Below are 55770 nucleotides of genomic sequence, written 5' to 3' on the forward strand. Positions count from 1 at the left end.
GCGGCCGAAAACAACAACGGCCACCGTATGGGCGTTGCGTCTACCGTGACCACCTCGACCCTGGGTGCGACTGGCGTGATCACGACCACGACCGCTGCGGGCGCGGAAGCGGCCGCGGGCCAGTCGATTCCCGACATCGTCGGCAACCTGCGCATCGATCAGGCCTGGGGTTCGGCTCAGCTCATGGGCGCCTACCACCAGGTCAACTTCGGTGTTGCGGCCGATCCGTCGGACAAGAGCGGCTGGGCCTTGGGCGCCGGCTTGAAGGTCAACCTGCCGATGATCGGCAAGGGTGACTACATCGTCGGTCAGTTCACCTACGGCGTTGGCGCGATCGACTATGTCGNTCTCGCCCAGGCGCAGACCAGCCAGCAGGGCGGCAAGATCTCGTACGGCCCGGCCTGGGATGCGGTCGTGACCGCTGCGGGCAGCGCCGATCTGACGACCGGCTGGTCGATCACCGGCGGTTTCGAGCACTTCTGGGTCCCGAACCTGAAGACCTCGCTGTATGGTGCATACGGCAAGCTCGAGTACTCGGCTGCCGCCAGCGCGATCCTGCAGACTGCTGCTGCCGGCACTGTTGCCGGTTCGTCGGCCAACTGGTCGTACTGGCAGGTTGGCTCGCGCACGACCTGGACCCCGGTCACCAACCTCGATCTGAGCGTCGAAGTGATGTACCAGGCCCAGGACACGGCGTTTGCCGGCGCCAACATCGGCGACAACAGCTGGTGGTCGGGTATCGTCCGCGCCCAGCGCAACTTCTATCCCTGATCCAACGATCACGGATTGACGTTAAGAACCTCCGGCGAGCAATCGCCGGAGGTTTCTTTTTGTTAGGACAGCGAAATGAGGATCGCTATGCCGAGGTTGCGGCGTGTCGCTGGTCGCAGCGTTTCAGGAAGGCTGCGATCCGCGCGATGACACCATCTTCGGCGAGCAGCGGTGCGTGGCCCTGATCGGGGATCACCAGCGTCTCAAGGCCCGGATGCCGCGCGCTCATTGCCTCGACCGTCGCCGCCGACAGCAGATCTGATAGTTCGCCGCGGACCGCCAAGACCGGCACCTGCGCCAGCGCCTCGAATTGCGGCCACAGGTCGGGGATCGGCTTGGACACCTCGATGTCGGCCAGCGTCTGCTTCAGCGCCACATCGTAGTTGGGCACCAGGACGCCTTTTCGCTCCTTGAAACCGCGCCGGGCGCTTCCGCGCCAGTCTTCCATCGTCAGCCTGGGAAACTGCGAGCCGAACAGGCGGGCTAGGATCGCGGCGGCATCATCGTAATCCTTCGGCTGCGGCAGCTTGCCGACGTAAGTTTTGATCCGCGCCAGCCCTTGCGGCTCCAGCACCGGGCCGATGTCATTGAGCACGGCCCCGGCGATGGCTTGAGGTCGCACCGAAGCCAGCAGCATCGTCAGCAAACCGCCGCGCGAGGTGCCGACGAACACAGCCGGTTCGCATTTGAGCGTGCCGATAATGGTGATGACGTCACCAAGCTCGACGGGTAGCGAATACTTCGCCGGGTCGCGATCGTAATCGGAGCGGCCGCGCCCGCGATAATCGACGGCGACGACGCGGCGGCCGCCATTGGACAGCGCAATGGCCAAAGGTTCGAAGTCCTCAGCGGTTCGCGCCAGGCCTGGCAGGCAGACCACGGGCAGGCTGGCGCTATCGTGCCGCCCATAATCGCGGACATGCAGCTTGAGCCCATCGGCGGCGGTGATGAAACGGGAGGTCGCGATGCTGGTCATGCCGCGATACTACCCGGCCTGTGCGCGGTATCTTGGCGCATGATCCTGCCCGAAAACCGTTTGGCAATTTTTCGGGATCATGCGTCAGCGCGGCGCGCCGCGCCTCAGATCGGCTTCGATGACCAGCTTGTTGCCGCCGCCGAACCGCGCGCGATAAACCTGCATGTTCTCCATGATCCGCTGCACGTAATTGCGGGTTTCGGACAGCGGAATGCGCTCGCACCAATCGACCGGATCGACATTGGGATCACGTGGGTCGCCGTAAGCGGCGACCCACTGACGCACGCGGCCGCGGCCGGCATTGTAGCCGGCGAAGGTCATCAGGTAGGAGCCATCATAGGTCGAGAGCAGCATCGACAGCTCAGCGGCGCCCATCTGCATGTTGTAGACAGCATCGGTGAGCAGGCGGGCCTTGTTGAAGGGCGCCTTGAAGCGCTTGGCCGTATCCTGCGCGGCCACCGGCGTCACTTGCATGAAGCCCATGGCCTTGGCCGGCGACACGACCTTCTGATTGAAGTGACTCTCCTGACGCGCGATTGAATAGACCAGCGCCGGTTCGACCGGCGAGGTGATCGGCTGGTACGCCGGCAGGCCGAGCGTCGGGAACGCGTAGTAGTCGAGCGGCAGGCCGCGGCCGAGGCCGCCTTTGCCGATCAGCACCATGGCGCGCGGATCCTTGTGCCTGGCGGCGACCTCACCGAGCATCGCCATGCCGGCGACATCGGTGCCGCTCTCGCCCAGTTCGGCATAGATCGAGGCGATCATATCGCGTTCGTCGAGGGCATAGAGCAACTCGACCGCGCGCACGACTTCGGTGTTGGCCAGGACATTGTGTTCCTGCGGCGTGAAATGCGGCGGGCCGACAAGACCGATATCGGGCAGCCGCAGCCGGGCGCGGGCGAGTTGGCCGTAATAGGTGGCGCTGTATTGAGCCGCCTCGCTGTAGTACCTGCGCGCCTGCGCTTCCTGACCCATCGCCTCGGCGGCGCGGCCTTGCCAGTAGCCGCCGCGCGACAAGGCATGCGGATTGTCGGTACCCTGATTGATCAGCGCGAAATGCGCCGCCGCGGTCTTGGGATCGTGCAGGAAGCGCAGCGCGATCCAGCCGGCGGTGAAGTGCTTGTCGACGCGGTAATTGCCTTGCGTCGGGGTCACCGCGTCGCGAGCAACGCGATAGGCGGTTTGCGCATCGTTGCCGTCGAGCAGATCGCGAACCAAAATGCGGCGTTCCTGCCACCACTCATTGGCATCGACCAAGGGCCCGCCGTCGCGCGGGGCCGACAGAATCAAACGGCCGGCTTCTTCAGGATGGTTATTTTTGCGCAGCCACTGAGCGCGCGCGAAGATGTAGCCGGGCTCGCGATGCGCTGACGACGGCACCGCATCGAGCAGGGCCTTGGCATTGCCGGCGCGCTTGATGACGGCAATCCAGGCCTTGGCGAGGGCGAGGTTGGTGCTGCCCAGCCGCTCGGCGGTGCGCAGGGCGGCTTCGGTGTCGCCGGCATAGAGCCGGTCGTCCATGCGGACCTTATGGTCCTCCTGGGTCAGCATGCCGGCGAACGTGTCGAGCACGCGTCTCTCGACGTCGGGGCTGCAATCCTGATTGCGCCAGGCGTAACGAACCAGCGCTTCGGCTCCAGCACGATCACCGCGAGCGAGCAGGGCGCGGGCCAGCACATAGCGTCCCTTCGCAGTGGTCGGCTGCTGGTGGGCGAAGAACGCCAGCACCTGTGGGTCGCCGATGTTATCGTTCCACAGCGCGTTCTCGGCGCGGCGGCGGAACAGCGGCACGTGCGGCCAGTCGGGATTTTGGGTGATGAAGTTGGCGTAGCGCTCGAAGCTGGGTTTGGTGTTGTAGCTGCGCAGGATCATGTATTCGGCGAGCTTGCGCGCCACTGGATCGGCAATCGACCGCTCGGCGGCGTCGGCTTCGCCGTCGTTGCCTTTCCGCGCGGACTCGCTCACCCGTTTGAGGGCGGCGATGTCGGCATCGGATGTGACCGAGGTCGGCGCGATGGCAAACGGTCCGGCTACCGGACGAGCGAGCGGCTTGAGCGTCGCACGGCTGGCGAACATCGCTCCGCGCAATCCGGCGCCGGCCTGCGCATAGGCGTCCGATCCTTGTGACGCCGGGCTGGCGAGGGCAGTCGGGACCAGTTGCAGCGGCGCGCGGGCGGCGGGCGCGGCCTTCGCGTTGTTCGCGCCGGGGCGGTCCTGCGGCATCGGAACCGCGACCCGCTGGGTGTCGGCGGGCTTGTGCGCCTTCGCTTCGGTCTTGGCGTGAGACTTGGCGTGCGGTTTCGCCGCAGTCTTGGCAACGGCGGTTTTGGCAGCGGTCTTGGCGTGAGTCTTGGACTCGGCCTCCGCCTGGGTCTTCGAATGGGATTTGGTCTCGGCTTTGGCCTCGACCTGTGCGCCGGGCTTTTTCGCGGCGGGGTCGGCCCAAGCCGGCGCCGCCACAAGGGCACCTCCGAGGCCGCCTGCTGCGATCAGCGTGATCCAAAAGAGCGCATATGACTGCTTCGATGCGTCCTGCAAACCGTAGCCTCTAGGCCCCACGGGGCGCGGTTGGCGTGTCGTTTGGCGCCCGACTCATACAACGGGCACAGCCTGTCTCCCCTTAGGGCAAAATGGCACGGGAAGGGATACCCCAGCCCCCGAACCTGCCGGTAGGGTTAGTCCGGAACGGCGGCGAAAGCTTGGCAGGCCGCCATCAAATGGGCCTTCCGGGGGCTTTCTTCAGGCATACCGACCCGATAACAATGCACCTGCGGATATCCGCACAGTCTGGTTAAGGAGATTTCACCATGACCGCCAATAATCGGGCGACGACGAGCTTTCGAGGTTCCATGACCGCGCTCGTGACGCCCTTCAAAAACGGCGTGGTCGATGAAAAGGCGTTCCGCGACCTGATCGACTGGCAGATCTCCGAGGGGACGAGCGGGCTGGTGCCGGTTGGCACCACCGGCGAAAGCCCGACCCTCAGTCATGAAGAGCACCACCGGGTCGTCGAGATGTGCATCGACCAGGCCAAGGGGCGCGTGCCGGTCATCGCCGGCGCGGGGTCGAATTCGACCAAGGAAGCGGTCGAACTGGCGCGTCATGCCGAAAAGGCCGGCGCCGACGCCGTCCTCGTGGTGACGCCCTATTACAACAAGCCGACGCAGGAGGGCATGTACCAGCACTTCAAGGCGGTGAACGACGCCATCGGCATTCCGATCATCATCTACAACATCCCGCCGCGCTCGGTGGTGGACATGTCGGTCGACACGATGGCCCGGCTCTACGAACTCAAGAACATCGCCGGCGTGAAGGATGCCACTGCCAACCTCGCGCGCGTCTCGCAGCAACGTCATGCGCTGGGGCCGGACTTCATCCAGTTGTCCGGAGAGGACATGACCGCGCTCGCCTACATGGCCGCCGGCGGACACGGCTGCATCTCGGTGGTGGCGAATGTGGCGCCGAAACCCTGCGCCGACCTGATGGCCGCGGTGTTCAAGGGCGACTATGCCGGCGCCCTGAAGATCCAGGACCGGCTGGTGCCCTTGCACGATGCCGTGTTCAAGGAGCCGGGGCTGGCGGGCGCCAAGCACGGTCTCAAGCTGCTCGGCCGTCTCGACGAAGAGGTACGCCTGCCGCTGATGCCGGTGACGCCGCAGACCGGGCAGGTGATCCGCGCCGCGATGGTTCATGCCGGGCTGCTGAACTGAGCCGGACAAGCGAGAATAAATGCAGTAATATCAAAATACTGACGTCATTTCCTGTTCTGAAATCTAAACTTTAACAGGCGCGCCGGACGGCCTTCGTTGGCAGCCGGCGCGCCGCTTCATACCTATATAAGTTCCATGGCTGGCAAAGATGAGCGCCGTTTCAAAACGGTCGCGGAAAACCGCAAGGCGCGGTTCAACTATCTGATCGGGGAGACCTTCGAGGCCGGTATCGTGCTGACCGGCAGCGAGGTGAAATCGTTGCGCAGTGGCAAAGCGACGATTGCCGAGTCATATGCCGACGCCAAGGGCGGCGAGATCTGGCTGGTCAACGCCAATATCCCGGAATACGTCCAGGCGCATCGCGAGAACCACGCGCCGAAGCGGCTGCGCAAGCTGCTGCTGCACGAGCGCCAGATCCACAAGCTGGCCAACGCCGTCGAGCGCGAGGGCATGACGATCGTGCCGCTCAAGGTCTATTTCAACGAGCGCGGCCGCGCCAAGATCGAGATCGCGCTGGCCAAGGGCAAGAAGCTCCACGACAAGCGCGAGACCGACAAGAAGCGCAGTTGGGACCGCGAACGCGGCCGGCTGATGCGGGAAAAAGGTTAGGCTGGTCTCGTCTCGTCCCCGCTAACCTCCGTCATTGTCATTCCGGGTCCGCGCGCCTTTTACGCGCGTCCCGAAATGACCGAGGTTGGGAGGCCCGGGTGGGCCTTTGCCGGGTTACTGAATTACGCCGCAGGCAATGCGGCCGCCGGCTTCGCCGGTTGGATCGGTTTTGTAGTCGTCCGTGCCGGCGTGAATGACCAGTGCCGAACCGTCCTCATCGAACACCGAATTCGGCTTGCCTTTTTCCAGCGTCACCGCGGCATTGAGCACTTCGATGGTGAGGTCACCGCTTTGCGGAATGTGCAGGTTCGGCATATCGCCGGCATGCGCGCCGTCATTGGCCAGCAGGCCGTGCTTCTTCTGATCAGGATTAAAATGGCCGCCGGCCGAGGTGAAGGGCGCCTCGCACTTGCCGACGGTGTGGACATGGAATGCGTGTTCGCCCGGCGGCAGGCCTTTCAACGCGACGATGATGAGCACGCCGCGCGGAGTCTGCGTCAGGTTGGCAGAGCCGACCTCCTTGCCCTGGGCGTCCTTGAGAGGCGCACTGGCGGTCTGTGCTGTCGCCGGCAGCGCCGCAGCGCCCATGAGGACGGTCAGGCAGGCCGTCAGCAGGTGGTTCTTGATGCTCATCGTTTAGCTCCCTCGGAAAATTGGTGGCCGCTATCGGAGACGGCGGACCCCTCAAAAGGAACATTACCGCTGCGCTAAAGTTCCGCCACGTGACAAAACGCGGCCTTGGGGTGAGTCCGACCAATGCAGCCCTGCCGGTCCGGGCGGGCTAATACCGCTCAGGGCGTGGTGTCGAGATAGCCGCGCACGCTCTGGAAGACGCTGCGGAACATGTCCGGCGTCAGTACGCCGGTATTCGTGTTGTAGCGCGAGCAGTGATAGCTCGAGAACAGCCTGAATCCGCCGAGCTGGTAATGCGCGCCGTGCTTGAACGGATGCGCCGATTTCTTTGCGGCGAACGTCGTCAGCACGCTGGCATGGGCAATGGCGCCGAGCGCGACAATGACGCGCAGTTTTGGCATCTCGGCCACGGTGTCCTTGAGAAAATCGCGGCAGGTATTGATCTCGGCCGGTGTCGGCTTGTTCTCCGGCGGCACGCAGCGCACGGCGTTGGTGATGCGGCAGTCGGTGAGGGTGAGGCCGTCATCGACGCGGGCATCGAACGTGCCCTTGGCGAAGCCGTAGCGGCCGAGGGTGTCGTAAAGCAGAACGCCGGCGTAATCGCCGGTGAACGGCCGCCCGGTGCGGTTGGCGCCTTGCAGGCCGGGCGCCAGCCCGACGATCAGCAGGCGCGCATCAACGGCTCCGAACGACGGCACCGGCGCATTGAACCAGTCCGGTTGCTTGGCACGCCAAGTTTCGCGGAAATGCACGAGCCGGGGACAGCGCGGACAATCGCGCCCCGGCTTACCGACGCTGTTGGCCATGGACGTCTATTATTCGTAGTTTTCTTCGTCGTCCATCGCCGCGGCGTTGGCCGGCGCCCGCTGCGGGGGCGCCGGGCCGCGCTGCAGGAATTGCGGCGTGTGACCATGGCCGGCATCGGTGTCGCGCGGGCGAACCGGCCGCTCGGATGGGTCGCGGCCGATCTTGCTCTGCAGGGTGATGATGTCGGTAAAGACATCGGCCTGGCGGCGCAGTTCGTCCGCCACCATCGGCGGCTGCGTTGTCACGGTGGAAATCACGGTCACGCGCACGCCCTTGCGCTGCACGGCTTCGACGAGGCGGGTGAAGTCGCCGTCACCGGAGAACAGCACCATGTGATCGATATGGTTGGCGATCTCCATGGCATCGACGGCAAGCTCGATATCCATGTTGCCCTTGACCTTGCGTCGGCCGGCCTGGTCGACGAATTCCTTGGTGGCTTTGGTGACCACCGCGTAGCCGTTGTAATCGAGCCAGTCGATCAGCGGACGGATCGACGAATATTCCTGATCTTCGATCACCGCGGTGTAATAAAATGCCCGTAACAGATTGCCGCGTCCCTGAAATTCCTTGAGCAGCTTCTTGTAATCGATATCGAAACCGAGCGATTTGGCGGTCGCATACAAATTGGCGCCGTCAATGAACAAAGCGATCTTTTCGCCGGGCATGGTCATTCCTGTTCTCTTGAACGAGAGGCGATGTTTGTTGGGCCTGATGCGGCGTCAGCCTCGTGCGGGCGCGGCAACGCGCCGGCAACGCTATCGGCAGGGGCTGATCTGGGTCTCAACGGCACCTGTATGAACAATCAGTTGGCACCCCGCGCAATCGAGCCTTAACCGGTAAATTCCGTCCGGCCGGCCTGTTTGCGGTCGCAAGACGCGTTGGCTAACAGGAAGATGCGGCCAAACCAAGACAAAAAGGGGTTGAAAAACACGGTCGCAAGGGATAGGTACCGGCTAACTCATGAAATCGTACCACTTTGAGGAGTGACGAAGCCGATGGCCCGTGTCACCGTAGAAGACTGCATCGACAAGGTAGAAAACCGCTTCGACCTCGTGCTTCTCGCGAGTCACCGCGCGCGCATGATTTCGTCGGGGTCGCAGATTACCATCGATCGGGACAACGATAAGAACCCGGTGGTCTCGCTGCGCGAAATCGCGGAAACCACCGTTTCGCCGGGCGATCTGAAGGAAGATCTCATCCACTCCCTGCAGAAGTACGTCGAAGTCGACGAGCCGGAGCCCGAGGCGCCGCTGATCGGCGCTGGCGGCGTGGATGCCGACGATTCCGAAGTCATCGTTCCGGATCGCATGACCGAAGAAGAGCTGCTCAAGGGCCTCGAGGGCCTGGCGCCGCCGGAAGAGGTCCCGGAAGACGAGGGCGAGTAACTCGCTCCAACCATAAAATTCGCGTAAAGGCCCGGCTCACGCCGGGCCTTTTGCTTTCGGCGTCTGGCTGCGTTTTGGCCATCCGGGGCGGCCAACTGATTTCGTTAAGCAATCGCGGCTGCCCTTGCGAGGCCACAAGATTAACGTGATATCTATGACATCCTAAATCGGGACGGCTTCCCGTCGAATCGCCGTCCGATTAGGTTATTGATCGAGCATGATCTTTCCCCAGTTCAGGCAGCCGCCTGGCGAGGTCATGTTCCAGGACCGCCGGGGGCCTTGGCTGCGCCCACGGCGGTATTGAGGCTTATTGTGACAACGCGCACGCGCCCCGACCTCCCGCGCATGCAAAAGCAGGCTCCGACCCGGGCCCCGCTGCAGCCACCCACGCCAGCCGCCAGCCCTGTACCTGCCACTGAGAAGGCCGCCGCTCGCAAGCCGCAGATGATGCGGCAGTACGATCTGATCGAGCGCGTCCGCGCCTATAATCCGAACACCAACGAGGCGCTGCTCAACCGCGCCTATGTCTACGCGATGAAGGCGCATGGCGATCAGCGCCGCGCCTCGGGCGATCCGTACTTCTCGCATCCGATCGAAGTCGCCGCCATCCTGACCGACCTCAAGCTCGACGACGCCACCATCGCCGCGGCGCTGCTGCACGACACGATCGAAGACACCGCCGCGACGCGTGCCGAGATCGATCAGCTGTTCGGCAAAGATATCGGCGCGCTGGTCGAAGGCCTCACCAAGCTGAAAAAGCTCGACCTCGTCACCAAGGAAGCCAAGCAGGCCGAGAACCTGCGCAAGCTCCTTCTGGCCATCGTCGATGACGTGCGCGTGCTGCTGGTCAAGCTCGCCGACCGCCTGCACAACATGCGTACGATCGCCTACATGCCGCTCGCCTCACGCCGGCGCACGGCGGAGGAGACACTCGAAATCTACGCGCCGCTCGCCGGCCGCATGGGTATGCAGGAATTGCGCGAGGAGCTCGACGACCTCGCATTTCGCGAACTCTACCCCGAAGCGTATCAGGTGGTCAGCGCGCGGCTCGACGCCCTGGCGGCGCAGAACGCGCATCTCATCACCGAGATTGAACAGCAGCTCACCAAGAAGCTCGCTGACCGCGGCATTACCGCCACCGTCTCGGGGCGTCGCAAGCGTTCTTATTCGGTGTGGCGCAAGATGGAGCGCAAGGGAGTCGGCTTCGAGCAGCTCTCCGACATTTTCGGCTTCCGCGTCATCGTAAAGACGACGGCCGATTGCTATCAGGCGCTCGGCATCGTGCACACGACGTGGCCGATGGTGCCGGCGCGGTTCAAGGATTACATCTCGACGCCGAAGGCCAACGATTACCGGTCGATTCACACCACGGTGATCGGTCCGCGCAATCAGCGCGTCGAACTGCAGATCCGTTCGATCGAGATGCATCAGATCGCCGAATTCGGCATCGCGGCACATGCGCTCTACAAGGATGGCGTTGGCACGCCGACCGAGTTGCTGTCGCGGGAATCGAGCGCCTATGCCTGGTTGCGGCGCACGATCGAGGCGCTGGCGGAAGCCTCGAACCCCGAGGAATTCCTCGAGCATACCAAGCTGGAGCTGTTTCACGACCAAGTGTTCTGCTTCACGCCGAAAGGCAAATTGATCGCGCTGCCGCGCAAGGCGACGCCGATCGATTTTGCCTATGCCGTGCATACCGACGTCGGCAACACCGCGGTCGGTTGCAAGATCAACGGCAAGATCGCGCCGCTGACCTCCGAACTAATGAACGGCGACGAAGTGGAAATTCTGACTTCCAAGGCGCAACTGTCGCCGCCGTCGGCCTGGGAGGCGATCGTCACCACCGGCAAGGCGCGCGCCTCGATCCGCCGCGCCACGCGCGTTGCCGTGCGCGAGCAATATGCCGGACTGGGGCGCCGCATCGTCGAGCGCCTGTTTCAGCGCGCCAAGATCGCCTATTCGGACGACAAGCTCACGGGCGCGCTGCCGCGGCTGGCGCGCGCCTCGCTGGAGGACGTGATGGCCGCGGTCGGACGCAGCGAGCTCAAGGCGTCCGACGTCGCCCGCGCCATGTATCCGGACTACAAGGAAGAACGCGCGGCCGCCAATGCGGCGCGTCCCAAGGCCGAGAGCGGCAGCGGCTGGTTCGGCCTGCGCAAGTTCAAGTCGTTGAAGTTCAAGGTGCCGGACGCGACCGGTCCGGCCATCCCGATCCGCGGCATCAACGGCGATCTGCCGGTGAGCTTCGCGCCGGAAGGCGGCGCCGTGCCGGGCGATCGCATCGTCGGCATCCTGTCGCCGGGCGAGGGCATCACGATCTATCCAATCCAGTCGCCGCTGCTCGCCGAATTCGAGGACAAGCCGGAACGCTGGCTCGATGTGCGCTGGGATTCGGAAGACACGGTGCCGCGCCGCTATCCGGCGCGCATCACCGTGCAATCGGCCAACGAGCCGGGTTCGCTGGCGCAGATCGCCCAGGTGATCGCCGAGCATGACGGCAATATCGACAACATCGCGATGACGCGTCGCGCGCCGGACTTTACCGACGTGACCATCGATCTCGAAGTCTATGATCTCAAGCACCTCAACGACATTTTGGCGCAACTGCGCGTCAAGCCCATGGTCGCCAAGGCGGAGCGGGTGAATGGCTAAATCTCTGCGTCTCGGCGTCAACATCGATCACGTCGCCACGATCCGCAATGCGCGCGGCGGCCGCCATCCCGATCCGGTGCGGGCCGCCAAGCTGGCCATCGCCGCCGGCTGCGACGGCATCACCGCGCATTTGCGCGAAGACCGCCGCCACATCCGCGACGCCGACATGGCGCGGCTCAAGGCCGAGATCGACAAGCCGCTCAATTTCGAGATGGCGGCGACCGACGACATGGTCGCGATTGCGCTCAAGACCCAGCCGCATGCCTGCTGCCTGGTGCCGGAGAAGCGCGAGGAGCGCACCACCGAAGGTGGGCTCGACGCCGCCGGCCAGCAGGCCGCGCTGAAGCCGGTCGTTCACAAGCTCAAGCATGCCGGTATCCGCGTGTCGCTGTTCATCGGCGCGCAGCCGAAGCAGATCGAAGCGGCGGCGGCGCTGGGAGCGCCTGTGATCGAAATTCATACCGGGGCTTGGTGCGATGCCCTGGCCGAGGGCGACACCGCCAAGGCCGAGGCCGAATGGCGGTTGATTGTCACGGGGGCCGAACTGGCGGCCAGCCTCGGGCTCGAGGTCCATGCCGGTCACGGGCTCGATTACGCCACCGCGGAGGAGATCGCGGCGCTGCCGCAGATCGTCGAACTCAATATCGGCCATTTCCTGATCGGGGAGGCGGTGTTCGAAGGCCTGGCGGAAACCGTGAAATTCATGCGCGCTGCCATGGACCGCGGCCGGGCACGCGCCCGCGCATGAGTTCGAAAAGCGGAAGCGGATTTTCGGATCAGGTCATGCGCCGAAAGAAGAAGCTCCCATGATCATTGGCCTCGGCTCCGACCTGTGCGATGCGCGGCGCATCGCCAAGACCATCGAGCGCCACGGCGAGCGCTTCCTCGGCCGTATTTTCACGCCGCTCGAGCGCGCCAAGGCCGACCGCCGCAAGAACCGTGTCGAGACCTATGCCAAGCGCTTTGCCGCCAAGGAGGCCTGCGCCAAGGCCTTGGGCACCGGGCTCAGCCACGGTGTATTCTGGCGCGACATGGGGGTGGTCAACCTGCCGGGCGGGCGGCCGACCTTGCGGCTCACCGGCGGCGCCCAAGCTAGGCTGCAGTCCATGATCCCCGCCGGCCATGAGGCCCGTATCGAGCTGTCGATGACCGATGAGGGCCCGCTGGCGCAGGCCATGGTCATCATCCATGCCGTTCCCGTTGCCAACCCGGCCGATTCGCGCTGAAGGCGATAAAGCGAAGCCCGCCAACGGGTTATATCGGAGTTGCGGCGATCTTCGTTGCGCCGAATAAGCAGTGCCGCTACAAGATCGCCGGGGCGCTGACACAGGTTTCATCCCAGGACGAAAGGCGCAATGAGCGTGACATCCGACACCAAGAGGAAGGAAGGCGGCGTCGGCGAAACGATCCGCGTCATCATCCACGCGCTGATCATCGCGCTCGTCATCCGCACCTTCCTGTTCCAGCCCTTCAACATCCCGTCGGGCTCGATGAAGGAAACGCTGCTGATCGGCGACTATCTGTTCGTCTCGAAATATTCCTACGGCTACAGCCAGTACTCGTTGCCATTCTCGCCGCCGATCTTTTCCGGCCGTCTGCCCGGCGGCCTGCTGCCGCAGCGCGGCGACGTCGTCGTATTCCGCCTGCCGCGCGACCCTTCCACCGATTACATCAAGCGCGTGATCGGCTTGCCGGGCGACAAGATCCAGGTGACCGGCGGGCAGGTCTCGATCAACGGCGTCACCGTCAAGCGCGAACGCGCGCCCGATTTCATCGAGACCGAGGAAACCGGCCACGACAAGCCGGTCAAGCGCTGGAAAGAAACACTGCCGAACGGCGTGTCCTATTACACGCTCGACCTGGTCGATAACGGTTTCCTCGATAACACCGACGTCTATACCGTGCCGCCCGGCCATTACTTCATGATGGGCGACAACCGCGACAACTCGACCGACAGCCGCGTGCCGGAAGATCGGCAGGGCGTCGGCTACGTGCCGCTGGAGAACATTGTCGGCAAGGCGCAGCTCATCTTCTTCTCGGTCTATGAGGGCGAACACGCCTGGCAGTTCTGGCGCTGGCCGGTGGCGGTGCGCTGGAATCGCCTGATGACAATCGTCAGATGAGCCGCAAGGTTAAAGATTATTCGGCGCTCGAAGAGAGGATCGGTTACAGCTTTGCCGACAAGGCGCTGCTCGACCGCGCGCTGACGCATATCTCGGCGCTGTCGGGCGGGCCGCAGAACCGCGTGTCGAGCTATCAGCGGCTCGAGTTTCTCGGCGATCACGTGCTTGGCCTGGTGATCTCCGACATGCTCTACCGCACTTTCCCCAAGGCCAATGAGGGCGAACTGTCGAAGCGGCTTGCCGATCTGGTACGCAAGGAAACCTGCGCCGCCGTGGCTAAGGAGATGGATCTCGGGCCCGCTTTGCGGCTCGGCAATTCCGAGGCCCATGCCGGCGGCCGCCTGCGCGCCACGATATTGGCCGACGCCTGCGAAGGCCTGGTCGGCGCCGTGTTCGTCGATGGCGGCTATCCGGCGGCCGAGGCGCTGATTGCCAAATTCTGGCAGGAGCGCATGTTGAAGTCGGTGAAGCCGTTGCGCGACGCCAAGACCATGCTGCAGGAATGGGCGCAGGCGCGCGGACTGCCGACGCCGGCCTATAAGGAAATTGGCCGCACCGGGCCGCATCACGATCCCGAATTCAAGGTCGCCGTCAGCCTGCCGGATCGGCCGCAGGCCGAGGGTCTCGGCGCTTCGAAACGCGCCGCCGAGCAGGCAGCGGCCGAAGCGATGCTGACCAGCGTCGGCGTCAAACTGGACAAGGTCTCATGAGTGAAAACGAGACCGCTGCGACTTCAGGCGAAGACACCCGCTGCGGCTTCGTCGCGCTGATCGGTGCGCCGAATGCCGGCAAGTCGACCTTGCTCAACGCGCTGGTCGGCTCCAAGGTGACGATCGTCTCGCACAAGGTGCAGACGACGCGGGCGCTGATCCGCGGCATCACCATCCACGACAAGTCGCAGATCATCTTCGTCGATACGCCCGGCATCTTCGCGCCGAAGCGCCGGCTCGACCGCGCCATGGTGACGACGGCGTGGACCGGTGCGCATGACGCCGATCTGACGGCCGTGCTGATTGATGCCCGCAAGGGGCTCGACGAGGAGGTCGAGGCGATCCTGGACCGGCTCAAAGAGGTCGGCGGCCCGAAGATCCTGCTCCTCAACAAGATCGATGTCGTGCCGCGCGAGAACCTCCTCGGGCTCGCCAAGTCCGCCAACGAGAAGGCGAAGTTCGAGGCCACTTTCATGATCTCGGCGCTCAAGAGCGACGGCGTCGCCGATCTCAAGTCGTGGCTCGCCGAGCGCATGCCGGCCGGCCCATGGCTCTACCCGGAAGATCAAATGTCGGATGCGCCCATGCGGCAGCTCGCGGCGGAGATCACCCGCGAGAAGCTGTTCGAGCGCCTGCATCAGGAATTGCCGTATCACTCGACGGTCGAGACCGAGAGCTGGAAGGAACTGCGCAACGGCGAAATCCGCATCGAGCAGACGATCTATGTCGAGCGCGAGAGCCAGCGCAAGATCGTCATCGGTAAAGGCGGGCAGACGCTGAGATCGATCGGCGAGGCGGCCCGCAAGGACATCGCTGAAATCGCCGACACCAAGGTGCATCTCTTCCTGTTCGTCAAAGTGCGCGAGGGCTGGGGCGATGATCCCGAGCGTTACCGGGCCATGGGGCTGGAGTTTCCGCGGGAATAGGCGTTTGTCGTCCCCGCGAAGCGGGGGCCCATATCCCCAGCGCACCGTGATTTTCTCTGATTCAGGGAGTATGGATTCCGGGTTCGCGGGCTGACGCCCGCGCCCCGGAATGACAAGTCATGCAATGGACCGACGAAGGCATCGTGATTGGCGTGCGCCGGCACGGGGAGGCTTCCGCCATCCTCGAGCTGATGACGCGCGAGCACGGCCGCCATGTCGGTATGGTGCGCGGCGGCTTCGGCACGCGGATGAAGCCGGTGCTGCAGACCGGCAACAGCGTGTCCGCGACCTGGCGGGCGCGGCTGGAAGATCACATGGGCAACTACACGGTCGAGCCGCTGCGCCAGCGCGCCTCCGATTATTTCGGCGCCCCGCATGCGATCTACGGCGTGTCGCACCTGGCCGCGCTGATGCGGCTGCTGCCGGAGCGCGATCCGCACGAAGGTCTGTTCAATGAGTTCGAAGCCATCCTCGACGGCCTCGAGGACGCTGCCTGGGCGGCGCCGCAGGTGGCGCGCTTCGAGATGCAGTTGCTGTCAGAACTCGGCTTCGGCCTCGATCTGGAGGAATGCGCCGCCACCGGCGCGACTGAAGAGCTGATCTACGTGTCGCCGAAGTCGGGCCGCGCCGTGTCTCGCGAGGCTGGCGCCCCTTATGCCGATCGCATGTTCAAGCTGCCGCCGTTTCTGACCGATCCGTCGCGCGCGCCGTCCGGGCGCGATCTCGACGACGGCTTCAAGCTGACCGGTTTCTTTCTGGCGCGCCATGTGCTCGAGCCGCGCGGTATGCAGCTTGCCGATGAGCGCATGCATTTTCTCGCCGCGCTGGCCCGCGCGCTGCCGAACGTCGCCTGATCTTGTACCAACAAAGCCGGCCCGGCGTTGCCACCGGGCCGGCTTCTAGACTGTCGCGATCCGATTACCAGACGCGGCGGCAGACGCGGTTCACGCGGCAGACGCGGCGGCCGTAGGGACCGACGCGGCAGACGCGGACGCTGCGGCAGCGCACAGCGGTCTGCTCGACCAGCGAGGCCGCAACACCGGCGGTGCTGAGACCGGCGGCGCCGGTCGAAACCGGCGCGGCGGATGCGGCGGTGGCCGTCAGGCCGACACCCAGGGCGAACAGAGCCGTCAGCGCGAGCTTACGCATTGTATTTCCTCCGTTGAAGTTTCAGTCGGACGAGACATTCAATCGGCGTGCCTCGAAGCGACGCCGTTCGAATTTGGAATCGCTGCGATGAACTATAGACCTCTCGGCGCGATGACAGTGAGTGCGGAGCGGTAGAGATCACAAAAAAACGGCCCGGGTTTCCCCGGGCCGTTGCAACGAATGCTGTTACCAGCGGCGGCACACGCGTTCCACGTGGCAGCGGCGGCCGTACGGCGTCCACCGGCAGACACGAACCGAGCGGCAACGCGCGCGGTAACGCGGGCGGTAATAGTACTGGGTCTGGTCAACCATGTTCTGGCCGGCGACGGCGCCGTTGATGGCTGAGATCGGCGCGGCGTTGGCTGGCGCTGCGGCAAGCCCGAGACCGATGGCAAATAGGGAAGACAGGAGCAGTGCACGCATGTCAGTTTCCTCCGATGGCCGCCGCCCCGATGGCGGCGCTGAATGCCGAGATTGCGATCATTGCCGGTTCGCGGCCCGACCGGCTGTGATTGAGATCACAGGAACCGAGATACATTTACGGCGCCGGCGGCGGTATCGAGGCCTCCGGCAAGAGGGCCGGGGGCCTATGTTCCGTCGCAGGTAGCCGCGAGACAGAACGCGGTTCCCGCCTCTAAGTTCAGACAGTACCCCGAGAATTTCGAAGATTCTCTGGCTGTGGCGTTCATCGCTTGTTCATCGGCGATGGCCGCAGTACCACCCCGGCATGGCAAAGAAACCGATTCCCCCGGACAAGAACGGCCCTCCCGGCGGCCTGATCGAGGACGTTGCGCTGCAATCGGCGCTCGAGGAGCGCTACCTCGCTTACGCGCTCTCCACGATCATGAATCGGGCGCTGCCCGATGCGCGGGACGGCCTCAAGCCGGTGCACCGCCGCATCCTGCATGTGATGCGCTCGCTGCGCCTCGACCCTGGTGCCGCCTTCAAGAAATCGGCCAAGGTGGTCGGCGACGTCATGGGTAATTTCCATCCCCACGGCGACCAGGCGATCTACGACGCCATGGTGCGCCTGGCGCAGGATTTCGCACAGCGCTACCCGCTGGTCGATGGCCAGGGCAATTTCGGCAATATCGACGGCGATAGCCCGGCCGCGATGCGTTATACCGAATCGCGCCTCACCGAAGTCGCCAAGCTGATGATCGACGGCCTCGACGAGGACGCGGTCGATTTCCGGCCGAGCTACGACGGCTCCAACGAAGAGCCGGTGGTGCTGCCGGCGGCATTCCCCAATCTGCTGGCCAACGGTTCGCAGGGCATCGCGGTCGGCATGGCGACCTCGATCCCGCCGCACAACGTTGCCGAACTGTGCGACGCCGCGCTGCATCTGATCGAGACCCCGAACGCGCGCACCAAGACGCTCCTGAAATACGTCAAGGGTCCGGACTTTCCGACCGGCGGCATCGTCGTCGATCCGCCGGAAGCGATTGCCGAGGCTTACAACACCGGACGTGGTTCGTTCCGGGTCCGCGCCAAGTGGAACGTGGAAGAGGGCTCGCGCGGCACCTACGTCATCGTCATCACCGAGATGCCGTACATGGTGCAGAAGTCGCGGCTCGTGGAAAAGCTCGCCGAGCTGCTCAACGAGCGCAAGCTGCCGCTGGTGGCGGACATTCGCGATGAATCGGCCGAGGACGTGCGCCTGATCATCGAGCCACGGGCCCGCACCGTCGATGCGACGCTGTTGATGGAGTCGCTGTTCAAGCTTACCGAGCTCGAAACGCGCATTCCGCTCAACATGAACGTGCTGGTGAAGGGCCGGGTGCCGAAGGTGCTGGGGCTCGCCGAAGCGCTGACCGAATGGCTCGAGCATCGGCGCGACGTGCTGGTGCGCCGGTCCAAGCATCGCCTGGCGGAGATCGAGCATCGCCTCGAAGTACTGGGCGGCTATCTCGTCGCCTATCTCAATCTCGACAAGGTCATCAAGATCATCCGTACCGAGGACGAGCCCAAGCCCGTCCTGATGAAGACCTTCAAGATCACCGAAGTTCAAGCCGACGCCATTCTCAACATGCGCCTGCGCAACTTGCGCAAGCTCGAGGAAATGGAAATCCGCGGCGAGGAGAAGCGTCTCAACGAGGAGCGCGCCGGACTCAAGAAGCTCATCGGCTCGACCGACATGCAATGGAAGGCGATCGCCGGTCAGGTCCGCGATCTCAAAGTCCAGTTCGGGCCGAAGACACCGCTCGGCAAGCGCCGCACCGATTTTTCGACCGCGCCCGAGCATGACGAGGCTGCCATCGAGGAGGCGCTCGCCGTGCGCGAGCCGATCACGGTGGTGGTGTCGGAGAAGGGCTGGATCCGTGCGCTGCGCGGCCACCAGTTCGATATGTCCGGCGTGTCGTTCAAGGCCGACGACGCCTTGAAGTTCGCGTTCCAGACCGAGACCACGGCCAAGATCCTGATCTTCGCCGGCAACGGCAAGTTCTACACGCTGGAGGCCTCGAAGCTGCCCGGCGGCCGCGGCCATGGCGAGCCGATCCGCATGTTCTTCGACATCGAAGCCGATGCCGATATCGTCGCCGGTTTGGCTTACCAGGGTGGCCGCAAGTTCATGGTCGCGAGCTATCAGGGTAACGGTTTCATCGTGCCGGAAGACGAATGCCTCGGCACCACGCGCAAGGGCAAGCAGGTCTTGAACCTGAAGGCGCCGGACAAGGCCGTGGCGCTAAACGTGATCGACGGCGATACGCTCGCGGTGATCGGCGAGAACCGCAAGATGGTGGTCTTCCCGCTGGATCAGGTGCCGGAGATGACGCGTGGCCGCGGCGTGCGGCTGCAGCGTTATCTGCAGAAGGGTCTGTCCGACATCACCACCTTCAAGGCTTCGGAAGGCCTGTCCTGGGTCGATGGCGCCGGCCGCACGCAGACGCTGACGATGAAAGAGCTCAAGGACTGGCAGGCCAACCGCGCCGATGCCGGTCGCATCGCGCAGGGTTTGCCGAAGAACAACAAGTTCAGGGGCGCGCCGGCCGCCGCAAAGAAAACGGAAGAGTAGGGCACCCGCGCAGCGCGCACCGACCGGTGCGCGCTCACGCCTTCGGCTTCACCGTCTTCCACACGCCCTGCGCCGTCGCCACCACGCGGGTGCCGACGACGAGATCGGCGGCCATGAACACCAGCGAGCGGGTTCGGCGGACCACCCGGCACTTCGCCTGGACGAATTCGCCGATCTGCACCGCGTCGACGAAATGCACGTCTAGTTGCACCGTAGCCTGCGGTTGACGGCCGTTGGCGTACCAGCAGGTCATGCCCAACGAGCGGTCGGCGAAGGTCATGAGCATGCCGCCCTGCACGACGCCGCGGCGGTTATGATGCTTGTCCTCTGCCATGAAGGCGTAGCGGAAGCTGTCGCCATCCGGCCGCTGCCAGAACGGACCGACCAGACCGATAAAGCCTTCATCGCTGTAGGGAATCCAGCCGGCTTCGGCGGGGTCGAACGATGGGGGTAGCGGCTGATCGGCGTCTGACATGAAATGGTCCTGGAGCGTGAACCCGCCGATACCACGCCGCGTCGCCGCCCGATATCGCAAGCCGCGCGCGGGCGGCCCGTCGCGGGCGCATATCTCAGCTGACAACGAAAACCATCGAATGCGGCGACGTTTCCAGCAGGGCAGCGGCGGTGTCGCCGAAATTGAGCTTCTCGCCGGGCCGCCGCGCCGTCCCCATGACGATAAGGTTGTGCTTGCGCCGCGCGGCCTCCTTCAAGATCGCCACATCGGCGGCGTCGCTGGTGCGCACCGCGCTGCGGACGTCGACCGAATAGGTCTCGCCCAATGTCACGATGTCCTTGAGGATCGCCTCTTCGTTGCGGCGGGAGCGGGCCTTGCCGCCGGGGGCGACGTAAAGCGCGGTGACCGGCGAACGATTGGACCGCGCAATCGCGATCGCGACCTCGGCGGCACGGCGCGACACCTCGGTGCCGTTGATTGGCACGAGGATGCTGATCGTGCCGTGCAGGGGGTGCTTGCGATGTTCGTCGCGGCCATCGGTGATGACGAGAGGGCCTTCGAAGCCGGCCGCCAGATTGGTGACGTGGTCGTGAAAATGGTTCTTGCGCGCGATCATCTTTTCGAGGCCGATGATCATCGCGCCGTAGCCTTTTTCAGCTTCCTCGGCCACCGCTTCGGTGCTCGGCCGCTGCACCAGGGTCGAGACTTCGATATTGAGTTCGGTCTGCTCCTCGGCGGCCTTGGTGTGCTCGGCGCGCTCGGCGACTTCCTTGACGGTGGTCGCCGCATCTTTGGCCTTGGCGGTTTCCGCCTTGATGATCTTCTTGTCGTCGACATTGCCGCCGGTGATATGCATCACCGTGGTCGGCATTTCCCGCGTTGCCGCGATGATGCCGGCGATGCGGCTCGCAAAGGTGCCGTTGGTTGAATCGTCGACGGCGAGCAACAGACGCTCCAGTTTGGGGAGGAAGCCCTTTTCCTCAAGCTCCTCGCGATCGAGCCGCTGTTTTTCCTCCTTGCCCATGGGGATGCGCGACAGCGCCCAGCGCAAGGTCGGCGGCATCGCCATGGTGGTGATGACCGCCATGGCGACGATCATCGTGAACAGGTTCTGGGTCAGCGCGCCCATCGACAGACCGACTGAGGCGATGATGACTTCGGTCGAACCGCGGGCGTTCATGCCGCAGGCCAGCGCGAACCCTTCGCGCTTGGTCAGGCCGCCGAGTTCGGCGCCGACGAAGGCGCCGGTAAATTTGCCGACGCTGGCGATCAGGATCAGGCCGACGGTCGACCATAGGATCTCGGGATTGGCGAGGATAGTGAGGTCGGCGCTCAAGCCGGCGAGTCCGAAGAACACCGGCGCGAAAAACGCCGTGATCAGGCCGCGCAACTGCTCGTCGATGTGCTTGGTCAGGATCGGCGACTCGCCGACCAGGATGCCGGCGACGAAGGCGCCCAGCACCGAGTGCACGCCGATGAGATGCGTGGTCAGCGCCATCACCGACATGATGACGAGAATGGCGGTGATGACGGCGTATTCGCTCACCAGCACGTCGTTGGCCCAGCGGATCGCGAAGAACACCAGCCGGCGGCCGATGGTCAGGCTCACCACCATGAAGATGAATGTGCCGACGACGCTCTGCGCGATCGACAGGGCGTCGACTTCGCCGTGCAGCGCCAGCGAGAAGATGATGGAGACGATGATCCAGCCGACACTGTCGTCGATGATCGCGGAGGCGAGGATGACCTGGCCGACCGTGCGGCGCATGAAGTTCATCTCGCGCACGACCATGGCCACGATCTTGACCGAGGCGATGGAGAGGGCGGTGCCGAGGAAGAGCGACGTGATCAAACGGTGGTCGGGATGCGGCAGCATGTCGGCCGGCATGAAGTAGCCGAGCGCCACGCCGCAGCCGAACGGCACGATGATGCCCATCAACGATGCATAGACCGAAGCCTTACCGGTCTTGCGCACCAGTTGGAGGTCCGTCTCCATGCCGGTCAGGAGCAGAAGCAGCAGGATACCGGCCTGCGAGATGCCGTCGATCATCGCCTTCTGCTCGGGCGACTTCGGGAAGATCAGGTGCTGCAGGTCGGGGGCGAGGAGGCCGAAGAAGGAAGGCCCGAGCAGCAGGCCGGCGATCAATTGCCCCATGACCGCCGGCTGGCCGATGCGCAGCATGGCTTCGCCGAGCAGGCGGCCGGTCAGCATCAGCGCGGCAAGCTGGGCGATGAAAATGACTTCGGAGGGGCCTTTGCCGCCTTCGGCAGCCAGCGCCGGGCCGGCCGCAAGCGTCAGTGCGCCGACAACGAGGATCAAACTCGCTCGTCCGGCCTTGTGGTCTGGAAGGATCGACAGAAATGCCCCCGTGCCGCTCTAGTCTCTGGGACCCACTAACGGGGCGGGGTCGCCAAAGTTCCACAGATCTTGCAATTGCAAATTATTCGCAACTAGGCTATCACGACGGACCGAAGCCGAATTCCGGCGTGCGACGGTAGGAGTATTGGTCTTCGATGAACGTCATCAGTCGCGATGCCGCTCCGGCCACGCCGCCGGATGGTTTCCGTGCCGGCCGCGGCGACGACGAGCGTCTGAGCCTCGCCGAAGTCCATAGCTCGGTTGCGGTGCCCGTAGGCGGGCACTGGATGCGCCGGCTGCTGGCCTTCTCCGGGCCGGGCTACATGGTCTCGGTCGGTTACATGGACCCCGGCAACTGGGCGACCGATCTCGCCGGTGGTTCGAAGTTCGGTTACACGCTGCTCTCAGTCATCATGATCTCGAACCTGATGGCGATCCTGTTGCAGGGGCTGTCGGCGCGGCTCGGCATCGCCACCGGACGGGACTTGGCGCAAGCCTGCCGCGCCGCTTATCCGCGCCCGGTCGGCTGGCTGCTCTGGGTGGCCTGCGAGCTCGCCATCATCGCCTGCGACCTTGCCGAGGTGATCGGCACTGCGATCGCGCTGAAGCTCCTGTTCGGCATCCCGCTGGTCGGCGGCGCGATCTTGACCGCGCTCGATGCCTTCCTTGTCCTGATGCTGATGAGCCGCGGCTTCCGCTACCTCGAAGCCTTCATCATCGCGCTGCTGTTCATCATCGCTTTGTGCTTCGGCGCGCAGATCGTGTTGGCGGCGCCACCGGTCGCCGCGGTGCTGGGCGGCTTCGTGCCGTCATCGGCAATCGTCACCAATCCGGAGATGCTCTACATCGCCATCGGCATCATTGGCGCGACGGTGATGCCGCATAACCTCTATCTGCATTCCTCGATCGTGCAAACGCGCGCCTATGAGCGCAACGAGGAAGGCAAGCGCAGTGCCATCCGCTACGCCACCACGGACTCCACGATCGCGCTGATGCTGGCGCTGTTCGTCAATGCCGCCATTCTCATCGTCGCGGCGGCGGTCTTTCATGCCAACGGCAAGGACGTCGCCGAGATCGAGGAAGCCCATGCACTCTTGTCGCCGCTGCTCGGCGTCGGCATCGCTTCGACCTTGTTCGCGGTGGCGCTCCTGGCATCGGGCCTCAACTCGACGGTGACGGCGACGCTTGCCGGCCAGATCGTGATGGAAGGCTTCCTGCACATCCGTCTGCCGCACTGGGTGCGGCGGCTGATCACACGTGCCATCGCCATCGTGCCGGTGGTCGTGGTCGCGGCGCTATACGGCGAGAGTGGGACCGCGCGGCTACTGATCCTCAGTCAGGTCATCCTGTCGATGCAGTTGCCATTCGCCGTGATCCCGCTGGTGCAGTTCGTCTCCGACAAGCGCAAGATGGGGACGTTCGCCATCTCGCGCCCGGTCGCGGCGCTCGCCTGGCTGGTTGCCAGTGTCATCGTCGCGCTGAACGTGAAGCTGCTGTTCGAAACGTTCGCGGGCGGTTGATTACTTATCGACCCTTGTCCAGCCTGCCGGCATCAGGCGTTCCTGCGGCAGGAAGCGGCCCTTGTAGTCCATCTTCTTCGAGCCCTGCACCCAGTAGCCGAGATAGACGTAGGGCAAGCCCATCGCCTTGGCGCGGGCGATGTGATCGAGGATCATGAAGGTGCCGAGCGAGCGTTCGGCGGCCTCCGGATCGAAGAACGAATAGACCATCGACAGCCCGTCCGACAAAACATCGGTCAGTGCCACCGCCAGCAACTGCCCGGCGCCGCGGTGGGTGAAACCGGAATCGGCGTCGCGCTTGCGATAGTTGATCACGCGGGTATCGACGTGGCTGTCCTCGATCATCATGGCGTAGTCGAGCACCGTCATGTCGGCCATGCCGCCGTCGCGATGCCGGGCGTCGAGATAAGCGCGGAACACGGAATATTGCTCGGAGGTCGGCGCCGGGTTGCGCATGTCGCCGATGACGTCGTCGTTGAGCTCGAGGTTGCGCCGCATGTTGCGCGACGGCTTGAAGTCGTTGACGACGACGCGCACCGAAACACAGGCGCGGCAGGTCTCGCAGGCCGGGCGATAGGCGATCGACTGGCTGCGTCGAAAGCCGCCATGGGTGAGCAGGTCGTTGAGCTCGCCGGCGCGCTCGCCGACCAGATGCGTGAACACCTTCCGCTCTTCCTGTCCCTTGAGGTATGGGCAGGGCGACGGCGCGGTCAGGTAGAATTGCGGCGTGTCGCGGGAGTGCTGGGTCAAGGTGTCAAGGCCGTGTGGTGAACCTGCCGGGTTGATGTCATCTGTTTCGGGACTCGAGACAGTCTAGCATTGCGCGGTCCTTTGGTTCCGTCAAAGGCTGGCCGAGCCTAAGCGGCGGGCGCATAGGTGCGCAGCGCTGCCGCCCGGCTGGCGTTATTGACGATCACGGTGCCGAGCAGGATGTCGTGCAGCAGCCGCTTACGCCTGTTGAAGAATGCGACCAGCAGGATGAATGGCGTCAGCGCCGACACGGTGACCCAGTACAGGACGACGTGCACGGCACCGAGGACGAAATAGGCCGGCGCGCCGTACCAGGTGCGCATTTCCAGGTCCATGACCCGCATGCCGACGGTCGCCGAGCGTTCGCCGGCGACTCCGAGGCCGAAATAGACGATCGCCCAGATCACCGAGGCCGGCGGCAGCGGCCAGTACAGTGCCCAGCCGAAGCCCAGTGTCACAATGCCGAACACGAAAATCACCATGGCGGCCAGAACGACCGGGATCGCGATCAGCACGAAATCGATGACAAAAGCGACGACCCGCCGCGACAGCACGCCCTCGAACAGTTCCGGATTGAGATCCGGGTCATAGGCATGTGGCCGGACATCCATTGAGATCGACATGAAACGGGCCCCGAATTTCTGGTCTGCGTCAGCTTAACCGCAAATGGCGGGCCGCCGAAACCTCTGCAAGGGGCCGGCGACCGGTTGGCAGGGTGGGGTGACCTGCGGCATGGTGCGGCACCGCCCGCCGAATCCCGAAAGCCGAGCCAGCAACCGTGACCGTCACCATCGCCGATATCGACGCCGCGCGAAAAGTCATTGCCGGGGCGGTGCTGCGCACGCCGATGCTGCCGGCGCCTCGGCTGTCGGCGCTCACCGGGGCCGAGGTGTTCGTCAAATACGAAAACCTCCAGGTGACCAACTCGTTCAAGGATCGCGGGGCGCTCAACAAGCTGTCGTCGCTGACCGAGGCCGAATGCGAGCGCGGCGTCGTCGCCATGTCGGCCGGCAATCATGCCCAGTCGGTCGCCTATCACGCCGCCCGGCTCGGCATTCCGGCGACCATCGTCATGCCTGTAACGACTCCGCATGTGAAGGTCGCAGCCACGCGCTCGCACGGCGCCGAGGTGGTGCTCCATGGCGAGACCGTCGCCGACGCACAGGCGCGCTGCGAGGCGATCCAGGCCGAGCGCGGCATGACCTTGGTGCACCCGTATGATGACGAGAAGGTCATCGCCGGTCAGGGCACCATCGCCCTGGAAATGTTCGAGGACGTACCCGACCTCGACATGATGGTGATCCCGATCGGCGGCGGCGGGCTGATCTCCGGCAACGCCATCGCGGCGAAGGCGCTCAATCCGAAGATCGAGATCGTCGGGGTCGAGGCGCTCCTTTATCCGTCGGTGTGGAACGCCCTGGAGCACGGCAACCGCGCGATCGGCGGGCCGACGCTCGCCGAAGGCATCGCCGTCAAGAACGTCGGCAAGCTGACGCTGCCGATCATCCGCGACCTCGTCTCCGACGTGCTTCTGGTCGACGAGGCCCACCTCGAGCGCGCGGTCAACGCCTACCTGACGCTGCAGAAGACTATGGCGGAGGGCGCCGGCGCCGCCGGGCTGGCCGCGCTGCTCGCCGAGCCTGTCCGCTTCAAGGGCAAGCGCATCGGCCTGATCCTGTGCGGCGGCAATATCGATCCGCGCATTCTGGCGTCCATCATGGTGCGCGAACTCGAGCGCGAGACGCGCATCGTCTCGTTCCGCCTCACCATCCCCGATCAGCCCGGCGTGCTTGGGCTGATCGCGACGCGGCTCGGCGCCATGGGCGCCAACATTCTCGAAGTCGAGCACCGCCGCCAGTTGCTGGATGTGCCGGCCAAAGGCGCCAGCCTCGATGTCATGATCGAGACGCGCGACGCCGCCCATGCCCGCGAGGTGATCGCTGCGATGGCGGCCGACGGTTACAAGCCGGTGCGCCTCGGCACCGGGCCGCTCTAGGCGTCGGCCGAAAGCTCAGCCTTCCAACTGGCGGATGGTGCGATTGGCGCGGCGCAGCCGGCCGCTCAGCTCGCGGCCGAGGCCGGCCAGCAGCTTGATGGCGACATTCGGCGCCGTTTGCGCCAATGCGATGAATTGTGCCTCGCTCAGCACAAAACAAACCACGTCGTCATCGGCAACGACGGAGGCCGAGCGCGGACCGGCATCGAGGATGGCGAGCTCGCCGAACACGGTGCCCGGCGCGAAGGTGACGAGGCGGATGTCGCCGCTGTCGGCCTGCGCCAGATACGCGCTGACCCGGCCGCGGGTGACGATGAACATCTCGCGGCCGGGGTCACCCTCGCGAAAGATCGTCACGCCGCGCGCGTAGGTTTCGCGCCGGCTGTGGGCTTCGACAATCTTGATCTCGTCATGATTGAGGGCGGCCAGCAAATCGACCTGCGCCAGCGCGATCTCGTCGTCGGCATCATCCTTGAGCTGGGCGCCGAGCACGTCGTCTTCAGCCCATTGCAGGGCGCGATCGATATCGGCAAAGAACGGAGCCGCGCCGCCGCCGGTGACGCCGGCCTCGGTCAGGCGAATGGCGTTGTCGCTGCCGGAGCCGACGGCAATGCCGAGTTTCTGGCCTTTGCGGTTCAGCGCACGCTGCACGTCCGCCAGGATGCGGGCGCCGGTCGTATCGATTTCAGTGACGCGGCGCAGGTCGAGGATGATGTTGTGCGTGGCGGAGTCGGCGATCCGCTCGATCTCGTCGCCGAGCGTCTCGGCGCTGCCAAAGAACAGCACGCCCTGCAATTCCAGCACGAGGATGGAGGTGCCGCGCTGTTCCAGTAGCGCCACCTGGTCCGGCGCGCGGACCTTGCGCGAATGCACCGTATCGCATCGGTACATGCGGCGAATGTTGGAGTGGCTCATGCGTACGACGAACAGCGCCACGGCGATGAAGATGCCGATGAAGACCGCAACGACGATATTGATCGTCACCGACAGGATCGCCACCAGCGCGACGACCGCGAAGTCGAGCAGCATCAGGCCGCGATGACGCGATCCATTGGTCCGGATTCGCTGCGCGAGGTCGAGCGACCAGGGATCGATGTGCTGGATTGCGATGACCATGATGGTGGCCGACAGCACGCTGCGCGGCATGTAGCCGACGATCGGGAACAGCACGCCGGCGGCCAGCAGCAGGACCGCGGCGTTGATCACTACAGAGAGCGGTGTCTTGCCACCGAATGTCCGGTTGGCGATGGACGGTCCGATGTTGATGCCGCTGGTAATGCCGCCAAAGCAAGCCGACAGGACATTGCCGAGGCCAAGTCGTATCAGCAGACGGTTGCCGTCGACTTTCGGCGCGCCGGGCGCGGTGACGAGCTTGGCGCAGAGCAGGGCATCGATGGCGGCGACCACCGACAACGCGAAGGCGCCGGTGACAATGATCGGCAGTAATTCAGTGAAATCGCGCAGGCTGACGACCTCATCCAGCAGTCTGTGAGGGATCGGGCTCTCGACCGCCGCGGCAACGCCGATCATCGGTCCGAGATCCGCCTTGAGGCCGATCGCCATGAGACCGAAATAGAGCGCGCAGCCGATGCCGAGACCGACCAGCAGGGGCGGCACCCTGGTGGTGATGGCGCGCGCTTTCCACATGGCGATGAACGTCGTCAGCGCGACGACGAGACTGAGCGGCTTGATCTCCGCGAGATGCTGCGCGACGGCGGTGAATGGAATGTTGTGGTCGAAGCCGCAGACATTGCCGAGCTGCACCAGGAACAGCAGCGCCGCCGCGGCGTTCTGCACGCCGGCCATCACCGGGTGCGGCGTGAACCGGATCAGCGTGCCGAGCCGCACCAGGCCGAACAGCGCCTGAAAGGCGCCGCCGAGCAGGATGGTGGCGAAGAACGACAGCAAGACGAGGTGCAGGTGCGCGCCATCGCGCAACACGGCGGCGTTCGAATGCAGCAACTGGTACAGCAGCGCGCCAAGAAAGAACGTCGTCGTCACGCGCGGGGCATAGACGGTGGTGGTGCGGTCGCCAAGGATAACGCAGGCAAAGCCGACGACGATCGCGGCGTACAGACCGGCCAGTGCGCCGTGGGCGAAATAGCTGTCGCCGAGGGCCCCGAACGCGAACATGCCGTAGCCGACCGCGAGCGGCAGGGCGAGGGCGGCCGAGACCAACCCGCCGGTCAGATCGCTGCGCCAGGTGGAAAGGGTCCCGGACGCGAGCAGGCGCTTCCTGAGGCCGCCATCCGGACGAAGGGTCGCGTTTTCCATGGAAATGGGGCCGGCGGCGGGGAGGAGCGCTAATTGCCAGCCGGGACTTTACAGGAAGTCAGGAGCGCTTTCGCGGCCTATCCACACGGCCGTACCGGTGACACACAGCCTTTGCTGCGGCCGCGGGCAACGTTTCGCGCCTTACAAATGCCGGTCGTTGCGGTTGGCCCGCGCGGCATCGTGGTCGCGGACTTTCTTGGCCCACCATGCGGTGCCGAGAAACGCGAGGATGCAAAACACCCAAAAGGCCGGCTCAACCCAGCTCTGCTCCATGGCTCCACTCCAGCGCTTCTGCGCATATACGCGCAAGTCGCTGTGGAATGGTAGGAAATAACGCGTTAATTGGACGTCCGACGGCGTAAATGCGCCGCGCTGGTATTCACTCACTCTGCATCAGCCGCCAGAGCCGCTCGGAGGTTGCCGGCATGTCGATGTGTTTGACACCGAACTCCGACAAGGCATCGACGAGCGCATTGGCGACCGCCGGCATCGCGCCGACGGTGCCTGCTTCGCCGGCGCCTTTGACGCCGAGCGGATTGGTCGGCGTCGGCACGGGGTGGGCCTGGATCTTGATCGGCGGGAAGTCGTGGGCGTGCGGCATGGCGTAGTCCATGAACGACCCGGTCACGATCTGCCCCTCGCTGTCGAACGCAATGTTTTCCATCAGGATCTGGCCGGCGCCCTGGGCGATGCCGCCGTGGATCTGGCCATGCAGCAGCATGGGGTTGAGCACGGTGCCGACGTCGTCCACGACGGCGTAACGCACGATCTCGACCTTGCCGGTGTCGCGATCGATCTCGACCTCGCAGATGTGGCAGCCGTTCGGATAGTTGGCGGCGGTGCCCTGGAATACCGCGGTCTGGGTCAGGCCGGCTTCCATGTCTTTCGGCAGCTTGGTCGGATCGGCGGCAATGCGGGCGATCTCCTGGACATTCAATGTCTGGTTGGTCCGGGGCGACGAGAAGACGCCGTCCTCGAACTTCAGGTCGGTCTCATCGATGTTCAGGGTATGCGCGGCGATGGCGCGCGCTTTGGCGATGACCTTTTCGGTTGCGCGCAGGAAGGCCGAGCCGGCCAGCGCCGACGAACGTGAACCGCCGGTACCGACGCCGTAGAAGATCTGGTCGGTGTCGCCCTGGACGTATTGCACCTCTCCGGGCGCGATGCCGAGCTTGTCGCAGACCAGTTGTTTGAACACGGTCTCGTGGCCCTGGCCCTGGCTGTCGGCACCGGTGACCAGCGTGACGCTGCCGGAGCGGTCGAAGCGGATTTCCGCGCCTTCGGTGAGGTCGGCGGCGGCGCGCTCGATGGTGTTCGAGAGGCCGAAACCCCGCAGCTTGTTGCGCTTGCGGGATTCCGCCTTGCGCGCCTTGAAGCCCTTGGCGTCGGCGAGCTTGAGCGCGAGATCCATGTTGGTCTCGAACTCGCCGGTGTCATAGGTGAACGTCAGTCCGGTCTTGAACGGCATCTGCTGGGGCGCGATGTAGTTGCGCCGCCGCAGTTCGATCGGGTCGATGCCCATCTCGTCGGCGGCGATATCGACCATGCGCTCGATAACGTAAGCGGCCTCCGGGCGGCCGTTGCCGCGATAGGGGCGCACCGGATTGGTGTTGGAATAAACCGCGGTCACATCGACGAAGATCGCGGGCGTCCGGTAGCAACCGGCCAGCGTGCCGGCGTTGAGGAAGAAGGCCTGCATGCCCGGCTGCAGATAGGCGCCGATCGCGGCGGTCAGCTTGACGCGCAGACCGAGGAACACGCCGTTCTTGTCGAGCGCCAGTTCGGCTTCGGTGACGTTGTCGCGGGCCTGCGGGTCGGTCATGAAGGCTTCGGTGCGGGTCGAAATCCATTTCACCGGTCGGCCGACGATCTTGGAGGCGAGCAGCACCAGCGGTGTTTCCGGGTTGATCGGCGATTTCATGCCGAACGAGCCGCCGGTATCGCCGGTGACGATCCGCAGCTTGCTCTCCGGCACGCCGAGGATTGGCGCCAGATCGGCACGCGAGGGATGCGGTCGCTGGATCGCGGTATAGATCGTATAGTGGTTGTCGGTGGCGTTGTAGTCGCCGACCGCGCCGCGCGGCTCCATGGAGACGGCGGTGACGCGGTTGATGACGAATGTCTGGCGCGTGACGTGGTGCGCGTTCTTGAAGGCTTCGTCGGTCTTCCCCTTGTCGCCGATCGGTTCGACGAAGCCGACATTGTCGGCGAGCTTCGGCCAGACCTTCGGCGCATCGGGCTTCATGGCGTCGGCGGTGGCGGTGACCGCGGGCAGGGGCTCGTAATCGACCACGACCAGCTCGGCGGCATCGAGGGCCTGGGCGACCGTCTCGGCCACCACGAAGGCGACGATATCGCCGAGCCAGCGCACCCGGTCCTCGACCAGGAACGGATAGCGCGGCCGTGGCGCCGGCGAACCGTCGCGCATCTTCAAGCCGCCCGGTACCGGCAGGTCGCCGAACCCGTGCTTTTTTGCGTCGGCCGCGGTGATCACCGCGAGCACGCCGGGCGCCTCGCGGGCGGCGTCGATGTCGATCGATTTGATGGTGGCGTGCGCATAAGGCGAGCGCACCGCGACGCCATGGACCATGCCGGCGAGTTTGATGTCGTCGGTGTAGCGGCCGCCGCCGCGGATCAGGCGCGGGTCTTCGAAGCGCGGCACGCCCTGGCCGATGGCAAACTCACCCATTTGCATTTCCTCGTTTTGTATTGCGTAGCCTGTCGTCCCCGCTGAAGCGGGACGCGGCCCTTCTAATGATGACTGATATGGGGACCCACAAAAATCAGACTGCGCTGCGCAGCGTCTCGGCCACGCGCGGCGCGAAATAAGTGAGGATGCCGTCGCAGCCGGCGCGCTTGAAGGCCGTCAGGCTTTCCATCATCGCCCGCTCGCCGTCGAGCCAGCCGTTATTGGCCGCGGCCATGATCATCGCGTACTCGCCCGACACCTGATAGGCGAACGTCGGCATGCCGAAGGCATCCTTCACGCGCGCGCAGATGTCGAGATAGGGCAGGCCCGGCTTGACCATGATCATGTCGGCGCCGTCCTCGATGTCGAGCGCAACCTCGCGCAGCGCCTCGTCGGTATTGGCCGGATCCATCTGATAGGTCCGCTTGTCGCCGGTCAGCGTCTTCGACGAGCCGACGGCGTCGCGGAACGGGCCGTAGAAGGCGGAGGCGTATTTTGCGGCGTAAGCCATGATCGACACGTCGAGGAAATTGTCGCGATCGAGCGCCTTGCGGATCGCGCCGATGCGGCCATCCATCATGTCCGATGGGGCGATGATGTCGCAGCCGGCCTCGGCCTGCACCAGCGCCTGTTTCACCAGCACCTCGACCGTCTCGTCATTGAGGATGACGCCGTCGTCGCGCATCAGGCCATCGTGGCCGTGGCTGGTATAGGGGTCGAGCGCGACGTCGCAGAGAATGCCGATCTCAGGCACGGCTTTCTTGATGGCGCGTACGGCGCGGCAGACGAGATTGTTCTCGTTCAGGGCTTCCGAACCGGTCTCGTCGCGCAGCGACGGGTCGGTATAGGGAAACAGCGCGATGCACGGGATGGTCAGCTTGGCTGCGCGTTCGGCTTCGCGTACGGCCTGATCGACCGACAGGCGCTCGACGCCGGGCATCGACGGCACGGGCTGGCGCGCGTTGTCGCCGTCCATGACGAAAATCGGCCAGATCAGGTCGTCGGTGGTGACGACATTTTCCCGCACCATCCGCCGGGTCCAGTCGGCGCGGCGGTTGCGCCGCATGCGGACGCTGAGGTCGAGCTGTCGCGTGACCGCCGCCGTTTCCGGCTCGCCGGGAAGAAACCCGACCTTATGCTGCAAGGGGCGTCCGTATTTGATGGCCATGGGCAGAACTCCAGACGGCCTTCTAATAGCCGCTTCGCGACGGCCCCGCTACCCGATGCATGCCCGCCACCCATGCACGCTGGGAGCCGCCTTGACCCCGCCCGGCCGGTTTTTACATTGACCACCGAGGCCACGCCCTCGAACGCGCCGAAAGCGCGGAACTCCCGTCCGGGACGGCCCGGCGCCGCGTTGAGGAGGGCCGTCATGGTCTGGATCGTTTTGGTTGCCGCCGGTCTGCTGGAAATTGTCTGGGCGCTGGCGCTGAAGGCGTCGGTCGGCTTCACCCGGCCGGTACCGTCGGCAATCGCCTTCGTCGGCATGGTAGCGAGCGTGGTGCTGCTGTCGCTGGCGATGCGCAGCCTGCCGGTCGGCACCGCCTATGTAGTCTGGACGGGGATCGGCGCGGTTGGCGCCTTTGTCGCCGGCATCGTCATGTTCGGCGAGGACATGAACGTCACGCGTGTGATCGCGGCCGGGCTGATCGTGTCCGGCCTTGTCCTCATGCAGATCGCGTCGCCCGCCTGAGCGGGCCGGGCGGGGTCTTGGTTGCCGGCGTGCCGCCTGCTAGCAAAGCGGGTAGGGAGGCGCGGCCGATGGACTTTTCCCTTACCGAAGAACAGCAGGCGTTCCAGGCCACGGCGCGGCAATTCGCCCGCGACGCCATGATGCCGTTCGCGCGCGACTGGGACGAAGGCTCGGAATTTCCGGCCGACACCTTGCGCGAGGCCGCGGCGCTGGGCTTCGGCGGCATCTACGTGCGCGACGATGTCGGCGGCTCGGCGCTGACCCGGCTCGACGCGGCGTTGATCTTCGAAGAGCTGGCGCAGGGCTGCACCTCGACCGCGGCCTATATTTCCATCCACAACATGGTGGCGTGGATGATCGACACCTACGGCAGTGACGAGGCGCGTAAGCGCTTCCTGCCGAAGCTGTGTTCGATGGAGCATTTCGCCAGTTACTGCCTCACCGAGCCCGATGCCGGCTCCGACGCCGCCGGTCTCACCACCAAAGCGCGGCGCGACGGCGACAGCTACGTGCTCGACGGCGCCAAGGCCTTCATCTCGGGCGGTGGCATGTCGGACGTCTATCTCGTCATGGCGCGCACCGGCGAGGCCGGATCGCGTGGTATCTCCTGCATCGCGGTGGAGAAGGGCACGCCCGGCCTGTCGTTCGGCGCGCAGGAGAAGAAGCTCGGCTGGAAGTCGCAGCCGACTGCCATGGTGATGTTCGAGAACTGCCGGGTGCCAGCTTCGAACCTGATCGGCCGCGAAGGCGAGGGCTTCAAGATCGCCATGGCCGGACTCGATGGCGGCCGCCTCAATATCGGAGCCTGCTCGATCGGCGGTGCGCAGTTCTGCCTCGATCGCACTGTCGCCTACATGAAGGAGCGCAAGCAATTCGGCACGCGTCTCGCCGATTTCCAGGCGCTGCAATTCCGCATCGCGGACTACGCCACCGAGCTCGATGCCGCGCGCCTGCTGCTACACCGCGCCGCCGTCGCTGTCGGCGACAAGGAGCCGGCGGCAACGCAACTCGCGGCCAAAGCCAAGCGCCTCGCCACCGATACCGGCTTCGAGGTGGTCAACGGCTGCCTGCAACTGCACGGCGGCTACGGATATTTGCGCGATCATCCGATCGAGCGCGTCCTGCGTGACGTCCGCGTGCACCAGATCCTCGAGGGCACCAACGAGGTCATGCGCGTGATCGTGTCGCGCAACATTCTGGGGAATTGATCCATGACCTTCGCGGCCTGGAGCGGTGAATTGGCGCTGGTGACCGCAGCGATGTTTGCCGGCGTAGCCTTCTACATCAACTTTGCCGAACAGCACGCGCGGTTGCAACTCGACGTCCGCGCTCTGCTCCTCCAATGGAAGCGGTCCTATGCGCGGGGCTTCATCATGCAGGCGAGCCTGGCAATCATCTCAGGCGCATTCGGTATCCTCGCATTCATCATGACGTATGATTGGCGCTGGCTGGTAGGGACCGCGCTAATTCTGGCCAACTGGCCGTTTACCCTGTTCATTCTTATGCCGACCAACAAACTGTTGCAGGCTACATCGCCGGAAGCCGCCGACGAGGTGACGCGCGGCCTGATCGAGCAATGGGGCAGATTGCACGCGGTACGAACCGCCCTCGGGGCTTTGGCAACGGCTTCCTTTTTGTGGGCGATGACGTGAGCGATTCCGAAATTCTTTTTGAACGCCGCGGCGCCGCCGGGCTGGTGACGCTGAACCGGCCGAAGGCGCTCAATGCCGTGTCGCATGGCATGGTGCTGGCATTGCGCGCGCAGCTCGATGAATGGGCCGACGATCCTGCCGTGACGCGCGTCGTCATCGCCGGCGCCGGCGAGAAGGCATTCTCGGCGGGCGGCGACATCCGCCACCTCTACGATCTCGGCAAGGCCGGCCGCGCCACCGAGGCGCTGCAGTTCTGGCGCGACGAATATCCTCTCAACACCCTCATCAAGAATTACCGCAAGCCCTATGTCGCGTTGATCGACGGCATCGTCATGGGCGGCGGCGTTGGCCTGTCGGTGCACGGCTCGCATCGCGTCGCCGGCGACCGCTATTCCTTCGCCATGCCGGAAGTCTCGATCGGCTTCTTTCCCGATGTTGGCGCCACCTGGTTTCTGCCGCGCATGCCCGGCGAACTCGGCACCTACTGCGCGCTGACCGGCGAGCGCTTCAACGCTGCCGATGCACTCGAGGCCGGGCTCGCCACGCATCGCATTGCGTCCTCGCGGTTTCCGGCGCTGATCGACGGCCTGACCGGCACCGTGTCGGTCGACGCCGTGCTCGCCGCCTTCGCCGAGCCGGCGGGGGAGGGGCCGATCTGCCCGCGCCGCCGCCTGATCGATCACGTCTTCGCCGGATCCGACGTCGAGGTCATCCTCGAACGGCTCGATCATGAAGCCGCCACAAAAAGCCCGGATGCCGAGTGGGCGGCGAAGACGGCTACTCTGATGCGCGGCAAATCGCCGACCTCACTGAAGCTGGCGCTGGCGCAGGTGCGCTTCGGCGCGGTGCACGACTTCGAGACCTGCATGCGGCTGGAAATGCGCATCGTGTCGCGGATCGTCGAAGGCCACGATTTCTATGAAGGCGTTCGCGCCGTCATTGTCGACAAGGACAACAGACCCCAATGGAATCCACCGACGCTGAAGGGCGTGACGCACGCGGAGATCGACCGCCATTTCGCTTCCCTAAATTCTGGGGAACTGGCGCTGCCGTAGCCGGCGACGACAGCAGCGATCCTTATGCGGCCGACGATCTGCGCAATCTCGAGCCGGTGCACGAACACGACGGCGAGCCGACCGTCGGCATCTGGACGCGGCGGCTCGTCATTTTCCTGCGCGTCATGGCGGGCGTGTCGCTGCTCAAGGGCCTGTATCACTGGTCGCGGATCTGCGGCGTTGGCGTCAGCGACGAGGATCTCTATGTCACCCATGCCATCGCCTGGCAGACCGCGACGGTTTTCTTCGCCGTCATCGATCTCGTCGCCGCCGTCGGGCTGTGGCTCGCCGCCGCCTGGGGCGCGGTGATCTGGCTGACCGCGGTTGCCTCGATGATCGCGGTGCAGTTGTTTTTTCCGCAGGTGTTCGGCCGCGGCATGTTCAGCATTCTGTTCGAGGCCGGCGTGCTTGCCGTTTATTTGATGCTGGCGCTGAAGGCGGCGCGCGAACAGCCGGTGTGATCAACAAGACAAAGGCATAACGGGAGAACGACGATGGCGCGGATTGCATTTATCGGACTCGGCAACATGGGCCTGCCGATGGCGGTCAACCTGATCAAGGCCGGTCACCAGGTCGAAGGCGTCGATGTCAATCCGGCCGCGATCGACAAGCTGAAGGCCGAAGGCGGCGTCAACGTCGAGTTCGCCCATGTCGCGGCGGCGCGGGCCGACGTCGTCGTCACCATGCTGCCGGCCGGCAAGCAGGTGAGGGAGGTCTATCTCGGCAATAACGGCGTGGTCACCGCGGCGCAGCCCGGCACGCTGCTGATCGACTGCTCCACCATCGACGTCGACACGGCGCGCGCGGTCGCGGCCGAGGCGGAGAAGAAAGGCCTCTTGATGCTCGACGCGCCGGTGTCCGGCGGCGTCGGCGGCGCCACCGCCGGCACGCTGACCTTCATGGTCGGCGGTTCGGCCCAGGCTTTCACCCGCGCTGAATCGATTTTACAGAAGATGGGCAAGACCATCGTGCATGCCGGCGGGGCGGGGACCGGCCAGGCGGCGAAGATCTGCAACAACATGATCCTCGGCATCTCGATGATCGCGGTGTCTGAGGCTTTCATCATGGCCGAGAAGCTCGGGCTCGATCACCAGAAACTGTTCGACATCTCGTCCAAGTCGTCCGGTCAGTGCTGGGCGATGACGACTTACTGTCCCGTTCCGGGACCGGTGCCGACGTCGCCGGCCAATCGCGATTATCAGCCGGGATTCACCGCGGCGATGATGCTGAAGGATTTACGTTTGGCGCAGGATGCGGCCAAAGCCGCCGGTGCGAACGCGGAACTCGGCGCGCAGGCGGAAAGACTCTATTCAGCTTATGCCGACAGCGGCGAGGGCGGCCGCGACTTCTCCGGCATCATTCGTTTCATTCGCGGCTGAAGACGCGCATTTTCGTGGCGCGCGGCGCCGCTTTTGCACCGCTGCGGATGCATGTGGTGAACGAGTTCTTGCGCCGACTGCTTCAAATGGAGACGGCAACAGATCGTTCACCGTTTTAAATAAACCTAATCTTTATGCTGTTATTTAAGCCGTTTTTAGAAGGCCCCGCATAAGTTGACGCCTATTAGGGACGAGGAAAACAGGGCCTCGCACCCGGCCAAAAAGGCCAAGTAGAAAGCGAAGGGGCGTTAGACATGAAAGCCGTCGTCAAGACGGTCGAACCCGCCGAACGCGAAGCGCGGTTCGACACTATCCGACCACTGTATCACGAGGCGCTGACCTTGGTGGAGCGGCTGCATCGCCGGTTGCTCGACGTGATCAAGGACGAGTTCGACCGCCGCGGACGCTCCGACATCAATTCGGTGCAGGCGCTGCTGTTGTACAATATCGGCGACAAGGAGCTCACCGCCGGCGAACTGCGTACGCGCGGTTACTATCTCGGCTCCAACGTCTCCTACAATCTGAAGAAGCTTGTGGAGATGGAATTCCTCGATCACCAGCGTTCGCGCGTCGATCGCCGTTCGGTCCGCATCAAGCTGACCGCCAAGGGCCAGGAAGTGCGCGATATCGTCGATGCGCTCTACCAGAAGCACGTGCGCACGGTTGAGCAGGTCGGTGGCATCAATGCCGACGAGTTCGCCAACCTGAACAAGTCGCTGCATCGGCTCGAGCGCTTCTGGACCGATCAGATTCTGTACCGCCTCTAAGATCTTTCGAGGGTCTTCGCTTTCTGGCGAGACGACTTGCCCCGGCCGGCATCCTCCCCGGCCGGGGTTTTGTCGTTGGCGCGGTGCGCGTTATGAATGCCGCAATAACGCGCAACGAAACGGTGAAGCCATGGTCCCTTCGGTCGGCGCCTTTGCCATCATTCCCTGCAACGACCTTTCGGCCTCGACTGCATTCTGGCAACGGCTCGGCTTCAAGCGCGTCGGCGGCGAGAGCGAGTATCTGCTGATGTCGGGCTGGGGCTGCGAAGTGCATCTGACGCAGGCCGGCTCCGGCGAATGGCGCGTGCCTGATAACAATCCCTTCGGTGTTTTCATTCGCACGCCGGAAGTGGCGGCGATTGCGGCGCGCGTCGATGATCTCGTCATCCGTCCGGGCGGCGTTCTCCGGCACCGCGAATGGGGAATGTACGAAGTCGGCATCAACGGGCCGGACAGTTTGCTCGTGCGCGTCGGGTGGCCGTCGGACTTGATGTCACAAACGTCCGTTCCGGAAGCCGGGCTATAATTTAGCCGCCACTGCGGGACCGGTTTCTCGAGGCGCTGTCATGCTCGCTTGGGGCACCGCAAAGCCGACGTGGCGGTCACCAGCCCAAAGCTCAACGGCATAGCCATCCAGCTCGATGCGGGCTTTTTCCAACGCCTCATCGTCGCCGCGGCATTCAAAGCACCAGGACTGGCCAACGATGTTGCCGGACTCGTCGAGTTTGAAAGCACGGTATTCTGCCATAAGAAATTTTAACCCCGGCTGGCTGTGATCCGCAAGGGATAAGTATCTGAAATATCATATGAAAATGTCTCACTTGACACAGTTTTGCAACTTTATGGAACTTTATATAATTGAGTGCATTGAGTAAGTAGCTCAATGAGGCGACCGATGAACGGGTCAGAGAGGGGCGAAAGGCTCCAGGTCATGCTCTCGGCGGAGGAGCTGAGGGCGGTCGACGAATTCCGCTACAGGCATAAAATTCCGAGCCGCGCCGCCGCCGTTCGGGAACTTCTGCAAATCGGCCTTTCCGGGAGCGTGACCGACGGGGACGGTCGCAAATCAAGCGAGTACGGCCTCTTCGGGCGCGGCGCCAACAGCCACTCCGCCGGGGAATAAGGCGGCGCTCTGCGGGCGGCTATGGCTTGTGTATGATGCGGCTCCCTTCCAATGGAGCGCACATGGCAAAGGCCTACTGGGTCGCAACCTATCGCACGATCTCGAATCCGCAGGCGCTCGCCGCCTATGGCGAACTGGCAGGCCCGGCGTTGAAGGCAGCCGGCGGCCGTGTGCTGGCCCGCGGAATGCCGTCGGCCACGCTCGACGGCGGGTACATGGGGCGCACCGTGGTGGTCGAATACGACAGCGTCGAAGCGGCGCTCGCCGCCTATAACAGCCCGGCCTATCAGGAGGCGCTCAAGCTGCTCGGCGACGTCGCCAAGGAGCGTGACATTCGCATCATTGAAGCGGTATAGGCACCGAATCCACCATGGCCTTTTAGGGGGAAGCGTGAATACGTCGCCTTTGCCTCCGGAAAGCGACAATCCGCAGTGGTGGCCGCAACATGTGCGAAAGGCTTTCCATGCGCTTGGAGCAGTTCTCGGCGCCGGGCAACTAAAGCCCGAAGACCTGAGTTTGGTCGACGAGAACTTGCTCTCTGGTCACCGCGTAAAATTCGAACACGAACCTGCACGGGAGCGGGGGGAACGGAAGGGGGTTTATCATCTTCATATATCCGGACCGGTTTTTGCGGGGGCTTGGCGTTTCACCTCCGGACATCTTGAGCGGCTCGCGAGAGCGACTACGCGCGAACAATAACTGGCGCTCTGACCACTAATGTTGCCCCCGGCCGCCGTCGCCGAAGGCGCGCTCCAGCGCGATGGCTTCCTCGAGATCGGCGCAGGGCACCGCGGTGGTCGGCAGGCGGGCGAGGTCCTCCTGAGAGGCGCCCGGCACCAGCGGCTTGCCCTTGATCAGATAGGTGTCGAAGCCGCGCGCTGACGACGAATCCGGATACAGCGCGAACACGATGTCGTGCGCCTCGATCGCCTTGCGCAGCGCCTCGGCCGGCGCCGGCGCCGCGGTGAAGCGGGTCAGGTTGTCCCGCGCCATTTGCAGAAGCTGGGCATTGGTCATGGCGTCCCCATTACGTCACAACGGCGGGCGAGGCGAGTCAGCTAAGATATCGGACCGATGGCGGACAAATCCCAAGTCAAATCCGAAGTCTATTTCGAGATCACGGTGATCGGCGGCAGCGCCAAGGTGGCGGCGGTCGATGCCGCGACCTTGATCGAGGTGGCGGTGATCGGACCGGCAAGGGCGTCGGTGGCCGACCTGAAGAGGCTGGCGCTGGGCAAGCTGAAGGCACGCATCGCCCGCGAACGCCGCACGTTGGAAAAACCCTGAAACTCCCTACATCTTGCGCCTGTCCACGGCGTCCCGCGCCACCGCTTGGCCAGCCGGGGCCGATATGCTATTCGCAACTGCGAACCGGTTCCCCCGGAAATCCCCAATAAAAAGGCGCCGAGAGGCGCCCGGAGACCATAGGTATGTCGGCGACGACGCAGCAGTTCTTTTCCGCCCCGCTCAAGGATGTCGATCCGGAAATTTTCGACGTGATCGGCAAGGAGCTCGGTCGTCAGCGTGACGAGATCGAGTTGATCGCCTCGGAGAACATCGTGTCGCGCGCTGTGCTCGAGGCCCAGGGTTCGGTGCTGACCAACAAATACGCCGAAGGTTATCCGGGCCGTCGCTATTACGGCGGTTGTCAGTTCGTCGACATCGCCGAGCAGCTCGCCATCGACCGCGCTAAGAAGCTGTTCGGATGCAATTTCGCCAACGTGCAGCCCAACTCCGGCTCGCAGATGAATCAGGCCGTGTTCCTGGCGCTGCTGCAGCCGGGCGATACCTTCATGGGTCTCGACCTCAATGCCGGCGGCCATCTCACCCACGGCTCGCCGGTCAATATGTCGGGCAAGTGGTTCAAGCCGGTGCCGTATGGCGTGCGTCGCGACGACAACCTCATCGACATGGGCGAGGTTGCCAAGATCGCGCGCGAGCACAAGCCGAAGCTGATCCTCGCGGGTGCCACCGCCTACAGCCGCGTCTGGGACTTCAAGCGTTTCCGCGAAATCGCCGATGAAGTCGGCGCCTACCTGATGGTCGACATGGCGCACTTTGCCGGCCTGGTTGCCGGCGGCGTGCATCCGTCGCCGATCCCGCATGCGCATGTCGTCACCACGACGACGCACAAGTCGCTGCGCGGCCCGCGCGGCGGCATGATCCTCTCCAACGACGAAGCCATCGCCAAGAAAATGAATTCGGCGGTATTCCCCGGTCTGCAGGGCGGCCCGCTGATGCACGTCATCGCCGCCAAGGCGGTCGCGTTCGGCGAGGCGCTGCAGCCCGAATTCAAGACCTACGCCAAGAACATCGTCGATAACGCCCGCGCGCTCGCCGAGACGCTGAAGGCCCATGGTCTCGACATCGTCTCGGGTGGCACCGACAACCATCTGATGCTGGTCGATCTGCGCCCCAAGCGCCTGACCGGCAAGGTGGCCGAGGTCGCGCTCGGCCGCGCCCACATCACCTGCAACAAGAACGGCATTCCGTTCGATCCCGAAAAGCCGATGGTCACCTCGGGCGTGCGTCTCGGCACGCCGGCGGGCACCACCCGCGGTTTCGGCACGGCGGAGTTCAAGCAGGTCGGCGAGATGATCGTCGAGGTGCTCGATGTGCTGTCGCAGAAGGGCGTTGCCGAGGACTCGCTGATCGAGACCAAGGTGCGCGGCAAAGTGAAGGCGCTGCTGGATCGGTTTCCGATTTATCAGTGATGACGGCGTCATTCCGGGACGGCCAGCAGGGCCGGACCCGGAATCCGGACGCGCATGATGAATAAGATCTGGATTCCGGGTGTGGTGCTTCGCACTGCCTCGGAATGACAAAGGGAAAAACGCATGCGTTGCCCAAGCTGCGGTAGCCTCGACACGCAGGTGAAGGATTCAAGGCCGACCGAAGACTCGGCCGTGATCCGCCGCCGCCGGGTCTGTCTCGCCTGCAATTTCCGCTTCACCACCTTCGAGCGCGTGCAGTTGCGCGAGCTTACCGTGATCAAGCGCAACGGCCGCCGCGTGCCGTTCGACCGCGACAAGCTGATGCGATCGGTTCAGGTCGCCTTGCGAAAGCGGGCGGTCGAGCCGGAGCGCATCGAGCAGATGGTCTCCAAGATCGTCCGCGAGCTGGAAAGCATGGGCGAGAACGAAGTGACGTCGGAGACGATCGGCGAAGCGGTGATGCAGCACTTGCGCGAGATCGACGACGTCGCCTATGTGCGCTTTGCCTCGGTCTATCGCAATTTCCGCGAGGCCAAGGATTTCCGCGCCGCGCTGGATGAATTGCGCGCCGAGGACGACGAGGTTCCAGTCCGTAAATGAGCGAAACAGAAACCGCCGTCGCGCCGTCATCCGCAGCCGCCGATGACGAACGCTACATGAAGCTCGCGCTGGCGCTCGGCCGCCGCGGCCTCGGCAATACCTGGCCAAATCCGGCGGTCGGTGCCGTGCTGGTCAAGGACGGCGTCATCGTCGGGCGGGGATGGACGCAGCCCGGCGGCCGGCCGCATGCCGAAGTCGAGGCGCTGCGCCGCGCCAAGCGCGCCGCCAAGGGCGCGACGCTCTACGTGACGCTCGAGCCGTGCTCGCACGAAGGCATGACGCCGCCTTGTGCCGACGCCGTCATCAAGGCCGGCGTCGCCCGCGTCGTCTCGGCGCTCGAGGATCCCAACCCGGAAGTCGCAGGGCAGGGCCATGCCCGGCTGCGCGAAGCCGGCATAGATGTCGATGTTGGCCTCTGCGCCGGCGAGGCGCGTCAGGCGCATGCCGGCCACATCAGCCGCATCGCCACCAGCCGGCCGCACGTTACGCTCAAGCTCGCGGTCTCCGCGGACGGCAAGGCTGGCCTCGCCGGCCGCAAGCCGGCGCCGATCACCGAAGTCGAGGCGCGCGATCGCGTATTCATGATCCGCTACCAGAGCGACGCCATCCTGGTCGGCCTCGGCACCATCCTCTCTGACAATCCGCAACTCACCACGCGCCTGCCGGGGCTCTACGAGCGCTCGCCGGTGCGCGTCGTTCTCGACGCCAATCTGCGCATTCCGCTGTCGCTGTCGGTGGTCTCGACCGTTGGCGACGTGCCGACCTGGATCTTCTGCTCGAAGAAGGCGTCCGACGTTGCCGAGGACTTCCTGACGCAGAAGGGCTGCAAGGTGTTCCGGGTCGACGACACGCAGGGACGTCTCGATCTCGATGAGATCATGAAAATTCTGGCCGAGCAGGGCATCACGCGGCTGATGGTCGAGGGCGGCCCGACTGTCGCGTCCTCGTTCGCCGCCGCCGACATGGTCGACGAGTTCGTGCTGTTCCGCGGCTCCCGCGATGTCGGCGACAAGGGCATCGATCCACTCGAAGGCATGCCGCTCGACAAGCTCACCGGCCAGCTCAAGCTCATCGACACCGCACTGCTTGGCCCGGATACGATCGAGCATTATGTGCGCGCGTCGTGAGGTTGAACTGCGAGGCTTATTCATTCTCCGCTCGTCCCCGCGAAGCGGGGACCCAGTCTTTCTGGCTTCTGGAGTCCCGCTTGCGCGGGAATGAACGGAGTAAGGTACGCTGCTTGAGGAAAATCTGATGTTCACCGGCATTGTCACCGATCTCGGCGAAATCCGCTCGGTCGAAGCCCGCGCCAACAACCTGTCGGCGCTGTCGATCTACACGCGCTATCCGCGCGCCGAATTGATCGACGGCGCGTCGATCGCCTGCAACGGCGTTTGCCTCACCGTCGTCGCCGCCGGTGAAGACAATGGCCGCGCCTGGTTCGCAGCCGATGCAGCGGCCGAGACGCTCGCCATCACCACGGTCGGACGCTGGCAGCGTGGCGGCAAGGTCAATCTCGAGCGGCCGCTGAAGATCGGCGACGAACTCGGCGGCCACCTGGTCGCCGGCCATGTCGATGGTCTGGCCAAAGTCGTGGCCCGCGAGGACATGACCGAAATGGCGCGTTTCACGCTGCGCGCGCCGCACGCGCTTGCCCGGTTCGTCGCGCCGAAGGGTTCGGTGGCGCTGGACGGCGTGTCACTGACCGTGAACGAGGTCAAAGGCGACGATTTTACCGTTCTGATCATCCCGCATACGCTGCACGTGACCACATTCGGCGGCCTCAAAGCGGGCGATGACATCAATCTCGAAGTCGACACCATGGCGCGTTATGCCGCGCGTTTGATGGAAACCCGCTAAAGCCTTGTTTAGCGGGCGGGCCCTTGCTACGACCCCGGCCCAACAAGGAATTGAAGCACTATGGCCAAGAAGACCAGCGCGGCGACGCGCGCGCCTAAAGCCCCGGCGAAGAAATCGGAGGCGAAATCGGCGCCGCATGTCCTGATCGTCGAGGCGCGTTACTACGACGCGATCGCCGACGAGCTGCTGCGCGGCGCGGCTGCGGTGCTCACCGAAGCCGGGGCCACCTACGAGGTCGTCACCGTGCCCGGCGCGCTCGAGGTTCCCGGCGCCATCGCCATGACGCTCGATGCGCCGAAGAACAAGGGCAAGTTCGACGGCGTCGTCGCGCTCGGTTGTGTCATTCAGGGCGAGACCTATCATTTCGATCTGGTGTCGAATGAATCGGCGCGCGGCCTGACGGATCTCTCGATGCGCGGCGTCGCGCTCGGCAACGGCATTCTCACCGTGGATAACGAAGGCCAGGCGCGGGCGCGTCTCGGCGGTCTTCACGGCCACAAGGGCGAGGCCGCCGCCAAGGCCGCGCTCGTCATGATCGAATTGAAGCGGTCGCTATCGGGCAAATAATGGGCAAGGCTCCGACCAGCGGCGATAAGGACGCGCGCAAGGCGAACAAGCGCGGCGCGGCGCGGCTCGCCGCCGTTCAGGCACTGTACCAGATGGATTTGGCAGGCTCGGGCCTCAACGAGATCCTCGCCGAATTCGAAAGCCACTGGCTCGGCCGAGAGGTCGAAGGCGCGCAATACCTGCCGGCGGAAGCCGCGTTCTTCCGCGACATCGTCACCGGCGTGGTGCGCGAGCAGCGCGTGCTCGATCCGCAGATCGACGAGGCGCTGCAGGGCTCGTGGCCGCTCAAGCGCGTCGAGGCGGTGCTGCGCGCCGCGCTGCGCGCCGGCGCCTATGAACTGGCGCACCGCCGCGACGTGCCGGCCCGTGTCGTCATCGCCGAATATGCAGACGTCGCCGCCGCCTTCGTTGAGCGCGACGAAACCGGCATGGTCAACGCCGTGCTCGACCAACTGGCCCGCAAGCTGCGCGGCGACGAGTTCGCGGCCTGACGCGTCATGGGGTAGGGTGCGCCCTATGTCCTCAGACTCTCCCTCCGGCGAAGACAAACTGATCGCGCGGTTCTTCGGCCCCATCGCCACCGATCCCGGCGCGCTGGGCCTCTCCGACGACGCCGCCTTCATCAAGCCGCCGGCCGGTTGCGAGATGGTGCTGAAGACCGACGCCATCGTCGGCGGCATCCATTTCTTCACCGAGGATCCGGCCGCCGCCGTGGCGCAGAAGGCGCTGCGCGTGAACCTGTCCGATCTCGCTGCCAAGGGCGCCAGACCACTCGGGTTCCTCGTCTCCTTGGCATTGCCAAAAGGGGTCGACGAGACCTGGCTCACCGGCTTTGCCTCCGGTCTGCGCGAAGACGCCGCCACCTACAAATGCCCGCTGTTCGGCGGCGACACCGTGCGCTCGCCGGGGCCGATCATGGTGTCGGTCGCGACTTTCGGCAGCGTGCCGGATGGCCGCATGGTGCGCCGCTCGACGGCCAAGCCCGGCGACCACGTCTTCGTCAGCGGCAGCATCGGTGATGCGGTGCTCGGTCTTGGCTTGCGCAATGGCGCGTCGTGGTCGCTCGACGACAAGCAGCGCGAACACTTGCTGTCGCGCTATCTGCTGCCGCGGCCGCGCAACGCGCTGGCGCAGGCCGTGCTCGATTATGCTTCTGCGTCGATGGACGTGTCAGACGGGCTCGCCGGCGATCTCGCCAAGCTGTGCCGCGTTTCCAAAGTCTCCGCCGACATCGAGGTCGCGCGCGTGCCGCTGTCCGATGCGGCCAAGGTCGTGATTGCGCAGGATGCGGCGCAGCTCGAGCCGGCACTGTCAGGCGGCGACGATTACGAAATCCTCTGCACCGTGCCGCCGGCTAACGTCGACCGCTTCCGCGTCGCGGCGATGGCGGCCAAGACCGCGGTCACCGACATCGGCACGATTGCGCAAGGCGAGGGCGCCCGGTTTTGCCGCGCCGACGGCACGACGTTGAACTTCAAGCGCGCCTCGTTCAGCCATTTCTGACGGCGGATTTCGGCGCCGCTCGCATCGCGGCGTCCTCGCCCCTATAGTACCGCCCATAAGAACACGGGCGAGGAAACGCGATGGACGACAGCAAGATCCGGCAGTCCTACATGCCGGTGGGACAGACACCGAATTTCCTGAAGTATCTGCGCGAGTTTCCGACCGCGCAGTATTTCCGCCGCCGCGCGCCGCGACACGTCCCGGGCTTTTCCTTCGCTTATGGCGACACCGGCGCCGGCGACGATATCGGCATCGCGCACAACTGGGCCTCCCTCGACGGGGTCAAGATCGTGCCGCGCTACGGCGTCACCAATGTGCTGCCGCCGGTGGAGGTGGAATTGTTCGGCACGTGTTATGCGGCGCCGATCGGCATCGCGCCGATGGGCGGGCCGTCGCTGGTCTGGCCCGGCGCCGATCTCATCATGGCCAAGGCGGCGCAGGCCGCGCGGATCCCTTATACGCTGAGTGTCGTCGGCGGCGCCGTCATCGAAGAGGTCGCGGCAGTCGCGCCCGATGTGTTCTGGCTTCAGATCTATCGCTTCGCCCGCGACGATCACCGGATTGGCTTCGATCTCGTCAAGCGCGCCACGGCCGCCGGCGTCAAGGTGCTGACGCTCACCGTCGATACGCCGGTGCGCACGATCCGTTCGCGCGAAACCTATGCCGGCCTCGGCGGCGAGTTCAATCCGAACGCGCGCATGATCGCCGAGATGCTGATGCGGCCGCGCTGGCTCGCCGCGCTGTTGCGCAACGGTTATCCGCGCTTCGCCAGCCTCCAGCAGTATTCGGGCAAGACCCGCACCAACGACATCATTCGTTTCGCCCGCAGCGAGATGGGTGGCGCGTTTCTGTGGGACGAGATCGCGCGCTACCGCGACGCCTGGAAAGGACCGATGACGCTCAAGGGCATTCTGCATCCACAGGACGCCGAGAAGGCGCTGGCGCTCGGCATCGACGGCATCTGGGTGTCGAACCACGGCGGCCGTCAGATCGAGGCGCTGGCGCCGACCATCGACGTGCTGCCGGCGATCACCAAGGTGGTCGGCAACAAGGCCACCATCCTGTTCGACAGCGGCGTGCGCTCCGGTCAGGACGTCATGCGGGCGCTGGCGCTCGGCGCGCAAGCGGCCTTCGCCGGCAAGTCGTTCCTGTGGGCCATCGGCGCGCTCGGCGAGGACGGACCGGCGCAGTTGATCGACCTCTACATGAACGACCTGCGCGCCTCGCTCGGTCAGATCGGCGCCCAGTCACCGGCCGAAGCGCGTCTCGCCACCGTGGTGCACCGCACCCGCATCGACTTCTGAGCGTTTCAGAGGGGAAACAACCCAGCCCTGCGACTTTCGGAGTAGCCGCCTTCTCTTTAGGCCGCTATGAGGGGAAAGTTTTTGCCCGGGAAACTTGCGAATGTCGGCCGTCGCCGAAGCTCTGCCGCATCTCACCGATGACAATCTGGCGCGCCGTAACGCTCGGGTGCTGGCCGTCGCGCAGGCGCTGGCCGGCGGGAACAATACCGTCATCGTTTCGACCGCGTCGATCGTTGGCGCCACCTTGGCGCCGGACAAGGGCCTCGCCACCTTGCCGATCACGGGCATGGTGCTGGGGATGTGGATCGGCTCGCTGCCGCTCGGCTGGCTGGCGCGCCGCTACGGCCGCCGCAATGCGCTCCAGGTCGGCTCGCTGTTCGGCGTCCTGTCCGGTCTGGTGTCCTGCTACGCGGTGATCCAGGGCTCGTTCGCCATCCTGGTGCTCGGCACGTTCTTCGGCGGTCTCTATGCCGCGGCCCACGTGTCCTATCGCTTCGCCGCCGCCGATACGGCGAGCGAGCGCATGCGGGCCAAGGTGGTGTCATGGGTGCTGGCCGGCGGCGTCTTCGCCGCGGTGATCGGGCCGCAGCTCGTCATCTTCACCAAGGACCTGCTGCCGCCTTACGTGTTCGCGGCGAGCTATCTCGGTCAATCGGCCTGCGCCGTGATCGCCGCCGTCGTTCTGTCCTTCGTCCGCATTCCGCGCGTCGCTCAGGCGCACAGCACCACGAGTCGGGCGCTCGGCGAAATCGTGCGCATGCCGCGCTTCATCGTTGCCGTGGCCTGCGGGGTTGTCAGCTACGGCGTCATGAACCTGGTCATGACATCGGCGCCGCTGGCGATGATCGGCTGCGGCCATTCCGTCACCGACGCCGCGCTCGGCATCCAGTGGCACGTGCTGGCGATGTACGCGCCGAGCTTCGTCACCGGCACGCTGATCTCGCGCTTCGGCGTCGAGCGCATCACCGGCCTCGGCCTGGTGATCACGCTGCTGTCCGCCGCGATCGGCGTTGCCGGGCTCACGGTCGCACATTTCTGGACGACGCTGGTGCTGCTCGGCATTGGCTGGAACTTCACTTTCATCGGCGCCACCACCATGGTGACGCAGTGTCATCGCCCGGAAGAGCGCACCAAAGTTCAGTCGTTCAACGACTTCATGATCTTCGGCTGCATGGCGCTGACGTCGTTCTCGTCAGGCCAGTTCCTGGCGCTGTTCGGGTGGGCCGCGATCAACGAACTGGCGATGCCCATCCTCGCTGCTCCCGCGGTGCTTTTGATCTGGCTGGTGCTGCGCCAGCGCACCGAAGCGGCGGCGGCGGTTTAAAACAAACGCGCTATAGTCGGCGGATGACCGAAACGCCGTCCTTCACCATCGCTGCCGTCGAGAACGCCGCGGATCTAGCCGACGTCATTCGTTTGTTCCGCGCCTATGCGGAGTCGCTGCCGGTCGATCTCGCTTATCAGGGCTTCGAGGCCGAGATGGCGGCGATGCCCGGCAAATACGCGTCGCCCAAAGGCGTGCTGCTGATTGCGCGGGACCAGGCGGGCAGGGCGGTCGGTTGCACCGCGCTGCGCCCGATCGAGCCGCCGGGCACCTGCGAGATGAAGCGGCTCTACGTCACCGCCGACGGCCGCGGCCAAAAGCTGGGCAAACGGCTGGTCGAGCGCCTGTTCGCCGACGCCCGGGCCATCGGTTATCGCGAGATGCGGCTCGACACGCTGCCGACCATGCTGGACGCCCAGGCGTTGTATCGCCGTTTCGGCTTCGAGCCGATCGACGCCTACTACGACACGCCGGTCGCCGGCACCGTGTTCATGCGCAAGCTGTTGTAAGGGCGCGCGCGGCGGTCCCCACGTCATGCCGACGCAAAGCCGCGGTGCTTCAGGGGCAGGCCTTGTAGCCGAATTTGCTGATGATCTCGCGGCCGGAGATGGTGTGGAATTCGAACGAGTCGACGTAGTGGTTCGCCACGAGATAACGCCGCAGCGCCGGCTTGTACGAGTTGAGCATCGCAGCCTGGCGCTTCGGCGGTGGCGTTTGACCGCGTTCGTTGGGGAACAGCGCGGCGTGAAACGCGAGTTCGGCATCGGGTGAGACGCAGACATTGCGGATGGCGAGCAGCATCGTGCAGGAGGACTGGCAATGCCCCTCGATGCGAAAGCGCTCGCCTGATTTGTTGTACTTGGCGACGATGTCCGGGGCGCCGATGGGGCCACCGCCGCCGTAAGGGCGCGACGAACCATCGGCGAGTGCTGCCGCGGGCACGGCGAATAGAAGGCTTGCGGCGCAGCAGAGCCAGCGCATTGACGTCATGATTTCCCCCCAGGGCGGTCCCGGTTTTGATCGCGTCTTTCCTGCGGAAGAATGATGGCGGGAAACCTTTGCAGGCGCAAATGCAGGCGGGCGTCCTGCAACGCGCGGTCGCCGCCGGCACCGTGTTCATGCGCAAGCTGTTGTAAATGCCGTCTCCGCGAAGGCGGAGACCATGCGCCGAGCAGGCGACTTGGCATTAATTCCTAAAGCTATTATTCCTAGTCTCGTCCATCTCCCACCGAGGGCGCTCTCATGAGGCGTCATGGCAGCGGGAGACGGACGCGGTGCCCGCGGGCCTAGGGAATACGCACCCCAGGCGCTCGGGCGGCGCCGGGGCTCCGCCCGCCGGCAATAAGACCGGCNCGCGCTACCCGTCGCAAGATGGATCAGCCGCCGAAAGCGCGGCCCGGCGTCGTAACGACACCGCGATGGAGCGCCGCGGGGCGCAGTGTCCTCGATCGCAAGAGGGCACAGCGCACCCCAAAGGTGCGAATCGAATGGGCGCCTCGCGGCGCTCCATCCCCTCGGCTTTTCCGAGGGGCCGGAAGGGGAAGGCAGGCCGCCCCGGGCCTTCGAGAACAGGGGCGATGGCGCATGTTCGCACCGGTAAAACAGCGCTCCGGTATCAAGTTTCCTGTCAAATCCACCCGGCCGGGACGTTGCTTTGCCGCCACGATTTTGGCATGGTCCGCGCGCTTTCCAGGTCGGGGTGAAGCGCCCTTATAAAGCGGCCATCCTCGATAATTCCGGGCGCCGGGCCGGGAGGCCATCCTCCTGCCAAAGCTCATTACAAAACGGGGTTGAGACACCATGACGACTTTGTGGGCGATCGTAGGCTGCGGCCTGCTTGCCGTCCTGTACGGGATCTGGGCGACCGGATCCGTGTTGCGGGCTGATCAGGGCAGCGCGCGTATGCAGGAAATCGCGGCTGCCGTGCGCGAAGGCGCGCAGGCTTATTTGCGCCGCCAGTACACCACCATCGGCATCGTCGGTGTCGTGATCTTCGTGCTTATCGGCTTCACGCTCGGCTGGCTGGTAGCCTTCGGGTTCGCCATCGGCGCGATCCTGTCCGGCGCGGCCGGCTTCATCGGCATGAACGTCTCGGTGCGCGCCAACGTCCGCACCGCCCAAGCCGCGACCAAGTCGCTCGCCGGCGGTCTCGACATCGCATTCAAAGCCGGCGCCATCACCGGCATGCTCGTTGCCGGTCTGGCGCTGCTCGGCGTCACGGTCTATTTCGGCTTCCTCACCGGCACCATGCACATGGCGCCGAACGACCGGGTCGTCATCGACTCCATCGTCGCGCTCGGTTTCGGCGCTTCGCTGATCTCGATCTTCGCCCGTCTCGGCGGCGGCATCTTCACCAAGGGTGCGGACGTCGGCGGCGACCTCGTCGGCAAGGTCGAGGCCGGCATTCCGGAAGACGATCCGCGTAACCCGGCGACCATCGCCGACAACGTCGGCGACAATGTCGGCGATTGCGCCGGCATGGCGGCCGACCTGTTCGAGACCTACGCGGTGACCATCGTCGCCACCATGGTTCTCGCCGCGATCTTCTTCGCCGGCACGCCGATCCTGACCCAAATGATGACGCTGCCGCTCGCCATTGGCGGCATCTGCATCATCACCTCGATCGTCGGCACCTTCTTCGTCAAGCTCGGCGCTTCGCAGTCGATCATGGGCGCCCTGTACAAGGGCCTCATCGTCACCGGCATCCTGTCGCTCGTCGGCATCGCGCTGGTCATCCACTGGGTTCTGCCGAACCACTTCGGCGCGCTCGACGGCCAGACTTACACCGGCATGACGCTCTATATCTGCGGCATCGTCGGTCTCGTGGTCACCGGCCTGATCATCTGGATTACCGAGTACTACACCGGCACCGACTACCGCCCGGTGAAGTCGATCGCGCAGGCCTCGGTCACGGGTCACGGCACCAACGTGATTCAGGGTCTCGCCATCTCGATGGAATCGACCGCGGGTCCCGCGATCGTCATCATCGCCGGCATCCTGGTGACCTATAACCTCGCCGGTCTGTTCGGCATCGCGATCGCGGTCACCACCATGCTGGCTCTCGCGGGCATGATCGTCGCGCTCGACGCTTTCGGCCCGGTCACCGACAATGCCGGCGGCATTGCCGAAATGGCCGGTCTGCCGAAGGAAGTGCGCAAGTCCACCGACGCGCTCGATGCGGTCGGCAACACCACTAAGGCGATCACCAAGGGCTATGCCATCGGTTCGGCCGGCCTCGGCGCACTGGTGCTGTTCGCGGCCTATAACCAGGATCTGCAGTACTTCATCAAGGGCGCTGCCGATCATCCGTACTTCCAGGGCATCACGCTCGACTTCTCGCTGAACAATCCCTACGTGGTTGTCGGCCTGTTGTTCGGCGGCCTGCTGCCGTACCTGTTCGCGGCCATGGGCATGACCGCGGTCGGTCGCGCCGCAGGCTCGATCGTCGAGGAAGTGCGCAAGCAGTTCCGTGAAGATCCGGGCATCATGAAGGGCACCTCGAAGCCGAACTATGCCCGCGCGGTCGACATCCTGACCAAGGCGGCGATCAAGGAAATGATCATCCCGTCGCTGCTGCCGGTGCTGTCGCCGATCGTTTGGTACTTCGCGATCTACTTCATCGCGGGTGGCGGTGCGGCCGGCAAGTCGGCCGGCTTCTCGGCGCTCGGCGCGATGCTGCTCGGCGTCATCGTCAACGGCCTGTTCGTTGCGATCTCGATGACCTCGGGCGGCGGCGCCTGGGACAACGCCAAGAAGTACATCGAAGACGGCCACTTCGGCGGCAAGGGTTCGGACGCCCACAAGGCGGCCGTGACCGGCGACACCGTCGGCGACCCCTACAAGGACACGGCCGGCCCGGCCGTGAACCCGATGATCAAGATCACCAACATCGTGGCTCTGCTGCTGCTGGCGATCCTGGCTCACTAAGCGAAAGAGGGCCGGGGAGACCCGGCCCTCGCTCGGAAAATGAAAAGGCCCGCGACATTCGCGGGCCTTTTTTGTTTGTCTGATGTTGTCGTGAAACCTGAGCGTTGCCTTAGAACACCTTGAAAGCATTGAAGACGCCCTTGAGGTAGTTGAGCTGGTTGCCGCCGGTTTCGGTGGTCTGCGACACGAAGTCGAAGATCTTGCCGTCCTTCATGCCGTAATTGGCGAGGCGCCTGACCTTGCGGTCCTTGTCGAAATAGACGGCGATGACGCGCTGGTCGGTGACGTGATGGGGCATGAAGGCGGCTGAGCGCTCGGCCTTCTGCGAGATGTAGTAGAACACGTCGCCGTTGATGGTGGCGACTGTCGAGGGCGTGCCGAGGACGATCAGCACCTGTTCCTGGGTGGCGCCGATCGGGATCTGCTCGAGCGCGCCATCGGGCACGACATAGCCGCGCTGCAACGTCTCGCCGAAGCTGCCGCAGCCGGCGAGCGTCATCGGCGCGGCTAGCGCGGTCATCAGCGCGAGCGCCGGTGCGAGGCGGCGAGCGGGCAGGGATTTCGGGATTCCGGCAGTCATCGACAACGGTTCCTCATCGGCAATTGTCTGGGGGGTCAATTGAGTTCTTGCATCCGGCGGGCCGTAATTTAAATCGGCGTCTCAACTCAGGCCGGCAATCGCGCCCGCCGTCAGGCTTTCCACGCCCATGATCATGTCTCTGTTCCGCCGCAACCCGCGCGACACCATTTCGGCCCTGTATGGCATGATCGTGGCGCAGGCGCGATTGCCGGTCTTTTATCGGGATTACGCGGTCGCGGATACGGTAAATGGCCGTTTCGACCTCATTGTCCTGCACCTCGCGCTGGTTCTGGACCGGCTGACCGACGGTGGGGTCCTTGATCCGGCGGGCCAGGCGCTTTTCGACCGGTTTTGCCAGGACATGGACGACAACCTGCGAGAAATGGGGATCAGCGACCTCAAGGTACCCAAGGAGATGAAGCTGATGGGGCAGGCCTTCTATGGCCGCTCCAAGGCCTATCTGGACGCCGTGAGCGATCGCCGAGCTCTGGTGGCGGCGCTGACCCGCAATATCTATGGTGGAGCGCCATCGGCTGCCGCGGCCGCGCCCCGGCTTGCCGACTACATCGGGCAGGCGGTAGGGGACTTGAAGGCGCAGGACCGGGCCGCGATCATCGATGGGCGGCTGCGCTTTCCCGATCCGGCCGCCGTGCCGACGCCAACCGTCTGACAGAACCGAAACTGAGTTGACGACCATGAGCAAGAAGAGCGGCCCCGCGCGCGGGGCGCATCCAGAGCGGGCCGCTGCCGGCATCACCGAGGTGGTGCCGTGGAGCGTGCCGGTGACCTTGGATCAGATCAGCGATAGCGGCCTGCACCGCGAAATCGAGGCGTCCGAAGCGGTGCGGTCGGCGGTCGCTGAATTGGCCGGCCTGCGCAGCGTGCCGGAGCTTTCGGCCTCATTCGACATGAGCAAGAACGGCAGCAAGATCCACGTCTCGGGCTCCGTCCATGGCCGGGTCGGGCAGACCTGCGTCGTTTCGCTGGAGCCGATGGAAACGGTTATCGACGAACCGATCGACGTGACGTTCTCTCCGCCGCCGGCCGGCGCGACCGTGCTTCCCGATGCCCAGAGCGCGGAGTTGCGACACGGTGCCGACGGCGAGGCGCCCGAGCCCCTCGTCGGTAATGTCATCGATCTGGGCGCCATCGCGGCCGAGTTCCTGGTCCTTGCCATCGATCCTTATCCTCGCAAGGAAGGAGCCGAGTTCGCGCCTCCTGCGGTTGAGGAAGGCGGTAATTTCGCCTTCGCGGCCTTGGCTGCGCTCAAGAAAGAACCGGGAAACAGCAAGAACTGAAACGGCTTGTCTCGTTCGACCCACCGGGTATGGTGCCCGCGAGCCTCGAATCCGGGTGGAGCCTTGCGGAGCCCGGGCCTTCAATCCGTCGCTCACCATCCTCGTGGGGCGCATGATCCCGAATGCTGGGAAGTCTTTTCGGACGCCATAATCATGTTCCCGACCGTCATCGTCTCTCGGCCGCTTGCGCCACCCTCTGAGCCGCGTCATGTCCGATAATATTCGCATCGCCATTGACGCCATGGGCGGCGACCACGGCCCGGCGGTGGTCTTGCCGGGCTGCGATATCGCGCTCGAACGGCACCCGGATATCCAGTTTCTGCTGTTCGGCGATCGCGCTGCGGTCGACCCGGTGCTTGAGACCCTGCCTCGGCTCAAGGCGAAGGCGGCCTTCACCCACACCGAGGTGTCGATCCGCATGGACGACAAGCCGAGCCAGGCGCTGCGCTATGGCCGCGGCAAGTCGTCAATGTGGCTGGCGGTCGACGCGGTGAAGAAGGGCGAGGCCGACGTCGCGGTATCTGCGGGTAACACCGGCGCGCTGATGGCGATGTCCTGGTTCAACCTGAAAATGATGGAGGGCATCGAACGCCCCGCCATCGCCGGCCTGTGGCCGACGCTGAAGGGCGAATCCGTGGTGCTGGACGTCGGCGCCTCGATCGGCGCCGACGAGGCCCATCTCATCAATCTCGCCGTCATGGGCAGTGCCATGGCGCGCGTGCTGTTCGACATCGAAAAGCCGACCGTCGGCCTCCTGAATATCGGCGTCGAGGAGGTCAAAGGCCTCGAACAGGTCCGCGAGGCTGGCCGCATTTTGCGCGAAGGCGATTTTCCGCATTTCGATTACCAGGGCTTCGTCGAGGGCGACGATATCGGCAAGGGTACGGTGGACGTCGTCGTCACCGAAGGCTTCGC

At 64.7% G+C, this 55770-nt stretch carries 56 protein-coding genes (1 of these 56 only partly in view); 38 read left to right on the forward strand and 18 right to left on the reverse strand.

From position 1 onward, the window contains the following. Positions 1-856 precede the first annotated feature (856 nt). Both ASD45_RS07945 and ASD45_RS07950 read right to left on the reverse strand, forming a co-directional pair. Positions 857-1747, reverse strand: coding sequence for an alpha/beta hydrolase (locus tag ASD45_RS07945; RefSeq protein ID WP_056910991.1), 891 nt, complete (start codon positions 1745-1747; stop codon positions 857-859). An 84-nt stretch (positions 1748-1831) separates the two neighbouring features. Continuing rightward, positions 1832-4207, reverse strand: coding sequence for a lytic transglycosylase domain-containing protein (locus tag ASD45_RS07950; RefSeq protein ID WP_244485248.1), 2376 nt, complete (start codon positions 4205-4207; stop codon positions 1832-1834). Positions 4208-4554: 347 nt separating this feature from the next. Here ASD45_RS07950 and dapA point away from each other — a divergent pair, with 347 nt between their 5' ends. Both dapA and smpB read left to right on the forward strand, forming a co-directional pair. Then, a complete protein-coding gene (gene dapA / locus ASD45_RS07955; RefSeq protein WP_056910993.1) occupies positions 4555-5457 on the forward strand; it encodes a 4-hydroxy-tetrahydrodipicolinate synthase in 903 nt (300 codons plus the stop codon). Positions 5458-5592: 135 nt separating this feature from the next. Beyond that, positions 5593-6066, forward strand: a complete 474-nt coding sequence (smpB, locus tag ASD45_RS07960; RefSeq protein ID WP_056910994.1) for an SsrA-binding protein SmpB — start codon at positions 5593-5595, stop codon at positions 6064-6066. Between the two features lie 114 nt (positions 6067-6180). Here the strand turns inward: smpB and ASD45_RS07965 are convergent, their stop codons facing one another. The 3 genes from ASD45_RS07965 to ASD45_RS07975 form a co-directional block, all read right to left on the reverse strand. Further along, a complete protein-coding gene (locus ASD45_RS07965) occupies positions 6181-6693 on the reverse strand; it encodes a superoxide dismutase family protein (protein ID WP_200949721.1) in 513 nt (170 codons plus the stop codon). A 164-nt stretch (positions 6694-6857) separates the two neighbouring features. After that, on the reverse strand, positions 6858-7505 hold the full coding sequence (locus ASD45_RS07970; RefSeq protein ID WP_056910995.1) for a uracil-DNA glycosylase: 648 nt from the start codon (positions 7503-7505) through the stop codon (positions 6858-6860). Between the two features lie 9 nt (positions 7506-7514). Beyond that, complete coding sequence (locus tag ASD45_RS07975) at positions 7515-8177, reverse strand: NYN domain-containing protein (protein WP_056910996.1); 663 nt, start codon at positions 8175-8177, stop codon at positions 7515-7517. A 324-nt stretch (positions 8178-8501) separates the two neighbouring features. Between ASD45_RS07975 and rpoZ the strand changes: the two genes are divergently transcribed. The 8 genes from rpoZ (at position 8502) to recO (ending at position 16156) form a co-directional block, all read left to right on the forward strand. Next, positions 8502-8891 carry a DNA-directed RNA polymerase subunit omega gene (gene rpoZ / locus ASD45_RS07980; protein ID WP_056910997.1) on the forward strand — a complete coding sequence of 130 codons (390 nt, stop codon included), beginning with the start codon at positions 8502-8504 and terminating at the stop codon, positions 8889-8891. A 444-nt stretch (positions 8892-9335) separates the two neighbouring features. Further along, on the forward strand, positions 9336-11543 hold the full coding sequence (locus tag ASD45_RS07985) for a bifunctional (p)ppGpp synthetase/guanosine-3',5'-bis(diphosphate) 3'-pyrophosphohydrolase (RefSeq protein WP_244485249.1): 2208 nt from the start codon (positions 9336-9338) through the stop codon (positions 11541-11543). Then, positions 11536-12291, forward strand: coding sequence for a pyridoxine 5'-phosphate synthase (locus ASD45_RS07990; protein ID WP_056910999.1), 756 nt, complete (start codon positions 11536-11538; stop codon positions 12289-12291). The genes ASD45_RS07985 and ASD45_RS07990 overlap by 8 nt, the downstream gene beginning before the upstream one ends. A gap of 58 nt (positions 12292-12349) precedes the next feature. After that, entirely contained in the window at positions 12350-12769 is a 420-nt protein-coding gene (gene acpS / locus ASD45_RS07995; RefSeq protein ID WP_056911000.1) for a holo-ACP synthase, read from the forward strand. Positions 12770-12898: 129 nt separating this feature from the next. Continuing rightward, entirely contained in the window at positions 12899-13666 is a 768-nt protein-coding gene (gene lepB, locus ASD45_RS08000) for a signal peptidase I (RefSeq protein WP_056911001.1), read from the forward strand. Further along, complete coding sequence (rnc, locus tag ASD45_RS08005; protein ID WP_056911002.1) at positions 13663-14376, forward strand: ribonuclease III; 714 nt, start codon at positions 13663-13665, stop codon at positions 14374-14376. Before lepB ends, rnc begins: the two co-directional genes overlap by 4 nt. After that, positions 14373-15302 (forward strand): GTPase Era, encoded by a 930-nt coding sequence (gene era, locus ASD45_RS08010; RefSeq protein WP_056911003.1) that lies wholly within the window; start codon positions 14373-14375, stop codon positions 15300-15302. The genes rnc and era overlap by 4 nt, the downstream gene beginning before the upstream one ends. Before the next feature lie 119 nt (positions 15303-15421). Then, entirely contained in the window at positions 15422-16156 is a 735-nt protein-coding gene (recO, locus tag ASD45_RS08015; protein WP_056911004.1) for a DNA repair protein RecO, read from the forward strand. 64 nt (positions 16157-16220) lie between these two features. On the opposite strand, the gene ASD45_RS08020 is transcribed toward recO, so the two are convergent. Both ASD45_RS08020 and ASD45_RS08025 read right to left on the reverse strand, forming a co-directional pair. After that, entirely contained in the window at positions 16221-16451 is a 231-nt protein-coding gene (locus tag ASD45_RS08020) for a hypothetical protein (RefSeq protein ID WP_056911005.1), read from the reverse strand. A gap of 186 nt (positions 16452-16637) precedes the next feature. Further along, positions 16638-16874 carry a hypothetical protein gene (locus ASD45_RS08025; protein ID WP_056911006.1) on the reverse strand — a complete coding sequence of 79 codons (237 nt, stop codon included), beginning with the start codon at positions 16872-16874 and terminating at the stop codon, positions 16638-16640. 304 nt (positions 16875-17178) lie between these two features. Here ASD45_RS08025 and parC point away from each other — a divergent pair, with 304 nt between their 5' ends. Continuing rightward, positions 17179-19467, forward strand: coding sequence for a DNA topoisomerase IV subunit A (parC, locus tag ASD45_RS08030; RefSeq protein ID WP_056911007.1), 2289 nt, complete (start codon positions 17179-17181; stop codon positions 19465-19467). Between the two features lie 34 nt (positions 19468-19501). Here parC and ASD45_RS08035 read toward each other — a convergent pair whose 3' ends face one another. Both ASD45_RS08035 and ASD45_RS08040 read right to left on the reverse strand, forming a co-directional pair. Next, a complete protein-coding gene (locus tag ASD45_RS08035; RefSeq protein WP_082540715.1) occupies positions 19502-19942 on the reverse strand; it encodes a PaaI family thioesterase in 441 nt (146 codons plus the stop codon). A 94-nt stretch (positions 19943-20036) separates the two neighbouring features. Then, the gene (locus ASD45_RS08040) at positions 20037-22241 is read right to left on the reverse strand and encodes a cation:proton antiporter (protein WP_056911008.1); all 2205 of its coding nucleotides are present in this window, start codon (positions 22239-22241) and stop codon (positions 20037-20039) included. 194 nt (positions 22242-22435) lie between these two features. Here ASD45_RS08040 and ASD45_RS08045 point away from each other — a divergent pair, with 194 nt between their 5' ends. Next, positions 22436-23800, forward strand: coding sequence for an Nramp family divalent metal transporter (locus ASD45_RS08045; protein WP_056911009.1), 1365 nt, complete (start codon positions 22436-22438; stop codon positions 23798-23800). Here ASD45_RS08045 and ASD45_RS08050 read toward each other — a convergent pair whose 3' ends face one another. Both ASD45_RS08050 and ASD45_RS08055 read right to left on the reverse strand, forming a co-directional pair. Continuing rightward, on the reverse strand, positions 23801-24550 hold the full coding sequence (locus ASD45_RS08050; protein ID WP_056911010.1) for an arginyltransferase: 750 nt from the start codon (positions 24548-24550) through the stop codon (positions 23801-23803). It abuts the gene before it with no gap. Positions 24551-24657: 107 nt separating this feature from the next. After that, positions 24658-25173, reverse strand: coding sequence for an RDD family protein (locus tag ASD45_RS08055; RefSeq protein WP_056911011.1), 516 nt, complete (start codon positions 25171-25173; stop codon positions 24658-24660). A 155-nt stretch (positions 25174-25328) separates the two neighbouring features. Between ASD45_RS08055 and ASD45_RS08060 the strand changes: the two genes are divergently transcribed. Then, positions 25329-26546: a threonine ammonia-lyase gene (locus ASD45_RS08060; protein ID WP_082540716.1), complete on the forward strand. Its 1218-nt coding sequence runs from the start codon at positions 25329-25331 to the stop codon at positions 26544-26546. Positions 26547-26561: 15 nt separating this feature from the next. Here ASD45_RS08060 and ASD45_RS08065 read toward each other — a convergent pair whose 3' ends face one another. The 4 genes from ASD45_RS08065 to hemB all read right to left on the reverse strand — a co-directional run bounded on the left by ASD45_RS08065 (position 26562) and on the right by hemB (position 32677). After that, positions 26562-28820 carry a SulP family inorganic anion transporter gene (locus ASD45_RS08065; protein ID WP_056911013.1) on the reverse strand — a complete coding sequence of 753 codons (2259 nt, stop codon included), beginning with the start codon at positions 28818-28820 and terminating at the stop codon, positions 26562-26564. Positions 28821-28961: 141 nt separating this feature from the next. After that, positions 28962-29093: a hypothetical protein gene (locus ASD45_RS24165; RefSeq protein ID WP_280136401.1), complete on the reverse strand. Its 132-nt coding sequence runs from the start codon at positions 29091-29093 to the stop codon at positions 28962-28964. A 106-nt stretch (positions 29094-29199) separates the two neighbouring features. Further along, positions 29200-31509 (reverse strand): xanthine dehydrogenase family protein molybdopterin-binding subunit, encoded by a 2310-nt coding sequence (locus tag ASD45_RS08070; protein ID WP_056911014.1) that lies wholly within the window; start codon positions 31507-31509, stop codon positions 29200-29202. A 94-nt stretch (positions 31510-31603) separates the two neighbouring features. After that, entirely contained in the window at positions 31604-32677 is a 1074-nt protein-coding gene (gene hemB, locus ASD45_RS08075) for a porphobilinogen synthase (RefSeq protein WP_056911015.1), read from the reverse strand. A gap of 204 nt (positions 32678-32881) precedes the next feature. Here hemB and ASD45_RS08080 point away from each other — a divergent pair, with 204 nt between their 5' ends. The 10 genes from ASD45_RS08080 (at position 32882) to ASD45_RS08130 (ending at position 39534) form a co-directional block, all read left to right on the forward strand. After that, positions 32882-33202, forward strand: coding sequence for an SMR family transporter (locus ASD45_RS08080; protein ID WP_056911016.1), 321 nt, complete (start codon positions 32882-32884; stop codon positions 33200-33202). A gap of 68 nt (positions 33203-33270) precedes the next feature. Continuing rightward, on the forward strand, positions 33271-34410 hold the full coding sequence (locus tag ASD45_RS08085; protein ID WP_056911017.1) for an acyl-CoA dehydrogenase family protein: 1140 nt from the start codon (positions 33271-33273) through the stop codon (positions 34408-34410). A gap of 3 nt (positions 34411-34413) precedes the next feature. Further along, positions 34414-34854: a DUF1772 domain-containing protein gene (locus tag ASD45_RS08090; protein ID WP_056911018.1), complete on the forward strand. Its 441-nt coding sequence runs from the start codon at positions 34414-34416 to the stop codon at positions 34852-34854. Beyond that, on the forward strand, positions 34851-35909 hold the full coding sequence (locus ASD45_RS08095; RefSeq protein ID WP_244485251.1) for an enoyl-CoA hydratase/isomerase family protein: 1059 nt from the start codon (positions 34851-34853) through the stop codon (positions 35907-35909). Before ASD45_RS08090 ends, ASD45_RS08095 begins: the two co-directional genes overlap by 4 nt. A gap of 56 nt (positions 35910-35965) precedes the next feature. Then, on the forward strand, positions 35966-36370 hold the full coding sequence (locus ASD45_RS08100) for a DUF6163 family protein (RefSeq protein ID WP_056911020.1): 405 nt from the start codon (positions 35966-35968) through the stop codon (positions 36368-36370). A gap of 33 nt (positions 36371-36403) precedes the next feature. After that, positions 36404-37288: a 3-hydroxyisobutyrate dehydrogenase gene (gene mmsB / locus ASD45_RS08105; protein WP_056911021.1), complete on the forward strand. Its 885-nt coding sequence runs from the start codon at positions 36404-36406 to the stop codon at positions 37286-37288. A 254-nt stretch (positions 37289-37542) separates the two neighbouring features. Further along, a complete protein-coding gene (locus ASD45_RS08110; protein ID WP_056911022.1) occupies positions 37543-38055 on the forward strand; it encodes a MarR family winged helix-turn-helix transcriptional regulator in 513 nt (170 codons plus the stop codon). 130 nt (positions 38056-38185) lie between these two features. Further along, positions 38186-38581 (forward strand): glyoxalase, encoded by a 396-nt coding sequence (locus ASD45_RS08115; RefSeq protein ID WP_056911023.1) that lies wholly within the window; start codon positions 38186-38188, stop codon positions 38579-38581. A 69-nt stretch (positions 38582-38650) separates the two neighbouring features. Further along, complete coding sequence (locus ASD45_RS08120) at positions 38651-38815, forward strand: hypothetical protein (RefSeq protein WP_156380757.1); 165 nt, start codon at positions 38651-38653, stop codon at positions 38813-38815. Between the two features lie 425 nt (positions 38816-39240). Beyond that, a complete protein-coding gene (locus ASD45_RS08130) occupies positions 39241-39534 on the forward strand; it encodes a DUF1330 domain-containing protein (RefSeq protein WP_056911026.1) in 294 nt (97 codons plus the stop codon). A 358-nt stretch (positions 39535-39892) separates the two neighbouring features. Here the strand turns inward: ASD45_RS08130 and ASD45_RS08135 are convergent, their stop codons facing one another. Next, on the reverse strand, positions 39893-40195 hold the full coding sequence (locus tag ASD45_RS08135) for a hypothetical protein (protein WP_056911027.1): 303 nt from the start codon (positions 40193-40195) through the stop codon (positions 39893-39895). 57 nt (positions 40196-40252) lie between these two features. On the opposite strand from ASD45_RS08135, the gene ASD45_RS08140 reads away from it, so the two are divergent. The 11 genes from ASD45_RS08140 to ASD45_RS08190 all read left to right on the forward strand — a co-directional run bounded on the left by ASD45_RS08140 (position 40253) and on the right by ASD45_RS08190 (position 49559). After that, positions 40253-40465: a hypothetical protein gene (locus tag ASD45_RS08140; protein WP_056911028.1), complete on the forward strand. Its 213-nt coding sequence runs from the start codon at positions 40253-40255 to the stop codon at positions 40463-40465. 143 nt (positions 40466-40608) lie between these two features. Then, entirely contained in the window at positions 40609-41892 is a 1284-nt protein-coding gene (gene glyA / locus ASD45_RS08145) for a serine hydroxymethyltransferase (protein ID WP_056911029.1), read from the forward strand. A 123-nt stretch (positions 41893-42015) separates the two neighbouring features. After that, positions 42016-42492 carry a transcriptional regulator NrdR gene (nrdR, locus tag ASD45_RS08150; protein ID WP_056911030.1) on the forward strand — a complete coding sequence of 159 codons (477 nt, stop codon included), beginning with the start codon at positions 42016-42018 and terminating at the stop codon, positions 42490-42492. After that, a complete protein-coding gene (ribD, locus tag ASD45_RS08155) occupies positions 42489-43619 on the forward strand; it encodes a bifunctional diaminohydroxyphosphoribosylaminopyrimidine deaminase/5-amino-6-(5-phosphoribosylamino)uracil reductase RibD (protein ID WP_056911031.1) in 1131 nt (376 codons plus the stop codon). The genes nrdR and ribD overlap by 4 nt, the downstream gene beginning before the upstream one ends. 127 nt (positions 43620-43746) lie before the next feature. Beyond that, positions 43747-44352 carry a riboflavin synthase gene (locus ASD45_RS08160; RefSeq protein ID WP_056911032.1) on the forward strand — a complete coding sequence of 202 codons (606 nt, stop codon included), beginning with the start codon at positions 43747-43749 and terminating at the stop codon, positions 44350-44352. 60 nt (positions 44353-44412) lie between these two features. Further along, entirely contained in the window at positions 44413-44919 is a 507-nt protein-coding gene (gene ribH / locus ASD45_RS08165; RefSeq protein ID WP_082540718.1) for a 6,7-dimethyl-8-ribityllumazine synthase, read from the forward strand. Next, positions 44919-45410: a transcription antitermination factor NusB gene (gene nusB, locus ASD45_RS08170; RefSeq protein ID WP_056911033.1), complete on the forward strand. Its 492-nt coding sequence runs from the start codon at positions 44919-44921 to the stop codon at positions 45408-45410. The genes ribH and nusB overlap by 1 nt, the downstream gene beginning before the upstream one ends. Before the next feature lie 25 nt (positions 45411-45435). Beyond that, the gene (gene thiL / locus ASD45_RS08175) at positions 45436-46422 is read left to right on the forward strand and encodes a thiamine-phosphate kinase (protein ID WP_056911034.1); all 987 of its coding nucleotides are present in this window, start codon (positions 45436-45438) and stop codon (positions 46420-46422) included. An 80-nt stretch (positions 46423-46502) separates the two neighbouring features. Next, positions 46503-47726: an alpha-hydroxy acid oxidase gene (locus ASD45_RS08180; protein ID WP_056911035.1), complete on the forward strand. Its 1224-nt coding sequence runs from the start codon at positions 46503-46505 to the stop codon at positions 47724-47726. Positions 47727-47826: 100 nt separating this feature from the next. Then, the gene (locus ASD45_RS08185; RefSeq protein WP_056911036.1) at positions 47827-49050 is read left to right on the forward strand and encodes an MFS transporter; all 1224 of its coding nucleotides are present in this window, start codon (positions 47827-47829) and stop codon (positions 49048-49050) included. A gap of 23 nt (positions 49051-49073) precedes the next feature. Continuing rightward, positions 49074-49559, forward strand: a complete 486-nt coding sequence (locus ASD45_RS08190; RefSeq protein WP_056911037.1) for a GNAT family N-acetyltransferase — start codon at positions 49074-49076, stop codon at positions 49557-49559. A gap of 49 nt (positions 49560-49608) precedes the next feature. Here ASD45_RS08190 and ASD45_RS08195 read toward each other — a convergent pair whose 3' ends face one another. After that, positions 49609-50040: a hypothetical protein gene (locus ASD45_RS08195; RefSeq protein ID WP_156380758.1), complete on the reverse strand. Its 432-nt coding sequence runs from the start codon at positions 50038-50040 to the stop codon at positions 49609-49611. Positions 50041-50850: 810 nt separating this feature from the next. On the opposite strand from ASD45_RS08195, the gene ASD45_RS08200 reads away from it, so the two are divergent. After that, a complete protein-coding gene (locus ASD45_RS08200) occupies positions 50851-52977 on the forward strand; it encodes a sodium-translocating pyrophosphatase (protein WP_056911039.1) in 2127 nt (708 codons plus the stop codon). 109 nt (positions 52978-53086) lie between these two features. On the opposite strand, the gene bamE is transcribed toward ASD45_RS08200, so the two are convergent. Then, positions 53087-53557: an outer membrane protein assembly factor BamE gene (bamE, locus tag ASD45_RS08205; RefSeq protein WP_056911040.1), complete on the reverse strand. Its 471-nt coding sequence runs from the start codon at positions 53555-53557 to the stop codon at positions 53087-53089. 127 nt (positions 53558-53684) lie between these two features. Between bamE and ASD45_RS08210 the strand changes: the two genes are divergently transcribed. The 3 genes from ASD45_RS08210 to plsX all read left to right on the forward strand — a co-directional run. Then, the gene (locus ASD45_RS08210) at positions 53685-54227 is read left to right on the forward strand and encodes a ubiquinol-cytochrome C chaperone family protein (RefSeq protein WP_056911041.1); all 543 of its coding nucleotides are present in this window, start codon (positions 53685-53687) and stop codon (positions 54225-54227) included. Positions 54228-54252: 25 nt separating this feature from the next. Beyond that, on the forward strand, positions 54253-54855 hold the full coding sequence (locus tag ASD45_RS08215; protein ID WP_082540719.1) for a DUF177 domain-containing protein: 603 nt from the start codon (positions 54253-54255) through the stop codon (positions 54853-54855). A gap of 208 nt (positions 54856-55063) precedes the next feature. Then, positions 55064-55770 carry the 5' portion of a phosphate acyltransferase PlsX gene (plsX, locus tag ASD45_RS08220; protein WP_056911042.1) on the forward strand. 382 nt of this gene lie beyond the right edge of the window, so 707 of the gene's 1089 nt are visible here — the first part of the coding sequence; its start codon is at positions 55064-55066; its stop codon lies beyond the right edge, outside the window.

Source organism: Pseudolabrys sp. Root1462, assembly GCF_001426945.1.
GTDB lineage: Bacteria > Pseudomonadota > Alphaproteobacteria > Rhizobiales > Xanthobacteraceae > Pseudolabrys.

Coding starts and splice junctions, on each gene's coding strand:
- ASD45_RS07945 (WP_056910991.1), bottom strand. CDS start 1,747: ATGACCAGCATCGCGACCTCCCGTTTCATCACCGCCGCCGATGGGCTC.
- dapA (WP_056910993.1), top strand. CDS start 4,555: ATGACCGCCAATAATCGGGCGACGACGAGCTTTCGAGGTTCCATGACC.
- smpB (WP_056910994.1), top strand. CDS start 5,593: ATGGCTGGCAAAGATGAGCGCCGTTTCAAAACGGTCGCGGAAAACCGC.
- ASD45_RS07970 (WP_056910995.1), bottom strand. CDS start 7,505: ATGGCCAACAGCGTCGGTAAGCCGGGGCGCGATTGTCCGCGCTGTCCC.
- ASD45_RS07975 (WP_056910996.1), bottom strand. CDS start 8,177: ATGACCATGCCCGGCGAAAAGATCGCTTTGTTCATTGACGGCGCCAAT.
- rpoZ (WP_056910997.1), top strand. CDS start 8,502: ATGGCCCGTGTCACCGTAGAAGACTGCATCGACAAGGTAGAAAACCGC.
- ASD45_RS07985 (WP_244485249.1), top strand. CDS start 9,336: ATGATGCGGCAGTACGATCTGATCGAGCGCGTCCGCGCCTATAATCCG.
- ASD45_RS07990 (WP_056910999.1), top strand. CDS start 11,536: ATGGCTAAATCTCTGCGTCTCGGCGTCAACATCGATCACGTCGCCACG.
- acpS (WP_056911000.1), top strand. CDS start 12,350: ATGATCATTGGCCTCGGCTCCGACCTGTGCGATGCGCGGCGCATCGCC.
- lepB (WP_056911001.1), top strand. CDS start 12,899: ATGAGCGTGACATCCGACACCAAGAGGAAGGAAGGCGGCGTCGGCGAA.
- rnc (WP_056911002.1), top strand. CDS start 13,663: ATGAGCCGCAAGGTTAAAGATTATTCGGCGCTCGAAGAGAGGATCGGT.
- era (WP_056911003.1), top strand. CDS start 14,373: ATGAGTGAAAACGAGACCGCTGCGACTTCAGGCGAAGACACCCGCTGC.
- recO (WP_056911004.1), top strand. CDS start 15,422: ATGCAATGGACCGACGAAGGCATCGTGATTGGCGTGCGCCGGCACGGG.
- ASD45_RS08020 (WP_056911005.1), bottom strand. CDS start 16,451: ATGCGTAAGCTCGCGCTGACGGCTCTGTTCGCCCTGGGTGTCGGCCTG.
- ASD45_RS08025 (WP_056911006.1), bottom strand. CDS start 16,874: ATGCGTGCACTGCTCCTGTCTTCCCTATTTGCCATCGGTCTCGGGCTT.
- parC (WP_056911007.1), top strand. CDS start 17,179: ATGGCAAAGAAACCGATTCCCCCGGACAAGAACGGCCCTCCCGGCGGC.
- ASD45_RS08035 (WP_082540715.1), bottom strand. CDS start 19,942: ATGTCAGACGCCGATCAGCCGCTACCCCCATCGTTCGACCCCGCCGAA.
- ASD45_RS08045 (WP_056911009.1), top strand. CDS start 22,436: ATGAACGTCATCAGTCGCGATGCCGCTCCGGCCACGCCGCCGGATGGT.
- ASD45_RS08055 (WP_056911011.1), bottom strand. CDS start 25,173: ATGTCGATCTCAATGGATGTCCGGCCACATGCCTATGACCCGGATCTC.
- ASD45_RS08065 (WP_056911013.1), bottom strand. CDS start 28,820: ATGGAAAACGCGACCCTTCGTCCGGATGGCGGCCTCAGGAAGCGCCTG.
- ASD45_RS24165 (WP_280136401.1), bottom strand. CDS start 29,093: ATGGAGCAGAGCTGGGTTGAGCCGGCCTTTTGGGTGTTTTGCATCCTC.
- ASD45_RS08070 (WP_056911014.1), bottom strand. CDS start 31,509: ATGGGTGAGTTTGCCATCGGCCAGGGCGTGCCGCGCTTCGAAGACCCG.
- hemB (WP_056911015.1), bottom strand. CDS start 32,677: ATGGCCATCAAATACGGACGCCCCTTGCAGCATAAGGTCGGGTTTCTT.
- ASD45_RS08080 (WP_056911016.1), top strand. CDS start 32,882: ATGGTCTGGATCGTTTTGGTTGCCGCCGGTCTGCTGGAAATTGTCTGG.
- ASD45_RS08085 (WP_056911017.1), top strand. CDS start 33,271: ATGGACTTTTCCCTTACCGAAGAACAGCAGGCGTTCCAGGCCACGGCG.
- ASD45_RS08090 (WP_056911018.1), top strand. CDS start 34,414: ATGACCTTCGCGGCCTGGAGCGGTGAATTGGCGCTGGTGACCGCAGCG.
- mmsB (WP_056911021.1), top strand. CDS start 36,404: ATGGCGCGGATTGCATTTATCGGACTCGGCAACATGGGCCTGCCGATG.
- ASD45_RS08110 (WP_056911022.1), top strand. CDS start 37,543: ATGAAAGCCGTCGTCAAGACGGTCGAACCCGCCGAACGCGAAGCGCGG.
- ASD45_RS08115 (WP_056911023.1), top strand. CDS start 38,186: ATGGTCCCTTCGGTCGGCGCCTTTGCCATCATTCCCTGCAACGACCTT.
- ASD45_RS08130 (WP_056911026.1), top strand. CDS start 39,241: ATGGCAAAGGCCTACTGGGTCGCAACCTATCGCACGATCTCGAATCCG.
- ASD45_RS08135 (WP_056911027.1), bottom strand. CDS start 40,195: ATGACCAATGCCCAGCTTCTGCAAATGGCGCGGGACAACCTGACCCGC.
- ASD45_RS08140 (WP_056911028.1), top strand. CDS start 40,253: ATGGCGGACAAATCCCAAGTCAAATCCGAAGTCTATTTCGAGATCACG.
- glyA (WP_056911029.1), top strand. CDS start 40,609: ATGTCGGCGACGACGCAGCAGTTCTTTTCCGCCCCGCTCAAGGATGTC.
- nrdR (WP_056911030.1), top strand. CDS start 42,016: ATGCGTTGCCCAAGCTGCGGTAGCCTCGACACGCAGGTGAAGGATTCA.
- ribD (WP_056911031.1), top strand. CDS start 42,489: ATGAGCGAAACAGAAACCGCCGTCGCGCCGTCATCCGCAGCCGCCGAT.
- ASD45_RS08160 (WP_056911032.1), top strand. CDS start 43,747: ATGTTCACCGGCATTGTCACCGATCTCGGCGAAATCCGCTCGGTCGAA.
- ribH (WP_082540718.1), top strand. CDS start 44,413: ATGGCCAAGAAGACCAGCGCGGCGACGCGCGCGCCTAAAGCCCCGGCG.
- nusB (WP_056911033.1), top strand. CDS start 44,919: ATGGGCAAGGCTCCGACCAGCGGCGATAAGGACGCGCGCAAGGCGAAC.
- thiL (WP_056911034.1), top strand. CDS start 45,436: ATGTCCTCAGACTCTCCCTCCGGCGAAGACAAACTGATCGCGCGGTTC.
- ASD45_RS08180 (WP_056911035.1), top strand. CDS start 46,503: ATGGACGACAGCAAGATCCGGCAGTCCTACATGCCGGTGGGACAGACA.
- ASD45_RS08185 (WP_056911036.1), top strand. CDS start 47,827: ATGTCGGCCGTCGCCGAAGCTCTGCCGCATCTCACCGATGACAATCTG.
- ASD45_RS08190 (WP_056911037.1), top strand. CDS start 49,074: ATGACCGAAACGCCGTCCTTCACCATCGCTGCCGTCGAGAACGCCGCG.
- ASD45_RS08195 (WP_156380758.1), bottom strand. CDS start 50,040: ATGACGTCAATGCGCTGGCTCTGCTGCGCCGCAAGCCTTCTATTCGCC.
- ASD45_RS08200 (WP_056911039.1), top strand. CDS start 50,851: ATGACGACTTTGTGGGCGATCGTAGGCTGCGGCCTGCTTGCCGTCCTG.
- bamE (WP_056911040.1), bottom strand. CDS start 53,557: ATGACTGCCGGAATCCCGAAATCCCTGCCCGCTCGCCGCCTCGCACCG.
- ASD45_RS08210 (WP_056911041.1), top strand. CDS start 53,685: ATGATCATGTCTCTGTTCCGCCGCAACCCGCGCGACACCATTTCGGCC.
- ASD45_RS08215 (WP_082540719.1), top strand. CDS start 54,253: ATGAGCAAGAAGAGCGGCCCCGCGCGCGGGGCGCATCCAGAGCGGGCC.